Source organism: Nostoc sp. 'Peltigera membranacea cyanobiont' 232, assembly GCF_002245985.1.
In the GTDB taxonomy this organism is placed as follows: domain Bacteria; phylum Cyanobacteriota; class Cyanobacteriia; order Cyanobacteriales; family Nostocaceae; genus Nostoc.
The window spans coordinates 1-57,671 of sequence record NZ_NOLK01000023.1 but is presented as its reverse complement, the minus strand read 5'-3'; the positions used below and the strand labels follow the sequence as shown (position 1 = coordinate 57,671).

Sequence of the window (57,671 nt, the reverse complement as noted above, 5' to 3'; positions counted from 1 at the left end):
GCGAACAATTCCATCTCCCATACCCCATTTTTGCAAGCAACAATCAACAGTAATGTCAAAGCACAAAATCTACTGCTTTTGCCAAAGTTAGATTCGGTTAGTCAGTCTCAACCCTCAGTTGATTCTACCGCTAAGATTTAACCGAGTCTCAGTACAACTTTGTTATCAAAGACACGCCTGTTTGCTAATTAGCAGACAGGTGTTTGTCATACAGCAGTTTTTTGCCTGAAGTACAAAGCTACCGCTTTGGAGACAGGAGATAGAAATTATTTATATCTGATTTTTAGTCTTACGTTTTGTAACTCAGTTAATCACAAGCCATTATATTTTTTTAATCCTCTTACTGGATGAAGATGTGCCTATAGAACTCTACCCAAATAAAGCGCAACCTGATATAAGATTGCCATAACTTAAACTTTATGAGGCTGAGTTAATAGGTATCTTGATAACAAATTCTGCGCCTTTCCCTGGAACAGAAAAACAGCTAAGTTGTCCGCCATGTTTTTCAACTATAATCTGATAGCTTACAGATAGCCCTAGTCCCGTGCCTTTACCTACAGGTTTAGTAGTGAAAAATGGATCGAATACCTTTGAGTGAACTTGTTCATCTATTCCCAAACCATTATCAGCAATACTAATCGCTATCCATTTTTCATCGATTACCTGAGTTTTGATTTTAATTTTGGGATGATTATTTATCTGCTTTTGATTGTCAGTTATTTGTGAATTGGCTGCCAACGCCTCCAGTGCATCAATAGCATTAGCAAGAATATTCAGAAATACTTGGTTAAGTTGACCAGGATAGCAAATTACATTGGGTAGTTGACTATATTTTTTGATGACTTGAATTTCTGGATACTCATGCCTAGCTTGCAGTCGATGCTCCAAAATCATTAAAGCACTATCAATTCCTTCGTGAATATTAACTTGCTTAAGTTCGGCTTCATCGAGTCTGGAAAAGTTACGTAGTGATTTAACAATTTCCTGAATTCGCTCTGTTCCCACTGTCATTGACTGGAAGAGTTTAGCTATATCTTGAATCAGAAACTCTAAGTCTATTTCTTCTAGCTCCTGTTGGATTTCGGGAGTATTTGGACAAACTTGTTGATAAATTTCCACCAATTTCAGTAAATCATGAGTGTATTTCTGGGCGTGGTGAAGGTTCCCATGAATAAAACTCACGGGGTTATTAATTTCATGAGCAATACCAGCGATCATCTGTCCTAAACTAGACATTTTCTCGGCTTGGATAAGCTGAGTTTGGGTAAGTTGTAGTTCCTTTAGTGTTTCTTGTAAAGCATTTGTACGCTCCTCAACCCGAATTTCTAGCTCTTGATTAGCTTCCTTGAGTGCTTCCTCTGCTTCTTTACGTCTTTGCACTTCTTTTGCTAACTCATCAATTTTCTGGTTTAGAAGAAGAAAATTATTGCTGGCTAAAGTTCTATTTTCTAAGCGTAAGAGAATTAAAGCTGAAGATTCAGGAGACCAAGGTTGAATAACGGCTCCTTGGCTACGACATATTAACATTTGTCCATCATTATTTCGTAAAGTCAAAGAGCCAATAACCATTGCTCTACTACTTGAACAGGCTTGCAGGTACTTGACAACATCCTCAGTAGACTGAGTTACAAGTTCAAAGAGCATTCTTCCTGGTAGTTCTTGACGGCGTAACCCCAGGATCTCTGCTACTGGTTGATTGGTAGCTAACAACTGACCGTCTCCACTCACCAGGAGTAAAGGTTCTGGTAAAACTCTGGCAAATTCAAGAAATTGTTCAGGAGTCATAAGGCTTCCAATTTCATGGTTCGATTCTAATTTACATATCTGCACTCAAGCTTGTATATTGGGGTTGTTTTAGCGATGAAGAGTTTACACAGATTCTAGTCCTCTAAAGTATTCTCTACCTTCTGCATCTTCTGCCTCTTCTGTAAATTTTAAGTAAACAATAACTCTACATCCAGAAGCACCCTGTGCTATGGTCTCTTGCAATTCTACTTTCGCATATCCCAGATTATTAGCTGCGATCGTCCCAAAAACGTTTGAAGTCATCATACACATGGCAGGGCGATCTAGCACTTTTTCCCCAAAAGGGCAGACGCGGTTGCCAAAGACAATTTTTTCATCATCCTGCTCAATAATATAAAAATCGCCTTGAATTCGTCTTTTTAAATCAATCAAGACATCAGCGACCTGCTTACGGGAAAGTTTAGAGACTTCCAGGGCGGATTTGTAATCTTGGTTGATCTGCCTAGCCATCCTTTCACCAACTACGCTAATAAATCCAGCAGCTTCTTCTAAGCCAACTACATCCTGCAAAGTACCAGATAATTCTCTGATTAATGTACGTAAAAATATATCGCGTTCTAAAGAAAGATTAAGCGTAGCTATCGAATGATTAAGTGCATTAGTCATGAATTTTGAGGACACAATTTTGGAACTACAGTTATAGAGTTCCCCAAAAGGTCTATAAAATAACTGCTGGATATCTTTCTTTAGAGTATTTGGTGCTTGCTTTTGTTTCTAATGAATTGTGATGAAGATCACAAATTCGGAATCTTGTCGTTGCGATAGTTCCCGATTTTGCAAAGTCTCTTCTAGGTTACATCCCATTCTCACCATGAAAATAAATCAGCTTGCTTACAATCAGGAGAAAAATTTTCTGTTTTTCATAAATTAATTTTGTTTCTTTTAAAGCATAATAAATTATCATTTATGAACTGTAAAATCTTGATTTAAACTCAAATTAAATTTACTATTTTAAGAGATGGGAATGCTAATGATAAATTCAGAACCTTTTCCTAGCACAGATTCTACTTCTAGAGTTCCTCTATGTTTTTGGACAATTATTTGATAGGCAATTGATAATCCTAATCCTGTTCCTTTTCCCACAGGTTTAGTTGTGAATAAATGGTCAAACATTTTTTGCTGAATATCAGCCGATATTCCTACACCATTATCTTTAATTCTAATCAATGCATAATTTGTATCTTGAGTTTGGACAGTAGCAGTATGAATTGTAATTTTATTGGGATTTTTCTCAATTTCATCAAAACTCAATCCAGAAATAGATTCTTCTAAAGCATCAATAGCATTTGCCAACAGATTCATAAATACCTGATTAAGTTGTCCTGGAAAGCATGGTAAAGGAGGAAGCTTACCGTAATTTTTAATTACTTGAATAGCTGGACGAATCTTATTATCTTTCAATCGGTGTTTGAGAATTAAGAGAGTGTTATCAATACCTTCATGAAGGTTAAATATGATTTTTTGTTCTGTATCTGCTCTAGAGAAAGTTCGCAAGCTTTTGCTAATATTATAAATGCGATCGGTGCCTTCCTTCATTGATGAAATAAGCTTAGGTAAATCCTCACGTATATACTCTAGATCCATCAATTTGATTGTTTCTTGAATTTGTTGAGATGTTTGAGGATAGGTTTTCTGATAGAGATCGATCAGATTTAACAAATTTTGAATATACTCTTGAGCCGGAGTCAGATTACCTGCTATAAAACCAACTGGGTTGTTAATTTCATGAGCTACATCGGCAACAATACTTCCTAAACTAGACATTTTATTCTGCATTATCTGAAGATTAAAAAGCATCATTTCTAGTTCGTGACTTCTTTCTTGTAAATTGTTTTGATATTCCTTTAATTCAGCAATTACTTTCCTGAGCAAATATTCTTTTTTTTCATTTATCTCTTCTAGTTTTACCCGATCCGCCTCAGAACGTTCTAATTGCTTTTGGATAATTCTATTCGCTTTTTTTAGTTCATTAATTTCTTTTTGGTAATCCACAATTTCCATCAGCTTTTACCGAGTTCCCAAAATTAAAGTTACAAAAGTTTCATTGTGAAATTGTGTCTGACTATTTCGATCTATAGGAGCGATTTCTCCATAAGAATAAAATCCACAACCAGGTAAATGGTAAGTCAGACAGAGTTTTGTATTCTGATATTCTTCTTTTGCTCTCGTACCAAGTATTTGCCGACGAGCTACACATGAAAAAAATAAAGCAGCACTTGGTTCTATACCTGGATAATTATCTAAGGCATTCATAAATGATGCTTTGGAAGCTGCCAAAATATCTTCATAACCTGCTTCTGCAATTTGAATAACAGCTCGATCGGGAATATCTGCAAAAAATGTGATGCTACCAGATTCCTGATTGTAAGCAATAGGCGCTCTTATATAAAAATTTTCTCTATTCCGATCAAATACTGCTAGAGGATATTCCATTGAAGGAGGAACTAACCCTAGATAATGATGATAAAAATCTAAAGCTGGCTTACCATCTATTTCATAGAGTATGTTCTTATCTACTTTAGTCACTTGGCTTATTTGACCGATGGGATGCCAACCACTTGCAACACCATGAGAAAACAATATTGTGCCCGAAAAAAGCAGAATTGGTACAGAATCACTTAATACTTCTGTTTGAAAGAATTGATATGTATTTTGATATCTGGACTGATCGCCTGCTAAACCACCGAATATTGGCACATGCTGGTCAAGAGCTAACTTTAAACCATTCAATATAGATACACCGCTAATTGTAAGACTCTCTGGATGAGTTAAACATAGCTTGGGAGTTGCAGTACTTTTTGCTTTGGCTTGCTCTACAGCTTGTTTAGTTACAGCAATTGGATCGCCTGAAACTTTGCGTCCGACTCCTGCATAAATTTCAACTTCGTCTGAGCAAAACAACATCAAGGTGATTGAGTCTTGCTGAAACTCTAAAACTGAAGAAATTTCTCCATCTGTTGTTCCACCAATCAACTCAATCCCCGGAAAAACCTGATGAATTTGCTGCAAAATAAGAGAATGTTCAAAGTCAATTGCAGAAAAAAGAATCCCAGCTTTTGGTATATCTGCTCCAAGGGAACTGATACATTGTTGAAGAACTTCTTCAACTGCTGATAGAGAATCGGGATCGTTACTGTGACCTACTACTGTTTTAAACATAAATTTATCTATATAGAGTACTAATGATTTTTCTAGAAGTTTGTAGTTCCAAAATTGCCAGAAATATTTTAATTATGTATTGGTTTTTGATGGAAATACTAGGATACCTTACTACTAATTTAAAGCAAGCTATGGACGAAAATGATTTCTAATAGTCTCAAAACACTATTTAGTAAATGATGCAATAGGAAGTTTAATAATAAACTCTGAACCTTTTCCTAGTGCTGAATTTACCTCCACAGTTCCTTCATGTTTTTCAACAACAATTTGACGAGCAATTGATAATCCTAATCCTGTACCTTGACCCACAGGCTTGGTGGTGAATAAATATTCAAAGATTTTTTGCTGGACATCAGCCGACATTCCCACCCCATTATCTTTAATTCTAATTAAAATATGATTATTGTTTTCAGTGAGAGTGGTCTGAATCAGAATTTGATTAGGATTTGCTTCAATTTCAATATAAGTCCGTCCTATATTAGACTCCTCTAAAGCATCAATAGCATTGGCTAATAAATTCATAAATACCTGATTTAGTTGTCCAATAAAGCATTCTAAATCTGGCAAATTATCGTAATCTCTAATGATTTGAATTTCGGGTCGATCCTCAGATGCTTTTAAGCGGTGTTTAAGAATCATGATTGTACTATCAATGCCATCATGAATGTTGCAATAAACTTTGCGATCGCTATCTGCGCGAGAAAAGGTTCTCAGACTGGTACTAATATTACGAATGCGCTGAACACCCTCTTTCATTGAGGAAATTAAGTTAGGTAGATCGGAAAGCATATACTTCAAATCTATCGCTGCAATTTCCTCTTGAATTTCTGGAACTGGATTAGGATAGTGCTGCTGATAGAGATCGATGAGGTTAATCATGTCTTGGAAATATACTGAAGCGTGTCCGAGATTGCCATGAATAAAACCAACTGGATTATTAATTTCATGAGCAACTCCTGCTACTAATTGACCAAGGGCAGACATTTTTTCAGTCTGTACAAGCTGAAGTTGAGACTCTTGTAGGTCTTTTAATACCCTAGACAACGCTGCCGTCCTTTCTGCAACTCGTTTCTCTAAAGTTTTTGTGAGATTTCGTAATTGCAAATGGGTTTTAATTCTAGCTAATAATTCTTCTTCATGAAAGGGTTTAGTGATGTAATCAACTGCTCCTATATTTAGACCCTTTACTTTACTATCAGTATCAGAATTTGCTGTCATAAAAATTACTGGAATATCACAAGTAGCTAAGTTTTCTTTCAGCCTTTGACAAGTTTCAAATCCATCTAATCCTGGCATCATTACATCTAATAAAATTAAGTCAGGCAGTCTATTTTCAGCCTGCTTTATTGCCCTAATTCCATCATTTTCTGTAGCAACTTTAAAGCCAACATTCGTTAATATGTTAAAGACAATTTCTAAATTTGTAGTAGTATCATCCACTACTAAAATCAAACTATCTTCTGGTAGATTAAGTATTTGTAAAGATGGCTTGTAATTCATATATTTAAATTAAGTTAATTCCTTGTTTATTGTTGACTATTGCCCTGCGATCGCAGCTAAGTCACCTCTACTTTTTTTCGCAGACGGACTGACAATTTTATTCTCTGACAATCCTATAGTTCCCAAAAAGTCTGATAACAGCAACATTCTCACACCAAATTGCTCTATACGACCATAGGAGCGCTCGCTACATCATCGACATCAATCCCAAATCTGCACTTTCACTAGAGTTGAAGATCCTCTTGAATGAAGGCGATCGCTCTAAGATTAGTTGTTATTACCCTTGTCTTTCGATAAAAATTGTGCTAGTTAGAACAATATTATTGATGCCATAAGTGAACTTATTCAGTTAGTCAACAGTATGTATTATGTTCTTAATAAAACTATATCTATTTTTAAAAAAAATTTATAATTCAGGATAATCTCGGTTATTTTTAGCTAAAAAATATTGAACAATAAGCAGTAATCTTTGAAATATTCATATTAAGTTTACGTATCAGTTATAGAGATGTAAATTATATTTACACATTATAGAAAACGTGTAGTTATAGTGAATTTTTCAAAAATCTCCGTTAGAGACACTTAAAAAATATATCGCTTTTGTTCTCTTGTAATTCATGTTCTTTACTGCAAACTAATATATTTCTATGAAGGAACTACTTTCCTCTGATTTATACTGCCCATTTTCATCCCATATCAATAAGCATGTTGATATTTTAGAAGAGTCTGCTTTGGAATGGGTAACTCGCTTTAACTTACTAGCAAATGAATCAGTCTATCGACGCTTTACTAAGTCAAATTTTTTTAAGTTAGTAGCAGGTGCTTATCCTTACTGCGATCTGGAAAAAATCAAGATCGCTAGTGATTTGTTCAGTTGGCTGTTTATTTGGGATGATCAATGTGATATGTCAGATTTAGGCCAACAACCTGAAGTACTCAAGCTTTTTCACAAGAGATTTATTGAAATATTAAATGGAACGGAACTTGAAAGCAACGATATACACCTTAGCTATGCTTTAAGTGACCTCCGACAACGGATGCTCCAAATAGGGAGCATAAAATGGTTCCATCACTTTGTTTGTAGCTTTGAGGAATACTTCGCCGGATGTGTACAGGAAGCAAGTAACCGCGCACAGGAAATTATACCGGATATTGATACTTATATCAGAATCCGGAACTTAAGTTCAGCAGGGGATCTTACCGTAGTACTGATTGAATTTTGCGATCAATTGCTGATTCCTGATATTTTACGACAGCACGACATCTTCAAAAAACTTAAGGAGAAGATAATTAATATTCTTGCCTGGTGTAATGATATCTTCTCGTATGCTAGAGAAATGGCAAGTGGTGATGTTCACAATTTAGTATTGGTATTGCACTATCAACAGCAAATACCTTTAGAACTAGCGATTAAGCGTGCAATCGAAATCCACGATCGAGAGGTACAAGAACTGATTAAATTAGAAGCATCTCTACCCTCTTTTGGAGAAGAATTAGATGCGGAACTTGCAAAATATATATCAGGAATGTATGCCTGGATACGTGGCAATCTAGATTGGTACTTTAATTCCGATCGCTATCAAACTATAGAAAGGCTAGAGTTGGTAGAAACTTTGGAGCTAGATAAATCTCAAACTAATCCGAAAGTTTTACTACCATCCTGACAAAAATTATCCGATTTAAGCAAAGATTTACCACGATGCTCTCAACGGCTTTTTTAAAAAAGTTAGTTGGAAATAGATTCAATTTTCTGCTTCCAAGTTAATCGATATTACTCCAGAATTAACGAAACAAAATTAACGCAATTTCAGCATGAAAAATAAAACGCAACTACCTAATCCCCTAAAAGCTCCCTCTTTTATCCAGAAAATCCAGTGGGTTGCAGACCCTGTTAGTTTCATGGTAAATGCAGCCCAACAATATCCTGACATTTTTACTGCTGAGGTAATTGGTTTTGGGGAAACTGTGGTTTTCGTGAACCATCCTCAAGCAATCAAGGAAATTTTGACTAATGATAGGAAGAAGTTTCCATTCGTTGGTAGAGGAAACAAAATATTTGAACCCTTAGCTGGGGAATATTCACTCCTTATGCTGAACGGTGAACACCATAAACGGCGGCGACAACTCACAATGCCTTCCTTTCATGGCGATAGAATGCGAGCCTACGGTGCTTTGATTTCTAATCTCACCGAACAAGTCTTTAGTCAGCTACCACTCAATCAGCCCTTTTTAGCTCGTAGTGCAATGCAGGAGATTTCTCTGCAAATCATTTTACAAGCTATCTTTGGCTTGCATAAGGGGGCACGTTACGACAAAATCAAGCACTTAGTGGCGTTGCTTTTGGATCTCTTTAGCTCACCCTTTACTTCTAGCTTCCTCTTTTTTCCCTTCCTGCAACAAGATTTAGGAGCTTGGAGTCCTTGGGGATGGTTTCTGCGTCAACGGCAACAAATTTATGAATTGCTTTACGCTGAAATTGCCCAACGCCGGGAGGAACCCAATCCAAATCGCATTGATATCTTATCCTTGCTGATGTTAGCGCGGGATGAAGCAGGTAATCCGATGACAGATGAAGAGTTGCGCGATGATTTGATGACACTGATGGTAGCAGGACATGAGACAGTCGCAACAGCAATGGCTTGGGGATTGTATTGGATTCATGATTTACCGAAAGTCCGAGAGAAATTGCTTCAAGAACTTGATTCCCTCGGTGATTTTCCAGATCCCATAAGTATTTCCCAACTGCCTTATCTCACGGCTATTTGTAATGAAACTTTGCGAATTCACCCGATTGCGATGTTCGCGTTCCCCAGGCTAGGTCAAGAATCCTGTGAACTACTAGGACATCCTATACCTCCTGGAACGTTACTGGTTCCCTGTATTTACTTAGCTCATCAACGCGAGGATTTATATCCCCAACCTCAGCAATTTAAACCAGAACGCTTTTTAGAACAAGAATTTTCTGCCTATGAATTTTTACCCTTTGGTGGTGGAGTCCGTCGCTGTATGGGTGAAGCTTTGGCTGTGTTTGAAATGAAGTTAGTATTAGCAAAAGTCCTGTCAGGTTATCAACTCGATCTAGTTGGTAATCAGCCGGAGCGTCCTCAACGTCGAGGTTTTGCACTTGCGCCAGCTAATGGGGTCAAAATGGTAGCTACAGGACGACGTGTGCGTAAAGAGCCTCTAGAGAATATGACAAGCACATCCGTCTTTTAGTAATCTATCAGAGCTATTTTAATAAATACTAGAAATCTATTTTTTGGAACAAATTAGGTTTTTAGAATTGTTAGGTTGAGTAGAGTGGAGTAAAACCCAATCTACAAAAAATACATTTACGACTAGTTTTTTCGGTGGCGTGTAATTAAAAACCCAGGTTCTCACAAAAACTGGGTTTTTAGCACTCTTATATTTGGGCTTGACAGATTACTAATCTAGCCCTCTAACTGTTGCATCGGTATCTCAATAGTAAACTTAGTTCCCTCTCCTGGCGTAGAATCACAGTTCAAACTACCTTTGTGTTTGTCCACAATAATCTGATAGCTAATCGACAACCCTAACCCTGTACCACTTCCTACTGACTTGGTAGTGAAAAATGGGTCAAATATTTTATGCTGTACCGCTTTTGTCATACCACAACCGTTATCAGCAATCCGAATTATCGCTGTATTAGAATCTGTTAGTTCAGTAAAGATGTGAATTTGTCCTACCAAATGAGAATCTGCTGATGCGTCGATATCCTTGGTTATTTGTTCTTCGTGATTTACCAGTGATTGATGACCAATGATAAATGAATCTTCTAAAGCATCGATTGCATTACTCAGGATATTCATAAACACCTGATTCAATTGACCAGGGTAACACATAACTTCTGGTAAATTTCCATATTCTTTGATGACTTCAATTTCAGGAAAATTGCTCTTTTCTTTAAATCGGTGTTGCAAAATCATTAAGGTGCTGTCTATCCCCTGATGAATATCTACAGGCTTCATCTCAGATTCATCTAGACGAGAAAAGTTGCGTAAGCCCAAAACAATATTTCGGATACGCAAACTCCCAACTTTCATGGAATCTAAAATTTTTGGCAAGTCTGCTGCTAGAAAAGCTATGTCAATCTCCTCAGATTTCTGTTCAACTAAAGGCGAAGGGCGGGGATATTCTTGCTGATAAATAACTATCAAATCTAGCAAATCTTGAACATATTCGCTGGCATGATTAATATTGCCATGAATAAAGTTGATGGGGTTATTGATTTCATGGGCAATTCCCGCCACCATTTGTCCCAAAGAGGACATTTTTTCACTTTGAATCAATTGGATCTGGGTACGTTGTAATTCCTGGAGAGCCTGTTGTAAACTGTGATTTTTGTCATTGATTTCCTGCGTTCTTTTCTGGACTTTTTCCTCTAGGGTATGATTGTATTCCTCCAAGCTTTCTTTAGCTTGGGCCAAATTTTTGTAGAGGATAGCATTTTCTAGAGAGATTGCTGCTTGAGTGGTGAGGAGTTTGAGGACTTCTACGCGATCGCGTGTAAAGGCTCCTGTGGTCAGCTGATTTTCTAGGTAAAGAATCCCAATCAATTTACCTTGATTTAGAAGAGGTATAGACAATAAACTCTTAGGCTCTTCACTAAGAATATAGTTGTCACCTGCTAGAAAAGAAACAGCCATTGCATCATCAATAACTAAGATTTCTCTGGAGCGCTTAACATAGTTAATCAAAGTGATGGGAACATCGTAGCTTGACTCAAGGGAAGTGGATGGAAACTCAGTGTAGGTATGCTCAAAATTGGAACTTGAACAAATAGCCGTGACAGTTAATGCTAAGTTATTCCCTTCGCTCAAAACTAAAGCGCATTTCGAGGCTCCTGCATTCTCCATAACAACTTCCATCAAAGTAGAAAGTAGTCGCTCAAGCTCGATTTCCCCAGAGAGTGCTTGAGAAGCTTTAATGAATGCGGCTAAATCTAGAGAATCAGAAATACTTGTCTTCGATGAGCCAATAACAGTTTGGTAATTACTCAAAGTAGACAAAGATGATATAGATGTGTTGATTAAAGAAGTGCTTTCCTCCCTGGCAGGGATACTAAGTTTTTCTTGCTGGAATATAGGAGTGAGTAATTGGGGATAACGTTTTACCAAATCGTCAACTTTGGCTTTTGCTCCCCAGTTAACGTATCCATAGTAGGCATCAATTAAGTAGGTTTGGGCAATTTTTTGCTTGCCCCATCTTAGATAAAATTTAGCTGCTAGTTCCTGAGCTAAAGCTACTTCATTCTTGTAGTCATGTTCTTGAGCTAGGGAGATAGCACGATCGTATGCTTCCATCGCTTCAAGATATTTCTCTCCAACCCGATGTCTTTCTGCCTCCACCAAATAAAATTTATGCCAATTGTTCATTGGGGCGTGATATGCCCAATATTGCATCTTTTCCTGATTAGCTTGCACCTTATCGAGAATGCACTTTTGTTCTGAATCAGATGCGTCATTGTACACCGCCAGTTTAGCCAGAGAATCGTAAAAATAGAAAAAAGGAACAACCAGTTGTCCTGTACCACTATCTAAATACTTTTCTGCTAAAGTAGCATTTTCAGTTGCTTGAGGGAACTGCTGAAACAAGTAGCATAAATGTAATTTATGAAAATATAAATATAAAAGTCCGATTCCATCCTTGACTTCCAAGTGAAGTGGCAGCATTTTTTCCTCATCATAGGCTTCACCAATTAAACGACAAGGATCTTCTCCAACGCCTAGTAAATTTAAGACACTCTGTTGATAGATGCAATTCCAGTTAAACGCTCTTTCTTGCTTGATTTGATTCAGGACATTACTGTAATTTGCCATCTCGCGTTCCAGCCCTGTTAGTTCTCTACCTATGGAATAAGAACTGAAGCAATAAGACTGAATATCTAAGGCTGCAAATTCTAAACATCCTGTTTCCATCGCCAGAGAGTAAGCCTCTAGTAAATGCTGTAATGTTTCCTTCGGATGCTCCTTCCAATGCCGAATACCTGCATGAAATACCTCCATGACTTTTGCTTCAACTTCTTTGGCATTGTACTTAGCCACCAAACTTAAAGCCAGTTTGCCAAAATGATAGCCAGACTGAATATCTCCCTTTTCGCTACAGAGGATCGTTCCGTAAAGAACGTATGCAAAGGCGGACAAGGGAGCATTACCATATTTGAGTGATAAGTTGATTTGTTTAAGAACAATCAGTAGAAAAAGTTCAGGAGTGACTGCATAGGCGAAAAAAAGTGCATTGGATAGAATCTGCATAACTACCAATGTTTGTTCTGCCGCCATTTCTGGTAGGTCAATTAAATCTTCAATACACTTTCCATTTAAATTTGATGTTAATTCAGCTAGCGATCGCTGAATATCTGACCGGCTAGGATTTTCAGGTAACTCAACTTCTAATAACTTTAGAACACTTAGGGCAGTCCTGACAGATTCTAGTGCTTGATTCTGCGCTCCATAGGCTTTAATTTTGACTTCATAAACTTTTACTTTCTCCAGCAGTGTTTTTGCTCGTGCCAACACTACCTCTACTAATTGCTCCATTTGCCTAAAGTCGCCAGCTAGATACGCTGCCTCTGCTGCTGTCTCATACAAAGCTAGAATTAGCTTATATTTAGTCTCCCAGCCATCATCTGTCAGCAGTTGGATGCCGATAGTTAAATACTTCACAGCAGATGGATAAGCTGTTGATGCTAAAGCTTTACGTCCAGCAGTCAGATTCATCTGGGCTAGTTCATCTCGTTTAGCTTGAGGGGAGATGAATTCTACTGCGATATTAAACTGATTGACAAGCTCAAAAATCTTTTCTTCCTGTTCTGCAACCGGAATATTGTTCAATAACAGTAGCCCAATTTTTAAGTGAATTGGCTTTTTTTGTTCTTCAGGAATCAAAGAATAAGCGGCTTGCTGAACTCGATCGTGTACGAATTTATATTTAGGTAGCTGTAAATTAGAACTTGAAAATTGGGTAGATTCTATTCCATGAACAATAAATTCTTGATTAGTATTTTCTTTTGCAAAAATATTGTAATTCTCAGCCTGTGGTAAAACTAATCCATCAAGTAATGCTTGCCATAAGTCTGATGCTGTATCTACTACAGATTTTTCATTGACGAGCGCTAGACTTTTTAAGTCAAATTGATTACCAATACAGGCAGCTAGTTTCAGAACCTTTTGAGTATATATTGGCAATTTCTCTATTTGTAGGGCAATAAATTCTACTACATCATCTGTGAGAGCTAACTCTTTGACTTTGGAAATATCATACTGCCAATGACCAGCATCAAAGTTTAATAATATTAGCCCATCATCATGTAAAGACTTGAGGAATTGGACGGAAAAGAATGGGTTGCCTTTCGTTTTTGCAAACACCATCTGCGTGAGAGGAACTGCAACTACTTCAGGACAATGTAGAGTATCAGCAATGAGATGATTTAAATCACCCTGATTTAAGGGTGCTAGAGTGATTGTATTAATGGTTGCTCCCGATTTTTCAATCTCTTGTAATGTAAAATAAAGCGGATCTACCTTGAAAACTTCATTATCTCGATAAGAACCAATTAACAATAAACCTCCCTGATTCTCATGTGTCTGTTCTGCCTTTTCTGAAACAGAACACAACGGGTTTTCACATATTAATAACTGAATTAACTTTAAAGAGGCTGTATCTGCCCATTGTAAGTCATCAAGAAAGATAACTAGGGGATGTTCTTTAGTTGTGAAAATTTGAATAAATTTTTTAAACAATAAATTGAAGCGATTTTTGGCAGCACTGCCAGAGAGTTCTGTAACCGCAGGTTGCTTACCAATAATTTGTTCGAGTTCAGGAATTACATCGATAATTACCTGAGTCTGTGTACCCAATTCCAGCAGAATTTTGGCTTTCCATTGTTGAATTTGGGCATCAGTTTCTGAGAGTAGTTGCCCGATTAAGTCTCGAAAAGCTTGCACCAATCCTGATAAGGGAATGTCACGTTGAAACTGGTCAAATTTTCCTTTGATGAAGTAACTACGCTGCCGGACAATAGGTTTATGGACTTCATTGACCACAGCAGTTTTACCAATGCCAGAGAAACCCGCAACTAATATCATTTCTGTTGCCCCTTCTGTCACACGCTTAAAAGCAGCGAGTAGGGTTTCAACTTCAGCTTGGCGACCATAGAGTTTTTCAGGAATTACAAAACGGTCTGAGATATCCCTCACACCTAGTTTAAAAGGGGCAATATTTCCTGTATCTTGCCACTGGTTTTGGCACACCTCCAAGTCATGCTTTAACCCCAAAGCACTCTGATAGCGGTCTTCGGCATTTTTTGCCATCAGTTTACTAATAATCTCAGACAAAATTGCCGGAATCTTAGAGTTAATCCGGCTGGCTTTTAGCGATTGTTTGGCGATATGAGAGTAAACCAACTCCATCGGATCTTTAGTGGTGAAGGGTAACTGTCCGGTGAGGAGTTGAAAGAAGGTAACACCAAGGGAATAAAAATCAGTTCGATAGTCGATACCTCGGTTCATCCTTCCAGTTTGTTCTGGAGAAATGTAAGCCAAAGTCCCTTCTAAGATGTTGGGATTAGTGAGAAATTGAATTTCTCTTGGTAGGAGAGTAGCAATACTAAAATCGATGATTTTTATTTCATCTGTGGTAGGGTTTATTAGAATATTGGCAGGCTTGATATCTTTGTGAATGATGCGATCGCTATGCAATCCTTCAAGGGTAGAAGTAATTTTAATAGCAATGGGGAAAAACTCATTGAGGGAAAGAAAATTTTCCTCCTTCCCCTTGTTCTCTAGTCGCCAATCTTGTAGAGAAATGCCACCAAAATCTTCCATCAGTAGGACGTAGGTGTTACGGTAGCTTTCTAAGCTATAGGTTTTGACTATCCCAGGAAGATCGAGGTTTTTGGTAATGATATATTGATTGCGGAACTGGGCGATTTCCGCGAACGTAGGATATTCGTTCCGCATTAACTTGAGAATGACTAGTTTTTGGTCTTGTTCTCTAATGCCCCGATAAACTAGGGTTTTACTGCCGGAGTAAATTTGCTCGGTGATGCGATAGCCAGGAAACGCATATAATGTATCTAATACTACTAACATCGCAGACTATGCTCATAATTCTTGTTTCTATGGTTTAGTATTCCCGTGTGAAGGCTATCATCATCATGAAATAAGAATTTCATTTGTTTAGTTTGGATTAAGAAAAATAATTTTTACCTAAATATCTGCTCTTGAACTATGTAATTATGAACAGGATAATTTGGGTATAAAGACATAAGCTTACCAAGCACATTGTTACTAAATTTATCTGGTAAATATTTGCTCTTACTGCTTTCTTTCTGCGGGCCAGCTATCAAGTTGTGATGTAGATTTTGGAGATTGTAAATTAAACAACAAAAAAGCCTGCCGTTCTTCTTAGGTTAAGAGCAAACTGCGGCAGGTTTAGTGGGTTTAAGACTGCTTTGTTAGAGTGTAAACATCTTCTCCTACGAAGACGCTGCGCGAATAGAGAATTCAAAATTCAAAAATTATAAAGGCGCAGATAATTGCTAGTTATTTTTTCCTATTTTTGAATTTTGTTGTCAACGATGATTTGTCAACATAAGTGTTTTTGAACTAACTATTTTTACCCGCTTTTAATCGGACACCCGTTATGAAAAACGGGGTGTTTTCGACTGCGATAATAATAATGAGCACAAATGCTACTTGATTTTTTGTTTAATAAAAGTCACAACTTGAGTTAGCTGTTTCTTCAAGCCATCGATTTCAGCTTGCATTTTGACAATTTTCTCGTTCAAGGCATTAATTTCTGCCTCAGAGACTCCTCCGGTAGTAGGGATTGCGTTGCTTGCCGCCGTAGGCATCGCAGTATTTGCAGCAGTAGGAGTTGCTAACGTCGCGGTGTTTGCGACGCTAGGGGCTGCTACTGTAGCAGTTGCAACACTAGAGGTTGTAACTGTGCTATTTTTAACAGCAACCCCCGCTCCGACTGCGACTAATTCTGGGCGTGGCTGTTTCGCCTTGGTCATCGCTAACTTAATTGCGTTAATTAGTTGCTTTTGATCGAAAGGCTTGCCCAGAAATTCAAAGTATTCAAAGGGTTCTGTGATTTTCTCAGTTACTTCTTCCTTGCGACCAGACATGATCACCAAAGGAATTTTCCTTAATTCCGGATCGGCTTGAACTTTCTGGAAAACCTCCCAGCCACTCATTTTAGGCAACAGGAAATCCAGCATAATCAGGCTGAGTTTTTCCTGAAGGATAAAATTTAGTCCTTCTAAACCGTCTTTTGCTTCCAGTACCTCAAAATTGCCCGGAGGCAACATTTCTCGTACTTTTACCCTGACAACTGTAGTGTCATCGATAACTAAAATCTTGTTGCTTGCCACGACTGTTTGCTCTAACAGAAACTTTAAGTGTAAATAGCGGCTTTGCCGATTGTCCTTGAGAATCCTCCCACTATATACAAAATTTCTAGCAATTGGGGGATAGTATATTTCGGTATAAATGGCATTGTTATAGGTGTTTTATAAAACTCTTGCTTACTGTTTTTTCGATTTATGTCATGGTGATATTTAAGGCTTTAGCTTTGATTTGAGGCATAAAGAAGACGGAGACATGGTGATTTCATTCAGAGGTTCCCGCATTTCCCGTTTGCTGCGTCTATTCTTATCTATCATTTGTTAATTGACACAACATTCCTCTAATATCCGTATCTTGCTTGGATGTCTATGATTTCGTCACAACAAGCTGAACTAAAGTCTGAAATTGCAGCAATGCCTAGTTGGTTACGTCGCCCTATCGGTAAAGCCAGTGAAATCTCTACCGTACAACGCATTATTAAACAGCGCCAAATTCACACGATTTGTGAAGAAGGGCGCTGTCCCAACCGGGGAGAGTGCTATGCCCAAAAAACTGCAACTTTTTTGCTAATGGGGCCTACATGTACACGTTCTTGTGCTTTTTGTCAAGTAGATAAAGGTCATGCACCGATGCCTCTTGATTTAGAGGAACCCCAAAAGGTAGCACAAGCAGTACAGCTTTTGGGATTGCGTTATGTGGTGCTGACTTCTGTTGCCCGTGACGACTTGCCCGATGGAGGCGCAGGGCATTTTGTGGAGACGATCGCGACTATCCGCCAGTTGAACCCAGAAACTCAAATTGAAGTGCTGACCCCTGATTTTTGGGGTGGTGCTGGTGTTGGGGAATCAGGTCAACACCAACGGATAGCGATGATTGTAAGAGCTAAACCAGCGTGTTTCAATCACAATATCGAAACAGTGCGGCGGTTAACTGGGCCAGTACGCCGGGGAGCCAAATACGATCGCTCACTTTCAGTACTAGCTATGATCAAAGAAATCGATTCGACAATTCCCACCAAATCAGGTTTGATGCTGGGACACGGCGAAACACTTGATGAAGTTATTGAAGCAATGGCTGATTTAAGGGCTGTGGAGTGCGATCGCTTGACTATTGGGCAGTATATGCGTCCAACTCTTGAACATCTCCCAGTCCAAAAATATTGGACTCCAGAGGAATTCGATCAACTCGGCAGATTAGCATGGGAAATGGGATTCAACCATGTCCGGTCTGGGCCTCTGGTTCGCAGTTCCTATCATGCTGGAGAGAAGGGAGGAGGGAGTGGGGAGTAGGGAGCAGGGGAAAAACCAATGCCCAATGCCCAATGCCCCATTCCCAAATTTACACAAATATTCTTAAAGAATTTGGGTATTTGGTACGCCAGTTTGGTATTTCTTAGAAAGTCATGACATTAGGAGAATCGGATTATGACCGCTAAAACAACAAAGAATCCTGCAAATTCCCCAGTTGCCGACAGTGGAGCTAAACCTCCCTACCCCTATCGCACAGGCTGGGCAATATTCTTATTAGCTATCAATTTCCTGGTAGCAGCCTGGTATTTCCACATTATTGAATAATTAGAAGTGGAGTGGTGCTGCTCAAATCGTTCCTTTGAATAAACCTTTGGGACGAATGAGCAGCACCAAAATCATGATTAACAGTGCTACACCCTGTTTATACTGTGAACCCAGCCAGGGCGTGCTGATTTCTTGAACGATGCCAATGATAAAAGCTGCTGCGATCGCACCGTAAGGGTTGCCAATCCCCCCAAGAATCACTGAGGCAAATAACGGTAAAATTAAGAACCACCCCATATTGGGACGCACGGCTGTAATTAAACCATACATACTGCCGCCTAATGACGTAAGAGTGCCAGCAATTAGCCAAGTCCAGAAAATTACTCGGTCAACATTGATACCTGAAACCCTAGCTAAGTCTAGATCGTCAGCAACTGCTCGCATCGCCTTACCAATTTTGGTATTTTGCAGCAAGTAATGCAGCCCCAAAATTGCTAGCACCGCTAACCCCAATACCAATAATTGATTTTGCGGCACTTTTAAACCAAAGATGTCTAAAGCTGTGGTAACAGGCAAATTATAATTTTGGTTCTTGCCACCCCAGATCAAAATAATGCCATTGCGAAGAAATAAGGCAAGTCCGATAGAAATAATAATTAGCGTAGTGGAAGTAGCACGGATAGAGCGCATCCTAGACCACAATAACTTTTCCGATAAGAGCATTGCTGCTACTGTTCCTATTGCCGCCAGGATCATTGACAGCCAAATATTAACTCCAATACTATTGATCAGCCAAGTGAGATAGGCTCCTAAAGTCAGAAAGTCACCATGAGCAAAGTTCGATAACCGTAAAATTCCATAAGTAAGAGTGAGTCCGACTGCGGCTAGAGCAATAATGCTTCCTACCGCAATTCCATTGACGATTAGTTGGGCGAATTGTGTATCCATAATTCTTAAGTTGCGTTTTTAAAATTTTAGGTCAGTGGTTCATATAATTATTTTTTTCGACTAGCTGCTAAACTCGACATCATAAGTTATGGTTTATAACAACATAAGTTATGGTTTATAAATAAAAAAGAATTGTCCGCTAATATACATAAAAATCCTCTTTGGATTTTTATGTGAAGCTAAATTTGCTCAGCTGTCTAGTTGACCATGCAGCAGTACTCAAGCTTACCAGACCACAACTCACAGATAGATGCAACGCCAAAACTTTTGACAACCATTCAGCAACTTCGCGCCAAGTTGTGGCTGGAGAGCAGCTTGAACCAGTTGCAAAGTCGCCTTAATCATTACCTGCTTTCTGCTTGTAACACTGTCCTACAGGCAGGAGCCGCAGAAGCAGAAATTCTCCAAACTGTGGTTAACGAAATTGACACTGCTGTGAACAGCAGCAATCTGGTGCTTACAGTTTATGCCGTAGGCATTGCTCTGTTTCAACCACAAGAAACTGTTGCCACAGTTTGTTATGTTTCTCGTTCTCCATCCCCAAACTCACAACCTTTATTTCTGGAAGTGCTGACAGCAGAAAAAAAGCTGCTGTTAAGATTGCAAGAGGTTATAGAAATCGAAGATTTGCAACAGCTTGAGAATCAACAGCCACCGAGTGCTTGGCGGTTAGCTGATGATTCTGGTAGCGTTATGGGCTGGCTAATTATCGCCGCAGCGCCCCTAAGCTCTAATTGCGATCCACTCATAGAATCACAAGCTCAACTCAGATCGGAATTAATGGCCAGGTCTGCCAACTACTGTACAACAGCCTTGTTACAACTTAGATATATCCAATCTTGGCAGCAACAATATCAACAGTTAAGTAACTCTAATCAAGAATTGGAGCGCACCAATCAACTCAAAAATCAGTTTCTGGCAAACACCAGCCACGAAATTCGCACACCACTTGGTTCCATTATTGGGTTTACCCATCTGCTTTTAGCTCCAGGGTATGAACCACCTAAAGAACGTCAGCAAGAGTATTTAAATATTATTCAGTCTAGCGGCAAGCACTTGCTAGCTCTGATTAATGATATTTTGGATCTCTCTAAAATTGAAGCAAATCAGCTAGAGGTACAATGCGAGATAGTAGATGTGCCATTGCTGTGTAGCAATGTTTTGGCAATGGTGAAAGAGAAAGCCGCTAATAAGGGTTTAAAACTCCGTCTAGAAATTGACCCCGATATTACAACCCTAGTAGCTGACTCTTTGCGACTCAAGCAAATGCTGTTGAATTTACTCTTCAATGCCCTAAAGTTCACCAGCAAAGGAAGTGTTGGCTTACAGGTTGTTCCCGAAGGTGTATCTGTACATTTTACAGTTTGGGATACTGGCACTGGCATTTCTCAAGAAGACCAGACTCAACTATTTGAACCCTATTTCCAAATTGCCAAGGCTGTCGCTGGTGGTGCTGAAGGTACTGGTTTAGGTTTAGCAGTGACTCGGAAACTCGCCCAAATTCACGGTGGTTCTGTGGAAGTGAAATCTGAAGTAGGTGCCGGCTCCCGTTTTACCCTCAGACTTCCCTTTAAACAAGAGGCGGGAGTGGTAAGAGATGAGGGAGATGAGGCAGGTAAAGAGGCAAAATCTTCTTCATCTCCTCTGCCTTCGAGCCTTAGTTCCTCCATAGATATTTTACTGGTAGAAAATGACTTACCCAACGCTGATTTGATGCAAATTTATCTACAAAAATTGGGATATCGGGTCACTTGGGTCAAGAATGCTGCCGAAATGTGGGAAGCTCTAACACAGCTAGACCCAGCAGTGATTTTAATGGATGTTTTTCTGGCAGATGAAAATGGTCTTAACTTGGTGCAACAACTGCGAGAAAATCAGCAATATCGCACGATTCCGGTAATTGTTCAAACAGCAATGGCGATGAAAGGCGATCGCGAAACCTGTCTAGCAGCTGGAGTAAATGACTATATTTCTAAACCGATTGATTTACCACTTTTAGCCAGTCTGGTAGCCAAGTACAGCAACCCGCCAATATAGGGGAAGGGAGAGAAGAGGCAGGGAGCAGGGAGACAAGGAAGGGGAATAAGCAATGACCAATGACTACAATAGAAATTGTTGGGTGCTATAGGGTTTAGGCAGGATTGGGAAATGATGCTGACAGAAAAATTTGAGCAATTAAAAGCCTTATTTCAAGAGATGGAGCAGGCATTGATTGCCTACTCTGGAGGCGTTGATAGCACCTTGGTTGCCAAAATTGCTTATGATGCCTTGGGCGATCGCGCTCTAGCTGTTACGGCTGTTTCTCCTTCGCTGTTGCCAGAAGAGTTGGAAGATGCCAAAATTCAAGCTGCAACTATTGGGATTCCTCATCAAATCGTCCAGACTCACGAGATGGAAAATCCCAATTACACTTCTAACCCGGTTAATCGCTGTTATTTTTGCAAAAGTGAGTTGCACGACACTCTCAAACCTTTAGCTTTGCAGTTGGGTTATCCCTACGTAGTAGATGGGGTAAATGCCGATGATTTGCATGATTATCGCCCAGGAATTCAGGCGGCAAAAGAAAGAGGGGCGCGATCGCCTTTAGCAGAAGTGGGTGTCACCAAAGTTGAAGTCCGCCAACTTTCGCAACAACTCGGTTTACCTTGGTGGGATAAACCCGCTCAACCTTGCCTCAGTTCCCGCTTTCCTTATGGTGAGGAGATTACTGTCGCTAAGTTACAACGAGTTGGTAGAGGAGAAATTTTCTTAAGAAAGCTGGGTTGGCAGAATTTGCGCGTGCGATCGGAAGGGGATACAGCACGCATTGAATTATCACCAGAACAAATTAAAGATTTTGTGTTAACGACAGATTTGCAGAAAGTAGTTTCTGCATTTCAGGATTTCGGATTTCTTTACGTAACCCTGGATTTGGAAGGTTATCGCAGTGGTAAGTTAAATCAGATTTTAAATCGGGAAGCTTTGGGGGTTAAAGCATAAAATTTTTCCTGTATGGAAATAGAATTTATATTTCTTTACCTTCTATAGAAACTAGAAAGCAACCGTTAATCTTCCAGGTATTATCCGGCTGTTTTTCCATAAAATATAAAGCTCTTAAAGGAACTCCATTAGGAGAAAGTAGTAGCACTGGCTGAGTTATGTTTCCCTGGATGGCTGTTATCTTCTCAAAAAAGACAGAACGAGGACGGTATACTGCTGGGTAGCTTATCTTCACCATCTGCATAAAATTTTCTGGTGTGCCAAATTGCGCCTGAATTCCCGGACTGGCGAAGGCAAAAGCGCCTTCGGCATCATCCTTTTTAAAGGCTGCCAATTGGTGTTCAATTAGAGAACGGATGGTGATGGCATCGTTGTCAGTAACTTCCATAAGTATAAAAAATTGCGTAGGCGCAGCCCATCGTAGACATCACCTCAAACATAGAGCGATCGCTCAATCTTCACGCTGAGTCAACTTGTATTCTATCTGCTGTAGTGCCGAGCGCCACACATCATAACCCTCTTGGGACAGATGTAAACCGTCTGTGGTCAACTCTGGGCGCATATTGCCTTCCAGATCCGTAAACCAGCTATAAATATTTAAATAATTAGCGCCTTCTTGTTTGGCAATCTGGGCAAGTTGGGTGTTTATGTGACGAATGCGGCTATTGGAAAGTTTTGGTAGGCGAGTAGGCAAAATTGATTGGACAATGATTTGAGTCTTCGGGTGAGCCTCCCGTAAACGACGGACAATCCGGCGATAATTACGCAAAATTGTGTCATCACTAGCGCCTTTTCGTAAGTCGTTAATCCCAGCCATGACATAAATCACATCCGGCCGGGTTGCCGAAAATGCCCCCAATCTTTTTAAAACTCCACTAGAAGTATCTCCAGAAATGCCTTGATTGAGCCACAATTTCCCCGTGGGCAATTTTTCTCTAGGAAACCACATGCTCAAAGAATCACCAACTAAGATACTTAGATGATTTGCACCTTGACCTTGAGCGATCGCTCTAGCTTCTAAAGTTAATAAACTTTTCCAGTCATCATAAGTTAGTTGACGCTTCCCGATCGACTCCCACAAAGATTGCAAATTATCATTATCTACGCGCGTATAAATCTGACCTGTTTTCAGAGCCGCCAATCTTTGGTAGTAAAGTTGATTACCAGATGTCAATGAAATCCCAGCTGCTTGAGCGCTGGGTTTGACTAATGATTCTGTTTGGGCTGGTAATCCCTCACTACTGAGTTCGGGTATGCTAGTGACGTTTTTCTCACCTGCTATTGGCTGCGAATTTTTTAGGGGTTGAAACGCTTGCCCACTGAGTTCTAGTAAGGAGAGATCAACGCTGGGGATGATTTGTCTACTTACTATTGTCTGCGAGCCTTGTTTTAAATCCCACAGGAATCTAGAACTTTCTGGTAGGACAATTGACAAATGTGGAAGAGCCGATGCTGGTATTGCTAATCCTGTTAACAAGCCTGCTGCCAACAGATAAGGATCCCTCATCGCTTTGTCTCTCCTCTACTCACTGCTTTTCCCTATCACATCATTAGTTGTCTGTATTCAGGAAAATTTTACTTAGGTTAAGTTATTATTCTTATTTACACTGTATAGTTCTGTAAAGCGTGTTGAGGAGATTATCTTAGACAATTTACGATCTCTTTAAAGTAGGGTTTTTTCGGTGCTATACAAGTCTTATTTGTGAGAATACTTCTACTGAAAGTACTATTTTCAAAAGTAGACCATTTTTTATAACTCAGTGGCAACAAATCTTGAAAGTGAGTGTAAACTTGGCGATTAGTTGATATCATACGATAAGGTGCGCTTAATCAGCAAGCAAAAGGTTAGTTATACTGAGATTCTGAGAATTTACCCAAAAAAAGGTTAGACGCTCAAATTGATTTGGGATAACTCTGGAGTCATCTACAGCACGGTCAAACAGTATACACGTTACACTGATATGACAAAAGTTAAATTTATTTTCATTCAAAAGTTGGCTCCTAACTTTGATGTGATGATTAAAGGAGTTTGATACAGATAGTCTAGGAGTAGAATAATTTTCTGTACTTCTGTTGTAGTTCTGTATATATAATTTCAAGTTTATGTTTACTCATAGAAGTATGAGTTGAAATACATTTAAATTAAGTTTTAACTATAGAAAATAACTTCATTAGAAGTGCTAAGATTTAGGTTTAATCATTAGTGCTTTCCTTTTATTCCGTGGCTAGAGCTAGTACAGCGATTGGTGTCAGTCCGATTATTAAGGAGATTGTGCAGAAACAGGCACATTCGACACGTTTAACACTGAAAGAAGTGATTCTTATGGGAATGTTAGCTATTGATAAACTAGACGATCGAGGTCGTCAAGAGCTAGCCGATCGAGTTCATCAAATGCAGGTGAATGGAGAAATTTAAGTGAGTAGTTACAAGTTACGAGTCATAAGCTATAAATTTTAACTCCTCACTCCTGAACCTTCACCTAGTTTGGTTATTGGCTAAACCGATAACGACTTCCCATTACATAATTCTCATTAATTTCAAAAGATATCCATCGACGTTGCAGAGTTTCAGCAACAAACCCAGTTGTATTAGAATCTGCAAATGGATTTAATACCATATCACCTTCATCAGTTAAGAATTTGATGAAGAACTCGGCGAACCCTTGAGGAAAACGCGCTGGATGTGGTCTAATTTCTGGTCTTTTGCAGCGTCGTAAATAAGCACTATTAGATTCAGTATTCGCAATTTCTAGTAAATTTGGCGGAATTGCACCTTGGTTATCTTTTTGAAATTTATCAGAAATATCATGTCCACTAGGACGTATTTTTGCTTGATAGGCATTTTTGACTTTGCATACCTTGATGCACCGTTTACCATGACATATATATATTTGGGCTTTCCGTAATGCGCTCTTGCAAGTTTTTCATGGTTGGGCTTAGGCGTAGACATCGCACTTTTGGTTAGCCTGATAATTAGATTAGTGCTGAATATTTTCTAGACTGAAATTGACTTTTTCATAATACAGGCAACCTCACCATAACCAGGATTCCCAGTTAGCCCTTGTAAATTATTATGCTCTATATCTTCTAGAGATCCAAGCTTACTTGTCCATTTACCAGTCGGTAATTGTCTAGCAACGTGAGTTGGTACTTTATTGAAATTAGTATATATTGCTATTCTTTGAAATCCCTCTTCTAAAGCATCACCTTCACAAACTTCATAACCAAGTGTTTCAAATGCCTGTTGAAAAGCCTCCATAGTTTCCTCTCTGGGAATACTCAATGGCCAATAAAATTGATGTTGAATATCTGGCCACCACCATGTTTCATCATCCTCTGCTGCCCAAGCAACACAGTTGTAATCAATTGTATCTGGACTGGTAAGTTTGTATCCATAGACAATGAGGTTAGGATAATCACGCTCAATTTTTTCTCTGACAAACTTAACCCAAGCGTTATTACCTACCACCTGTAGCCTCTTTGCTTACCCCATTCCAGCCAAGCTTTAGTCATTTCCTTTACTTTTCCCCTATATTCTTGAGGTACAGGATCTTCTCTACTGATGGATTTTAATGCCCAAAACCAGTGTCCAGATTTCTTTTCCAGTTCCCTAAGTAAAAGTGGGATTACAGGTTTTCCCATCCCGATAATTTGTTGATATGCAGGGTGCATCGACATTTGGTTGGTAGATGATATCCCAAAAGTTTCTTCACGCCATTGCTTAACAAGCGCTGTAAACGTAGCTTCTATTTCTGAGATTCGCAATTCTTCCATATTGCTGCTTATAACTAAGTTAATTTTAGGCGATCGCAGTCTACCTTTTGTATTTAGACAAAAAGCTCAAAAATTCTTCTACTACTGCCCTTGGTTGGTTGTAGCATTTCTCCGCAGGGTAGTGTTCAACGCAAAGAATTCCTGACTTTTTAAACCAAGCATCCTTTTCTTTATCCTTTTCATACCGATCTGGGTGAAAAGAAATCTCTAATATTCCGAATGTTCCGTCTAAACACACTAAAAAATCTACTTCTCGGTGATCTTCATAAATATTACCTGTTTCATGTCTGACAGCTAGAGGTAGTGGAAAGAATAAAACACTTTTCATTTCTAACTCTTGTGCAATTCTAATTTCAGACTGCGACGCAAATTTCATCTCATTGTAAATGATCGGCTCTCTACCTTTTCGAGCAAAAGCTTTCTCTGTAATAAGTCCTTGATTCAACTCTTTTGATTTGGCTATTAGAAATTTAATAGTCTTCTGCCAATTCTCTTCTACCTCTAGTAACTTAACTTTGTAGTAGATGGGAAATTTAGCCATATCATTCCAAATATGACCAGCAGCAATGGATACAAAATAATGTCTCAAAGTTTGTTGAATTTCGTCACTATTTGAGACTATTAACCTGAGATTAAGTGGCAAATATATTATAAGACCTGAAATATCCCTATCATATTGATACCATTCAACATCAAATTCTAATTCAGCATCAACAATAATTGCTGCATAGTCGTTCCAGTAATCATTAATTAAAGCTTGAACCCAAGTTCGATGTAATTTTTCTAACAATTCCGAATCTTGCATCAGAAAATATTTCAAAACATACAATTTAATACATACTATATCCCTAGCCTCATCCAGTTACAAAATTGATTTCAAAAAAAATCCCCCACCATTGCGGCAGGGGATTTTTATTACTTATCTACAAAACTAGCAGTCGAATTAACCGAACTTACCAGCAGTAGAAGCAATCAAGAATGCGGCGTAAGTCACGATGTAGCCAACTGTGAAGTGAGCTAGACCAACTACACGAGCTTGAACGATGGACAGAGCAACGGGCTTGTCTTTCCAGCGAACTAGGTTAGCTAGAGGAGTGCGTTCGTGTGCCCAAACAAGAGTTTCAATCAACTCTTGCCAGTAACCTCTCCAGGAGATTAAGAACATGAAGCCAGTAGCCCAAACTAGGTGTCCAAACAAGAACATCCAAGCCCAGACAGACAGGTTATTCACGCCGTAAGGGTTGTAACCGTTAATCAACTGAGCAGAGTTAGCCCAGAGGTAATCGCGGAACCAGCCCATGAGATATGTAGAGTTCTCATTGAACTGAGCTACGTTGCCTTGCCAAATACCTAGATGTTTCCAATGCCAGTAGAAGGTCAACCAACCGATGGTGTTGAGCATCCAGAAGGTAGCTAGGTAGAAGGAATCCCAAGCTGAGATGTCGCAAGTACCGCCACGACCGGGGCCGTCGCAAGGGAAGGCATAGCCGAAGTCCTTTTTATCGGGCATCAGCTTAGAACCACGGGCATCCAAAGCACCTTTGACCAAGATCAAGGTGGTGGTGTGCAGACCTAGAGCGATCGCATGGTGTACCAAGAAGTCGCCAGGGCCAATGGTCAAGAAGAGGGAGTTAGTACCAGCATTGATGGCATCTAACCAGCCTGGAAGCCAAACGTTAGCGTAGTTAGGCCATGCTGTGTAAGCAATACTATCTGAGTTAGATAGCAAAGTATCTAAACCGTACAGTACTTTACCATTTGCAGCTTGGACGAATTGAGCAAATACTGGCTCAATCAAGATTTGCTTTTCAGGAGTACCGAAAGCAACCACTACGTCGTTGTGTACGTACAGACCAAGGGTGTGGAAGCCTAAGAAAAGTGATACCCAGCTGAGGTGGGAAATAATCGCTTCTTTGTGCTTCAATACGCGGTCAAGTACGTTGCCTTTATTTTGTTCTGGATCGTAATCACGTACCCAGAAAATTGCTCCGTGAGCAAAAGCACCAAGCATCAGGAATCCAGCAATATACTGGTGATGCGTGTACAACGCTGCCTGGGTTGTATAGTCCTTCGCAATGAATGCGTAGGAAGGCATGGAGTACATGTGCTGTGCGACCAAGGAGGTTACAACACCTAGCGCTGCTAAGTGCCAACCCAATTGGAAGTGCAGGGAGTTGTTGTAGGTGTCGTAAATACCTTGGTGAGGTAGGTTAAACGGCCCTTCAACTGGAATGCCAAAGAAACTCTTGGCATTCAATGCTTCCTTGAGACTGTGACCAATCCCAAAGTTTGTCCGGTACATGTGACCGGCAACGATGAATAAAACTGCGATCGCTAGGTGGTGATGAGCTATGTCAGTCAGCCACAAAGCTTCTGTCTGGGGATGGAAACCACCCAAGAAACTCAGAATTGCAGTTCCTGCACCTTGCGATGTCCCGAAGATATGTCCAGGAGTGTCAGGGTTTTGAGAGTAAACACCCCAGTTGCCTGTAAAGAATGGTGTCAAACCGGCTGGATGGGGTGGGGTATTCAAGAAGTTATCCCAACCTACGTGCTGACCGCGAGCTTCGGGGACAGCAACGTGAATTAAGTGACCAGCCCATGCCAATGAACTAACACCAAACAAACCTGCTAAGTGGTGGTTTAGGCGGTGTTCAGCGCTCTTAAACCATGCCAAGCTAGGACGGTACTTGGGTTGCAAGTGCAGCCAACCAGCAAACAGTAATACAGCAGCGAATACCAGCAAGAACACTGAACCGTTGTACAGTTCGCCGTTATTCCGCATACCGATGGTATACCACCAATGGTAGAGACCAGAGTAGGTAATGTTTACCGGATTGCTAGCGCCCGCTTGGGTAAAAGCTTCGATCGCTGGTTTACCGAAGTGGGGATCCCAAATCGCATGGGCGATGGGACGGATGTGAAGGGGATCTTTAATCCACTGTTCAAAGTTACCTTGCCAGGCCACGTGGAACAGGAGGCTGGATGCCCACAGGAAGATGATTGCCAAGTGACCGAAGTGAGTTGCGAAAATCTTTTGGTAAAGATTTTCTTCCGTCATGCCATCATGGGTTTCAAAATCGTTGCCTGTAGCGATCGCATACCATATCCGACGAGTCGTCGGATCCTGTGCGAGATCCTGGCTAAATTTTGGAAATTTTGTCGCCATAGGTTTAATAAATCCTCTGACCTTTAGCCATCAAATATCAGCGTCTAGAGTCCTGAGTTCTGAGTCCTGAGTTCTGAGTTTTGACTCAGCACTCAGTCCTCAGCACTCAATAACTGATTGCTACCCTACTGAAAGGATGTGTGCATGGAAGAATGCCCAAGTGGTGGCAATTCCTCCCAAGAGGTAGTGAGCTACCCCTACAGCCCGACCCTGAATAATGCTCAGAGCCCGAGGCTGGATTGCTGGTGCTACCTTCAGTTTATTATGCGCCCAAACTATGGACTCAATTAGTTCTTGCCAGTAGCCGCGACCACTGAACAGGAACATCAAGCTGAATGCCCAGACAAAGTGAGCGCCTAAGAAGAGTAGACCATAAGCAGATAGCGCGCTGCCATAGGAATTGATGACTTGTGTAGCTTGTGCCCACAAGAAGTCTCGTAACCAACCGTTGATGGTAATAGCACTTTGGGCAAAGTTACCACCAGTGATGTGAGTTACAGTCCCATCTGCATCTACGGTTCCCCAAACATCTGATTGCATCTTCCAGCTGAAGTGGAAAATTACAATCGATATGGAGTTGTACATCCAAAAAAGTCCGAGGAATACGTGATCCCAACCAGAGACTTGACAGGTACCGCCACGACCAGGGCCGTCGCAAGGGAAGCGGAAGCCCAAGTTTGCCTTGTCTGGAATCAGACGAGAGCTACGGGCATACAGCACACCTTTGAGCAGAATTAGGACGGTGACGTGAATGGTGAAAGCGTGAATGTGGTGAATTAGGAAGTCCGCTGTGCCCAAAACAATGGGTGCAGCTGCCACTTTACCGCCAACAGCCAAGACACCACCGCCAAAGACATAGCTAACTGGTTCTAGGGCATTAGGTGCAGTTGTACCAGGAGCCAAGGCGTGGATATTTTGTATCCACTGGGCAAATACTGGCTGCAATTGAATCCCTGTATCAGAGAACAAGTCTTGAGGACGACCCAATGCACGCATTGTGTCGTTGTGGATGTAAAGTCCAAAGCTATGGAAGCCGAGGAAAATACACACCCAGTTCAGGTGAGAAATAATCGCGTCACGGTGACGAATCACCCGATCCAGAACGTTGTTTTGGTTCACGACTGGATCGTAATCCCGCACCATGAAGATAGCAGCGTGAGCCGCTCCACCAACAATCAAGAAGCCACCGATCCACATGTGGTGTGTGAATATGCACAACTGCGTAGCGTAATCAGTTGCCAAGTATGGATAGGGGGGCATCGCGTACATGTGATGCGCGATGATGATGGTCAGCGAACCCAAGAAGGCCAGGTTAGTAGCCAACTGAGCGTGCCAAGATGTGGTCAGGTTTTCGTAGAGACCTTTGTGACCTTCACCGGTGAAAGGGCCTTTATGGTTTTCTAGGATCTCTTTAATGCTGTGACCAATACCCCAGTTGGTACGGTATTGATGACCAGCAACGATAAAGAGAACTGCGATCGCTAAATGGTGATGAGCAATATCACTCATCCACAAGCCACCAGTTACTGGGTTCAGACCGCCCTTGAAGGTTAGGAAGTCAGCATACTGACCCCAATTCAAGGTGAAGAAAGGTGCTAAACCAGCAGCAAAGCTGGGATACAACTCGGTCAACAAGTCTTTGTTCAAGATGAACTCGTGGGGCAAGGGGATGTCTTTGAGAGCAACGCCTGCATCCAAAAGCTTGTTGGTCGGTGCGGACACGTGGATTAAGTGACCTGCCCATCCCAAGGAACCACAACCTAGCAATACTTGCAAGTGGTGATTCAGCATCGACTCCACATTCTGGAACCATTCCAGTTTAGGAGCGCGTTTGTGGTAGTGGAACCAGCCAGCAAATAGGAATAAGCCTGCTAATACCAAGCCACCGATCGCAGTGCAGTAAAGCTGGAAGGAGTTTGTAATCCCCCAACCACGCCATACTTGGAACAAACCGGAGGTGATTTGAATGCCGTGGAAACCACCGCCAACATCACCGTTTAAAATGTCTTGTCCGACAATAGGCCAAACGACTTGAGCGCTAGGCTTAACGTTTAACGGGTCACTTAGCCAAGCTTCGTAGTTAGAAAACTTCGCGCCGTGGAAAATCATCCCGCTCAACCAGATTGTCACTACGGCTAGGTGGCCGAAGTGGGCTGAGAATATCTTGCGGGATATATCTTCTAAATCGCTTGTATGTGTATCGAAATCATGGGCGAGTGCGTGTAGGTTCCAAATCCATGTGGTGGTTTTGGGACCTCTGGCTAAGGATCTGTCAAAGTGTCCAGGTTGCGCCCATCTCTCGAATGAGGTTGGAACTGGATCGTTATCGACGATTACTCTTGCCTTTTTTTCCTCTCGCTCCGGAGGACTTATTGTCATTTGACCTCCTCTCTTGATAAGGAATGAGGAATCATGAATACCACAATGTGAACCATTACCGCATACTCAGAATTTCACTGAAGCCGCGATGAAGACCCTATGTGGAGAGTTGTTTCTCGTTGAATTATAGAGTCTTCACCGGCACTTTGTTAGAGATATTTTAACAATAATTCAAACTTGGTCAAATATTGCTGAAATTACTGCGTTATCTGCCTTTTAACTTCAAACTATTTGTCTAAAAGTCAATAGATTAACCATTTTAATTTACAAAGAATAACAATTCGTAAGTTTTATGATTTTGCTGTAGGCACTTGGAGTTTCAGCTTTTACTACTACATGAACATTTGTGTCATATTTCCATTGTTGCAAGTAAAAAGCTGTAGAAAATATGACTTATTTGAAAATTTACTGAAATAGACAGAGGATAAATTAGGGGATGTGAAGTAGATTTCATCTTTTGGGCTATAGTTCCAGATGGACAGTTTGAGCGAAAATAATCTGTCCATTGTCGAAGACTATCACTGGGTGCAACGCATGAACTCGTGGCAGAAAAGGGTGTTAGAGAAGCTCCTCCCTGAGAGGTTCCCGATTCTTAGGTGGATAATCACATTGGTGCTGGTATTAAGCTTGATCGGTTGTGGTGAGAAAGCCGATAGCCAGGAAGTATCTACCGTATATAGAGAAAACTCTCCACAAATTTCTCAAATTTCAAAGCAATTTTCCGAAGTTTCCCCACCATCTGTTATCCAAGCACTGCGTCCAAGTTTGGAAGTTTATCAACCACAAGTGGCAATTGTGACTCCTAGACCTGATGAAGTTTTCCAAAATAACAAAGTTACAGCTAGTTTTCAGGTTAAGGATCTACCGATATTTAAAGACCCACAATTACAACTGGGGCCACATCTCCATGTAATTCTGGATAATCAACCTTATATTCCTGTTTACGACCTGAATCAACCCTTGGTTTTGCCAGAGTTGTCTCCAGGTACTCATACTCTGCGCGTCTTTGCCTCTCGTCCTTGGCATGAAAGCTTTAAGAATGAAGGCGCTTATGCCCAGACAACATTTCACGTCTTTACCAAAACCGACGACAATAACCCAGATCCCAAGTTACCCCTATTAACTTACAGCCGTCCTCAAAGTAGCTACGGGGCAGAGCCAATCTTACTGGATTTTTATCTAACTAACGCTCCCCTACACCTCGCCCTGAAGGAAAACACTAACGAAGGATTTAGTGATTGGCGCATCCGCGTCACAATTAATGGTGAAAGCTTTGTTTTCGATCGCTGGCAAGCAGTCTATCTTAAAGGCTTCCAAACTGGTAAAAACTGGATAAAGCTAGAATTTCTCGATAATCAGGGAAATCCTCTCAAAAATGCCTTTAATACCACAGTCAGAGTGATTGACTTCCAGCCAAAGGGTAAAGATACTTTGTCGAAAATTGTGAGAGGAGAACTCACAGCAGATGAAGTGCGCGGCATTGTAGACCAGAATTATAAACTCACACCTACGCCTTCTGTTGAAAAAACACCCCAAATACAACCGAAGGTAGAAAAACAGCCCATTCCTGAAACTGAAGTTCCGAAAAAATCTAAAACACAGCTAGAAGAACCAAAGTTGGAAGTTCCAACGGCTGTACCATCTCCTACCTTATCCCCGACACCATCAGAAATAATTACGCCAACGGTAACGCCGACTCCTGAATCAACGCCGCTACCTGAAAAAGTTGCGCCTCAACCAACTAAACCTAAAGTTGACGGATTTTTTAACCGTCGGGCGGGTAAGACACCTACTCCACGAGTAACAGTTGAACCATCTCCGAGTTTGCCACCCACACTACCAGAGATTATTGAGCCTCCAGCACCAGAAATAATTACGCCAACACCAGAACCACAGCCAGAGGTAAAACCAACTCTTGAATCAACGCCATTATCCGAAAAAGTTCCGCCTCAGCCAACAAAATCTAGATTCGGCGGATTTTTCCAGCGTCGAACGAGCAAGACACCTACTCCAGAAGTAACGGTTGCGCCATCTCCGAGTTTGCCACCCACGCTGCCAAAGATTATTGAGTCTCCTGCACCAGAACTACAGCCAGAGGTAACACCAACTGCTGAAGAATCAACGCCGTTACTTAAATAACACCTTGTAGGGCGATTCATGAATTGCCCCTACTTGAAATCAGGGTTTTGGCTAAATTCTTGTATAAGTGCTACTAAAATAAACGCTCTAAAGCAGAAAAACCGGAATTAACCAAAGACACTCAACTGTAATTCTTGTGCCAAAACCTCGACAAATGCGATCGCACCTACAGGATTTCCGATATTATCTAACCCAGGACTGTAGCAAGCGATCGCTCCCTCACCTGGTACTATTGCTATAAGTCCACCACCAATACCTGATTTCATCGGTAGACCAATTCTGACTGCAAACTCCGCAGAAGCTTCATAAAGTCCACAAATTGACATTACAGCGTTGACAATTCGGCGATTTTGTGATTTTAATAAGCTATTTTCAAAAGCTAGGATTTTTCCTAACAGGGCTAAATCTTCAACTCGCCCAGAAATACAGCATATTTGATTATAGGTGTCAAGTGCTGTTTCAAGATTTTCTAGATAACCTGTTTCGGCAAGATAATTTGCGATCGCTTGATTAGCTGTTGAATGTGTTAATCGCACAGAAGCCAGCATCACCTCATCTAAATATAGTTGGCAACCTGCTAATTGGTTGAGCCATTGACAAAGTAAAAGAGTGCGTTGGATAGCATCGTTTCCTGGTAACTTATCAGCGAGAGTGATTGCCCCACTATTAATCATCGGGTTGCGGGGGCGGCCGCGATCGCTAACTAATTGTTCTAAAGAATTGAAGGTTGCATCCGATGGTTCCACGCCAACCCAGCCAAAAACCGTTTCTATGCCAAAATTTTCTAGCAGATAAAGGAAAGAAAACGCCTTAATCACGCTCATTAGCGGGAAAATACAAGCTGTATCCCCAAAGCTGATAGTTTTGCCCGATTTACAGCATATATGGACTGCAAACCAACTAGGATAAGCTTTAGCTAATTGCGGAATGCGATCGATAACTCGTCCCTGTTTAGCCTGAATTTTAGCTTGTTCTACCCAAGCTAATAACTCCGTAGTAGTTAATTTTTCAAGTCCTTTCACAACAGATACACCCAGATTCAATTATTAATTACGAATTACGAACTACGAATTACGAATTATTATGCTTCCCCGTGTTAGAGCGCCAGAATTACCACAAAATTACTCTTGGTTCAATACCGACAAACCCTTGTCTCTTAAACAACTCAAGGGTAGAGTCATAATTTTAGACTTTTGGACATACTGCTGTATAAATTGTCTGCATATCCTGCCAAACCTAAAATATTTAGAACAAAAATATAAAGATAGCCTTACCGTTATCGGCATCCATTCTGCCAAATTTGACAACGAGAAGGAAACAGAAAATATCCGCCAAGCTATCCTGCGCTACGACATCGAACATTCAGTTGTCGTTGACAGAGATTTTCGGATTTGGGAAGAGTATGCTGTGCGTGCTTGGCCTACATTAATAATTATTGATCCAGAAGGTTACGTGATTGGCCAGATTTCTGGTGAAGGAAACCGTGACACTTTAGACGAGTTGATTCAAAAGTTAATTCAGCAACACCAAAATAAAGGCACAATTAATTTTCAAGAAATCAGCTTGACTTTAGAAAAACAACGCCAACCATTAATCACACCTCTAGCTTTTCCTGGTAAAGTTCTAGCTACTCCAACAGGTTTATTCATTGCTGACTCTGGACATCATCGCCTCGTTGTGAGTAGCTTTGATGGAGAAATTCTACATTTAATTGGTACTGGAAAATCCGGCTTAACCGATGGTGCTTTTAGCGAAGCGCAATTTTTTGCACCACAGGGAATGGCTTATGATGCCGAAAATCAGATTCTTTATGTTGCTGATACAGAAAATCATACCCTGCGGCGAGTTGATTTAAAGCGCCAATTAGTGGAAGCGATCGCAGGAACTGGTAAACAAAGCCACAATATCAATCCTCATAGCGGTGCTGGTTTAGAAACCGCGCTAAATTCCCCTTGGGATTTAGTGAAAGTGGGAAATACTTTATTTATTGCAATGGCTGGGCCTCATCAAATTTGGGAAATGGATTTAGAAAGTGGCATCATTAAAACTTATGCTGGTATTGGTACAGAAGCGTGTATTGATGGTTCGCTTGGTGAATCTGCTTTTGCTCAACCTAGCGGTATTACTAATAATGGGCAAGAATTATATATTGCTGACAGTGAAGTTAGTTCAATTCGCGGTGTTGGGATTTTAGAACCTTATCAAGTGCGAACTGTTTGCGGTAGTGGCGGTTTATTTGGTTTCGGCGATGTCGATGGACAAGGTGAAGATGTTCGTTTGCAGCACTCTTTAGGAGTAGAATATGCTGAGAATTTTCTGTGGGTGGCGGATACATATAATCATAAAATTAAATTAGTTAGTCTTAGTGGTAATTGTCAAACAGTTTTGGGAGATGGTTTTGCGGGTTTACAAAATGGACAAGGTAAGAATAGCCGATTTTTTGAACCTTCGGGATTGAGCATTTTAAGTTCACATTTATATATTGCTGATACTAATAACCATGCTATTCGTTGCGTAGATTTGAATACGTTTGAGGTGACAACGCTGGAATTTCCTGGTTTGTGTGCGCCAGATGTTTGTATTCCATCTACTTTATAGAATGATAACCTCACGCAAAGGTGCAGAGAAAAACTTTCTGCCTTTGCGTGAGATTTAAAAGAGAACAAATTAAATAGTGCTATTGCTGGTTAAAGTTTGAAAGGGATGGATTCGAGATTCTTATCGGAAATTAAAAATTTATCTGCCTTGATACCTTTAGGAGTGTCAAATAGGAAATTTACAGAACGAGCTTCACCTTGAGAGAAAGGTTTACTTAGCAAATTAGTATCATATTTGAATTCCATCTCTTTAATATCATATTTGTTGCCTTTTGAGTCAACTAATTTCGATAATCCAATAAGGAACCATGCATCATCCTCTCGTTGTCTTTTGCCACTTGTGTTTTTAACGGTTACAGAAACCACTGTCCAAACTTCAGCTGCTTCGTATGTCCTGTACTTACCTTGAATTTTCTGTCCTGCATATTTAACGCCTGTGACGTTAACTTCCCAACCTTTTTGATTAACTTTACCGCTAACTGCTTTTGAAACTGGTTCAATGTTAGTAGTATCGGCGGCATTTGCTTGAGATGACGAAGGCTCTAATTTAGCTTGTTGCGAATATGTACAGGCAGAAATGATAAGTAACAATGCTGCAATAGATAAGTATTTAAATTTATTTATGGTTGCACTCTGGTTGTATATCCAAACCTCTTTAACCCTTTTGAGAGGTTCGTTATTATAATTCCCAAAAATTGACCAATGTTAATATCTGATAAAATTTCATAAGCTGAACTACCTCTAATTTTTGAGAAGAAGCCAAGCCAATCAAAGGTTACAGGCAAACTATAGCAATTCTATTTGATTTGCAAACATCCAGAGACTCAGATCCCCGACTTCTTAAAGAAGTCGGGGATCTTTTTGTTCGTAACTTATTTAGGATTCCTATATAAACTATCTTTAGCGACTGCAATATCAGTATTATCACTGAATTGATGTTAATAACTGCGGATTAAAATAGTTGATTAGTTTAAATTATCATGCAGACACTTCCTAATTTACATTGAATACTAAGATTAACATGAATAAGATATGCCAATTATTAGACTTTGATGCTGATGTTTTGTTATTTAATAAAGAGACATATATCGTTAGCAGATTCAAAGAATTGATATCTGAAAATTTCAGACAGAAATTTGCTGCAAAAATAGATAATACTAATGTTACTGTTTCAGGAAGTTTTAACAAGCTATCCATAAACCAAGTAAATTTTCAAGCTGAAAATATCACATGGCAATCTTCTAGCGAAGGCATAAACTGTGAAGTTTTCAAAGTTGGCTCTACAGGGTGGCAATCAGGGAAACTCAGAGTACAAGTATCTACAGAAATTATTACTCCATTAACTATTACTCCATTAACTTTTAGGCAAGGTGGCCAACTGAACATTACTGTAGTGTTAGAATTTTATCCTGATGATCCTAATGAATCAGAATCACCTTTAGATGATCTTCGTAAAATGATACAAGCAACATGAATACTATCCTCCACATTACCAAACGCCAACAATGGGAAGACGCGAAAATACTCGGTAGCTATCGCGCTGATTCGCTAGAGAGTGAAGGTTTTATACATTGTTCAAAGTCAACGCAAATACTCAAAGTTGCAAAGAGATTTTTTGATAATCAAAAAGAATTGGTACTATTGTTTATTGATTCTGAGAAAGTCCAAGCTGAAATTCGTTATGAAGAGGCGGAAATTGGCGAATTATTTCCTCATATTTATGGTGAGTTAAATATTGATGCTGTGTATCAGGTGATTGATTTTGAAGCTGGGGGAGATGGTTTATTTGAGTTACCGCAAGAAGTTATAAATTTAGAATTATGAACCGCAGAGGCGCGGAGGACACGGAGGAGGAGAGAATTAGCGCAATACAGTTCAGATAAGACCAAAACACTTGTAGAGACGGCGATTTATCGCGTCTCGAAAACCCGCAATTTTGTACAATTAGCCCTTAACTACATCGAATTTGAAAAAATTCCCTTTTCGCTGATGTCAAATTTGAGTAAAAATAAAATTATTTAACAACTAACATCCTATGGTTACTCTTCAACTCAGACAAATTCGAGTTCCACCAGGGCAAAGAATAATCCTGGAAAATGTGAGTTGGCAACTATTTGAAGCAATTCTCAACGAGTTAGGAGAACATCGCAGGAGTCGAGTAGCATACAGCCAAGGAACGCTAGAAATTATGGCTCCATTACCAGAACATGAACGAGCTAAGGTAATCATCGGAGACTTAGTGAAAGCCTTGCTAGATGAACTCGATCTAAATTGGGAATCTTTAGGTTCAACCACCTTTAAGCGAAAAGATATAAGTGCAGGTATTGAACCTGATGATTGTTTTTATATTCAAAACTATAAGCTAATGATAGGGAAAGACAGGATTGACTTAACAGTTGACCCTCCTCCTGATTTGGCGATTGAAATTGATGTAACCTCTAAAACCCAAATTAGTGCATATCAGGCTTTGAGAGTGTCTGAAATTTGGCGATATGAAAACAAAAATTTAGAAATTAGCTTGCTGCAAGGTGAGCAATATGTAAAGTCTCTCACAAGCGCCACATTTCCTAATTTTCCTATCATTGAACTAATTCCCCGATTTGTGGAAATGGCGCGAACCACAGGAATGAGTTCAGCACTTAAAGGGTTTCGACAATGGGTAAGAGAACAGATACAAGATAGTCAGGGTGAATAAATTTCGCGGCTATATAAACAAGTCTAATGAATTCCGCGCTTTACTTAAAGAACGGGGAATTAATAATCCAGAGCAATTGTGACCGAATTTAATTTACAAATCCAAGAAAATAGCGATCGCTACGCCAACGCCAAGGGCGATCGCTTCTCTTCTAATATAGAGGATGGAGCGCCTAGCCTACTTCCCTCCAGTAATACGATACACTGTGTCAACACTAAAGGCGATCGCATTGACCGTTTCCTTTCCCAAGAATTACCAGATTTATCCCGTTCGCGCATCCAACAGTTAATCGAACAGGGTAATGTCCAACTTAACGATCAAGTTTGTACATCTAAGAAGATCAATGTCAAGTTAGGCGATCGCATCATTCTGGAAATACCAGAAGCGCAACCCCTAGAATTGCTAGCAGAAGATATCCCTTTAGATATCCTCTATGAAGATGACCAGTTACTTATTCTCAACAAACCCGCAGGCTTAGTTGTCCATCCCGCACCCGGTCATCCAGATGGCACACTGGTAAATGCTTTGTTGGCTCATTGTCCCAATTTACCAGGAATTGGCGGAGTCCAACGTCCGGGAATCGTCCATCGATTGGATAAGGATACAACGGGAGCGATCGCGATCGCTAAAACGGAAGTTGCCCATCATCACCTACAAGCCCAACTCAAAGCTAAAACCGCACGCAGAGAATACTTAGGTGTGGTTTACGGTGCGCCAAAAGGTGAAAATGGCAAAATTGACTTACCCATTGGTCGCCATCCTCAAGACCGCAAAAAAATGGCTATTATGCCTATTGAACAAGGCGGACGATCTGCCGTCACGCATTGGCAAGTACTAGAACGCCTCGGTAATTTCACCTTAATTCGCTTCCAACTAGAAACTGGACGCACCCATCAAATTCGCGTCCACAGCGCCAAAATGGGGCATCCCATTGTCGGCGACCCAGTTTATAGTTCTGGTCATTCGGTGGGGGTAAATTTGACCGGTCAAGCACTCCACGCTTGGCGACTGAAATTACAGCATCCCCTATCTGGGGAAATGATTGAGGTGACAGCTACCCCTCCCACCCAATTTACAAAACTTTTGGAGATGTTAAAAAGACGAATTACATTTTAAACTTATCCCAATTCCCAATTCCCATTAACGACTAGCGTGCATTAGAAATGGGATAGAGTCTGTTTCACTAGTTATACCTAAATGAAACTCCTACATAACCCAAGACTTATGCACGCTATAAAATTATCAAAACGATGTACTAGAAAGCCGCCGAACAAAAATCGTTATTTAATTCCAGCTAGCTGGCGATAAGGTACAGACTTTTCGATATCGATGTTGAATGACGAGATTCTTTGTGGCGTATTGCCAGTTGCATTGACACTTTGTGCCATAGACAAAAACAGAGCTGGATCGCCAGCCTTTGGCTTTTGCTCTTGTGGAAGGAATCTGCGTACTTCGACCTGCCAAATGATTTGGGGGAAACCCAGTTTAGCACGGTGGTAATCTTCGTATCGCGGAGATTTGATGTTAAATGGCAACTCACCCGCAGATTGAGATGGCAGTATCCGACGGCGTTGATAAGGCACTGTGGAGTATCCAAAATTGCTCAGGTACTCTTCAGTGTTGAGAACTTCATCAACAAAGCCTCTAATACCTTTAGTAGCGACCACAATTGACCAAGCGATTTTTTCCCGCTCGTTGTATGGATCGCGTCCTAGAACGCGCTGAATTACTTGCTCAACAAAGCGATAGTTATTGTTGAGGTCGTAGAAGCTTTTCTTAAAGGTATTGGAAAGCACCAAACCACGAACAAAGTCCCGTACTGTAATTTGTCCATTACGGAGTTGGGACTCTAAATATGTTTCGCGATCGGCAGCAAAAGCATAAAAGAAAAGTTGACGATATGCTGCTTCGATCAGATCGCCTAAATCTGATGGAGACAGGATATTGTCTGTAGTAAAAATCCTGGGCTGTTCATCACCCGGTATTTCGTATGCAGCTACACGCTGGTTTTGACTTGAAGGGTCATATTCTAACAGAGGAATTGCCACTCTAAAGCCTCCATGTTCTTAATTAAAGTTAACAACTTTTAATCACATATTAAGGGAGTAGTTGTATCAGAACCTCAGATTCTGATAAAATTTCACGAAACTTAACTAAGAGTGATTTTAAGTATTGGTAGTAAAAACCATTATTCTGCTGGACTCAACCTATAGCTAATCAATTCAAGGTAGTAGAGCTTCCAGCCAAATCAACTTACTGTCAAAAACTAAAAAACTTTTGTTCACATATCTTAGATTAGAAGATTGAGTTTCACTTTTTTTAATTGAAGCAATAATTTTTAAAACTTAGCAAAAGAAATTAATGGGAATGGGGAATTGGAAAATCTCCTTCGCCCCTGCCCCTTCAATGACCTATCCAAAATTCCAGAGGATCTATGGTTGATTTACAGTAAGGCCAGCTACGCAAAGTTGCCTCCATCCCTGCCTCCCAGTAGGGTGGTTCTAATCCCAGTCCTAAACATAGATGAGACAGGATGCTAGCAAACTGCTGGTTGTGACCAAAGTCTCCTAGATGGGCATGGGCATATTCATGGACGACTACACCAAACCAGTCTTTAGGTGCAACTCGACCGACATCTACCAGAATCGTAATTGGATTTGTGAGAATGTTGCACAATCCGTCTATACCGAAGGATTGAGCTATGGGGACTGCAAAAATCTGGATGTGGCGACGCTCTTGCGGATGAAAGCACTCATGACAAACTTCAAGATAGACGTTGATCTGAGCGTTAACGGTGTTAATATTCTCGCCAATCCAACTACAAATGGGGATGCGATCGCGCAGGTTATCGAACACATTCACCATCCCCGGCTCTAGGGCAAGTCCCTGCACCCGATGCAGGTAATCTTGCCCACGAATAAAAGCATTGCTCTGCTTGAGATAATTCACCAGCCCAAAACTGAATAAAACTGTCTTTTTTCCAGAACATCCTGCCCAACTCTTTCTGTTACCTGTTCTGTGTTGGAAACCTCAACAGAATTCTCAATGCGGCTTTCAGTACAAAAGGATGCTGTACTGAAACCACCAAATCGTTTTACCGTACTGGTTCGCATTCGCATATTTGGGCTGGCGAACCAGAATCTCTCAATGGAACTCATTGTTTCGTATTCGGTTGTCAAGACTAGTCCATCTTCATCATCCATGTGAAAAAGACCGACTACAGGCACAATCTCGGCATAGCCTCTTTCGCGCAGTAATTTGCCAGCCCTTGGGTTATCGCCATCAGGCACGATCGCAAATATGGTTTTTCCCTGATGGTTATCTTCACCCTCTCTATCCCAAGCCATTGTACCTAGCCAACGCACACGCGACCCTCCTACTGAAAGGCTGGGGTCAATTTCATGGTACTGGCACAGTTCAATGATTTCTGGATGATTGGCTTCCAGAGTTTCTACCTGTATTTCCGATTCTCCCGTTTCTGAGCGCTTGAATGCCAAATGATGAGTTGCCCGTTGCGATCGCCACTTACCAGCACTTAGCTGGAAAAATTCCATTGCGTCTATCAATCTTCTGACTCCTACTTATGACTCCTGCGGATGATGTTTACCTTGTTTTTTCTTTTTACAGTTATTGGTATACAAACATTCTAAACATTACAGCGATTAGCGATCGGCTTCAACAAACTCCTTACAAAGGGTGATATAGAGATGTTATTCCGTAATTGTAAACTTTTATGAGTCCTATTCTTTATAGCTTGACAATGTAGACAATTTAATATCTCAGTGCTAAAGTAGTAGAAAGCGATCGTCTTCACATTAGCAATAACAACAAATACCTTAAATACCTTCGATTCAGTCAATCAGAGGAATGAATGATGGATTTTCCAGTCGAACTAACCTTAGAACAACAGTTTCGCTTAAAGAACTTGAAAGACCAGGTAAAGAACTTGAGTCAACAAGAGGCTCAGGAATTTTTATTAGAAGTTTTACGGCAGATGATGGTAAAAGATAATTTAGTTAAACATCTTCTAAAACAAGCTTGATTGAGTAATAAAGAATATTCTTTCCTTAAGACTTACGCAGTGGCAAAATTCCATTGAAATGCGTAAGTCTTAATTTTTTGGGTACTTTTACTTAGCTTTGCCGTTGGTGCAGCCTCTTGGATTGGAAGAGGAGAATTGGGGACAAGATGATGTGAGTGAGAACCTGCAACAAGTCTTTCTCCTTGTCCCCAAGTCATTTTCTCTATGCCCAATAGCCAAATTAAATATTACAGATTATTACTTTGTCTCTCATAGTAAAGACTAGGGTACTAACGATCCCCTATGTTTTTCTTTGGCTACTCGCAGTTAATTCTGATCGAGAACAGGCCAAAAATAATATCCGCCATTTGTGAATATTAAGGAGAACTCATGGTTCTTGATGCTTTTTCTAGAGCTGTAATTGCGGCTGATGCCAAAACCGCTCCTATCGGTGGTAATGACTTAGCAGCTCTTAAGTCTTTCATTGCTGAAGGCAATAAGCGCCTTGATGCAGTGAATGCGATCGCCAGCAACGCTAGCTGTGCGGTTTCTGATGCGATCGCTGGGATTGCTTGTGAAAACACAGGTTTGCTTCAAGCTGGTGGTAACTTATACCCCACTCGCCGCATGGCTGCTTGCCTACGTGATGCTGAAATCGTTCTGCGCTACGTAACTTATGCACTATTGGCTGGTGATTCTTCCGTATTAGACGATCGCGCTTTGAACGGTCTGAAAGAAACCTACACAGCTTTGGGCGTACCAACTGGATCGTCTGTACGCGCTTTCCAAATCCTGAAGGCTATCAGCGTCGCTCACATCACAAACACCAACACTGAAGCTAACGCTGGCAAGAGATTCCGTAAATTGGACACTCCTCAAGGCGACTGCTCTGCTCTAGCTGCTGAAGCTGCTAGCTACTTCGATCGCGTTATTTCTGCTCTGAGCTAATAGCTCATGGCTAAAGGCTATTAGCCAAGCAAACTGAAATTAGAACTCGATCAAATCTAATCTGGAGTATAAAAAGCAATGAAATCAGTTATCACTACGGTTATTGGCTCTGCTGATGCAGCAGGTCGTTTTCCAACCACCTCCGATCTAGAATCCGTTCAAGGTAGCATTCAACGTGCTACTGCTCGTCTAGAAGCTGCTGAAAAGCTAGCTACTGGTATCGATAACGTAGCGAAGGAAGCTTATGATGCTGCCTTCAAGAAATATCCTTACCTCACCCAAGAAGGCGAAGCTGGCGCTACCCAAGTCAAGAAAGACAAGTGCCTCCGCGACATCAAGCACTACCTACGCTTGATCAACTACAGCTTAGTTGTAGGTGGTACTGGCCCTCTAGATGAGTGGGGTATTGCAGGGGCTCGTGAAGTTTATCGCTCTTTGGGTCTGCCCACAGCTCCTTACGTTACCGCGTTGACTTACACTCGCGATCGCGCTTGCTCTCCTCGCGACTTGTCTCCTCAAGCGTTGGTTGAGTTCCGCGCTCTTCTTGACTACGTAATCAACTCCCTTTCATAGTAATAGGATTTGACTAGACGTAGACGAGGGATCGTCATACTCTAAAACTCAGGGACTCTCAGTCTGTTGCTTTGCCTGTATCTGGTTGAGTAATTGACCAAGAGTCCCTAAGTTGTAACTAATTCGTAATTCATGATTTCACTTGGGGGATTTCAACCAGAAAATTTTCTTTTATGACAATAGATTCTCTATTTGAACAGTTGAAACACCCCAACCCCAATCTGCGGGAACGAGCTATGTGGGAACTGGCTGAGGTTCGGGATGAAAATACCATTCCTCGCCTGATGGGTATTTTGGATGAAGAAGATGTGACTTACCGTCGAGCTGCGGTCAAGGCACTGGGTGCTATTGGTGTAGATGCTGTGCCGCCACTGGTAGAGTCATTAGTAAATAGCGAGAATGCGACTATTCGGGGTAGTTGTGCTAAGGCTCTGGCACAGATTGCTGCTAACCATCCAGATGTTCCTTTTCCAGATGAAGGCTTACAGGGATTAAAAACTGCGCTCAATGACCCAAATGCCGTTGTTTATATCGCATCAGTAATGGCGCTAGGTGAAATCGGTTCTCCTGCCTTTGAGATTTTAGCTGAAGCTTTAAAAACAATAGATAATGTTGCGCTGGCTGTAGCGATCGTTAATGCACTCGGTTCGATGGGTGATATCCGAGGTGTGGAAGTGCTGATGGCATTGACAAATGATGAATCTGTTGATCCATACATTCGTGAATCAGCAGTGAGTGCTTTGCCCCGATTAGATCAGGTGATTAAATATAAAAGATAAAAGAGCGATCGCTCTTAAATGCAACTACCTTGATTAATCCCAGTACGACGGATACATTAGATGAACAGACTGGGTGTTACCTTGAAGTAATCTCCGAGTGCCTTAGCTTGTGACTTACTCAATTTGAGAAATCGCCAACTCGATCACCACCCGGACTCCTGCTTCCTCTTCTTGGGTTAATGCGGCTTGCAGGGGTTCTAAGGCAGTGCGATCGCCAATTTTCATCAATGCCAGAGCCGCCGCTTTTCGAGTTTCCCAATCGGGATGATGCAGTAACTCCACCAGATTCGGAATCGCTGGTTGATAAGCTAGGCTACCCAAAGCAGATGCCGCTTCACACCGCACCATTGGGGATGAATCAGTGAGGGCGTTTACCAGGATTTTAAATGCTCCCTCTTCAGTGCCTTCTTCAGCGATTTTAGCGATCGCACCCACCACCGCAGCCCGAACATCAGCCGAGTCTGAGTTAATTTCTCGATATAAATGCTCCTTCGCTTCTGCCCCAATAAATCCCAGCGCCCATACTGCATGACCTTTGGCACTTTCTGGATACTCTGTTGATGCTAAGATTTGCAGCAATGCTGGCACAGCTGCCTCACCGATTTTGGCAAGTCCTCCCACCGCCGAAGTTTTAACAACCGTATCTTCGTCATTTAAGAGGGCATTAACCAGGGTGGGAATTGCGATCGGATCGGCAATGAGTGTCAGGGTTTTGGCGCTGGCTCTGCGGACAACTGGGTTTGGGTGATTTGCTACAGCTTCCATCAACAAAGGGGTTGCCGGTTTCCCAACTTTACCCAACGCCTCTGCAAAACTCAACCGAATCATCCCCCGTGAGTCTCCCATACTCTCAATCATCTGCTTGAGTAGCTGTTGATCGTCAGGGTTGAAGGAGTTTAAGCCTAATTGCTCATTGACTGCTGCTAGTATTGCATCAGTTTCTGCCTGAGAGAGATTTAACGAATCCTCCCCGGATTGAGTTTTGGAGTTGAGCATGTGACTTTTAGCTAAATTATCAAGATGATTACTAGTTATTGGCGCTCAGAGCAGCTTGCTGATTACGGAGTTCTTGGAGGGCAGAATCAATCTTGGCAAGCTCAGGCTCCAGTTGTGCCATAACATTTACTCTCATCAACTTAGCCCGTTTTGCTGTTTCTGTAGTTTCTTGAACTAGACGTTCCCGATATAGCTCAAGTTCTGCAATCACTTCTGCAACATCTTGAGGGGTTATGTTATCGGTTTTTGTGAATTCTGAGGTTTCATCCATAACTTTTGTTTCCTAAATGCGTGTTTATATAAATGATGTGTAGTCAGTGTTCGACTATCGTTTGTATTTGTTTGGTCGCTAAAGATCGGCACTTAGCAAATGCATAAAATTGAACTATTGGCAAGAGGCAACTAACTAATATAGGACTAGTATTTGATTTCTGAAAAGATAGGTAGGGTGTGTTAACGACAGCGTAACGCATTAAACCCTTGATGATGGTGCGTTACGAACTGCGTTCTAACACACCCTACAATACCTAATTTTGTTCAAAAATCAAATATGATTCCTATAGCTGACACATACATATATTCCGATCTTCTCAGATCGCGTTACCACTGGTAAAGCTTTTTGATAGAAATCTTCAAAATTAATTACCAATTCCCAATTCCCAATTATTTTAAGATGTTTCCTCTAGTGGGAAAGTATCTCCTCGTAAGTAAGATTCAAAATTTTTCTTAAAGTATTGAATACTTGTTATATTCGGCTCATCACTTTCTGGTGGCGTGAACTCATAAATTGGTACTTTTTCTCTTACCAGCTTGACCAAGCTAGGATGAAGCTGCTCAAAAGAATCTACTCTAAATATTGTTGTTTCAAATCTTAATTTAGCTGGATGAGCATATCCTAATTTCATCCAGGGCATCCAAGGACAGTCTCTCGCCCACTTTGCAGGAGGAACATCAGTTGCATCGGGGCGGCAAGTATTTGATATAAAGTACTCAACTCCCTTAAACTTTTCTCCAGGGCAATAATCTAAATATTTACTATCTCCTGCTAAGGGATGCGGGTATTCTAAAGGAATTTCCATAACAGAGGTAATATATCCCTTGTCTTTGGGTATAACAAATTTCTTTGGTTTGACTGACCCTTGGACAATGCGGTTAGCAATGTGAACTACTGGTACTGGTTGACTTGCTGTTGGTGATTTCCAAAAGTGCAGAATCTCTTGGGTGTCAGGGTTACAAAATAAACCCAACTCTCTATTGATGCGATATCCGACTTCACCGTGTTCAGGATCGGGTTTGAGAAATACTTTGGTAGCATTCATCCCAATAATAGAAAACAATTTTTCTTTTTCCTTGTCTGGTGTTTCTTGCCACCAAATTTCTCCAGACCAATTGTAATAAAGCTGTAACCCATGATTTTTTCTGTAAAAATCGAGGTTATTAAATTCGTAGTCATCTAAATAATTATTCATACTCTGTTTTTATCATTCTCAAATAGCTGTGTAGACGCGAAGTAGCTTGTTGTTAGATATTGCAACTCTGACTTAACTATTTTGGTCATCCAAGGTTCAATGCCCAATACCCAATCCCTAGTACGATAGTAAACATAAACTCTGAGCAATTATCCAAAAGCCATTTATAGATCAATGGATAAACGTTTTTTTAAAATGTTTGGGCTAACAGAAGATCAAGCGATCGCAATTATCGATACACCATTAGAACAACTCGAAGACGCTTCTGATAAGTATATTGCTGTTTCCCATCTAATTAACTTCCCCACTGAGCAATCGATCGCAGCTTTGGTACGGGCGATTGAAACCAGTAACCCTGACGAGTTAGACCACCGCATTGTCCGCCGCAAGGCTGTGGAAAGTCTAGGACGATTGCAGGCTGAATCAGCTTTACCTGTAATTCGGCAATGCCTCAAAGATGATGATATTTATACTGTTGAAAATACCGTGTGGGCGATCGGGGAAATCGGGACTAAAGATCCAGAAATTCTCGAAGAAGTGGCGCAACTACTGGATAAACCAGGTCAAATTTATCGAGTAATTATTCACACCTTAGCTAATGCTGATTATCAGTCGTCTTTAGAACGGGTAAATAAATTTACCCAAGTGGAAGATGAACCTACTCGTAGTGCGGCGATCGCTACGGTTTGTCGGTTCACCGGTGACTACTCCCAAATCACTGAGGTGATGGCGCTGCTGCAAAGTACTAGCGTCAATGCACGGCGGGGTTGTATTCAAGACTTGATTGATGCACGCTACTACAAAGCCATCCCAGAAATTGCTCGTTGTCCTGTCTCTCTGGTGTTTAGGTTGCGAGGTTTGCGGATGCTTTTAGATGCAGGCGTTCCCAGTGGTGAAATTACCTTTACAGAAATTCAACCTTACTTAGAACAAGTACTTGACGATCGTCCCAACGACCTCGATCTAGTACATGAGTATGACGCAACCCCTGTATTAGATTTTATCATTAACGAACTCTACGAAACCGATTTTGGCCGCTGCTATTTAGCAACAAAAACCTTATTAGATATCTATGCAGAAGAAGCATCCCAAGCGCTCCTAACAACTTATGGGGACAAAGCATATAACGATTATGGCGCTCATTATCATGTAATGAAACTTTTCGGCTGGCTAAAATACGCTCCCGCTTACGATTTATTAATAGAAAACCTACACAACCGCGAACCCCAGTTTCAAAAATCTCGTGCAGCGTGTGCGATCGCTCTTGGTGAATTGGGTGATTCACGAGCAATTCATGAACTCAAGATTTGTCTCAATACGCCGATTTGGGATTTGAAATATGCTTGTTTATTAGCGCTAGACCGCTTAGGCGACTCATCTGGTCGGGAAATTTGCGCTAGCGATCGTGATTGGTTAATTAGGGCGAAAGCGACAAGTACTCAATAGTTAGGGTTTAGTTAAAAGGGCGGTTAGAAACCTACTACACACACAAAACCCGCCTGCGCGGGTTAAAGACAATAGGCTTAAGCCGAATGGCACGCTTGATAAGGGAAAATCGTTGAGGCAGCAGGGGTGCAGAGGGGATTTTCTAAATATCTGAACGCAATGCCTAAAATTTCTTCTTTCTCCCCTGCTCCTCCGCTCCTCTGCACCCCTGCCCCTCTGCAATCCTTACGCCGCTTACCCTTCAGCTTAACTTAGTGCCATTCGGCTTAAGCCTATTGTTAATTTTCTATTAGCCCAGGTCGGTGGGCTTTGTCTGTGTAGCTGCGAATTCCATTCCCTGGGCTAAGTCAACATCAATGATCCCTTTGCACCCTAGCGTTTTAGGACTTGCTATTGGTGACTGCTTCGTTTAACACTACCTCTGGTTGTGGTGTCTCTTCTTCTTCTGGCAAACCGAAAATAGACCTGTACAACTTCACATACTCTTTGGCAGATTGATACCAACTAAAATCTTCACTCATGCCCCGTTTTTGTAGTTCTTGCCATTGCGGTTTGAAACGGAAACCTTCCCAAGCCCGGATCATACATGTGAAAAGGTCTAGCGGTTCATAGCGGTCAAAGCAATAACCGGTACCTGCGGCATTTTCAGGATCGTAATGGCTTACGGTGTCAACTAATCCACCTGTGCGGCGGACAATGGGCACAGAACCATAGCGCAAAGCCATCATTTGGCTAATACCGCATGGTTCAAAACGACTAGGCATTAAGAAGGCATCAGTACCAGCGTAGATGCGACGAGACAGGGCATCGTTATACAGTAGATAAGTTGCCATGCGTCCGGGAAAGCGGGATGCTAATTCCCACATCTGAGTTTCATAGTAGCGATCGCCTGTCCCTAGCAAAACAAACTGGGCATCTGTATAAGATAGGAAGCGATCGAGGATTTGCAATATCAAATCAATGCCTTTTTGTTCCACTAATCGGGTCACAATCCCAATAAAAAAGGCTTTGGAGTTAACTTCTAATCCTAATTCTTGTTGCAAAGCAATTTTATTGGCTTTGCGTTTTTCTAAAGTATCACCAGTAAAAGTTTGCTCAATGTATTTGTCATTTTTGGGATTATATACTTCACTATCAATACCGTTGATAATCCCAGATAATTTACCGCTAATAAAAGACAGCAAACCTTCTAATGTTTCACCGTAAGTAGGTGTCTTGATTTGCTCGGCATAAGTGGGCGAAACTGTATTTACCTTGTTGGCAAATTGTACAGCCGCCGCCATTACGTTGTGTCCTTGCATATACCAGGGACACCAAGTAATTTTCTCTAAATACCAACGCCACGGCCCTTGATAAGCCAGGTTATGGATGGTAAACACTGTGGTGATATCAGGATCTTGGTGCATCCACACCGGAATCATCCCTGTATGCCAATCGTGACAATGGATAACATCTGGCTTCCAGTAATTCCAGGCAAACTCGGCTGCACCATTAGAAAACAATGTGAACCGCCAATCTTCATCATCTCCAGAATAGATGCGGCGCGGCATGAAGGCCGGATGTCCAAATAAGTACAAGGGAACATCAGTACCAGGTAGAACACTTTCATATACTGCAAAGTGCTGGAACATGGCATCTCCCCACCAGATGGGTTCTTGGGGAATTTCCATTTTGTCTGGCAGGAAGCCGTAGTAAGGCAAGAATATCCGCACATCATGCCCCATTTCTCTCAGGACTTTGGGTAATGCCCCGACAACATCACCCATTCCTCCTACTTTCGCAACGGGTGCTGCTTCTGCTGCAACAAATAGAATCCGCATGGTAATTTTTGCTTCCCTGAGTCTATATTGTCAAATCAACTTTCTGAATCCCGACCAACGCAACAAGTCGCGTCTGGCACATCAGTGCAACGGCGATCAATTCTTATCTAATCACATCGGCTTGCCCAATTGCTTAGGAACCGCGCTGAATCACCGCAAAAATTTCTGATAAAATTTCTTGCGCTCCCTGTTGTCGCAACAGTTCTGCTAGTTCTATACCTAGTGCTTCGGCGTTATTGGCAAGTCCGGTGACGGTATCTTTGACGAACTTTTGACCATCTACACTGGCGACTATCCCGGTTAAGGTCAAATTCTCACCAGATATTTCTGTATTTACACCAATAGGTACTTGACAGCCGCCCTCTAAAGACCGTAAAAAGGAGCGTTCGGCGAGACAGCGATCGCGTGTTTCGGTATGTTCAATTGCTTTGAGTAGAGATAGCACTTCACTATCATCAGCACGACATTCTATCCCCAAAGCTCCTTGTCCAACGGCGTGAAGGGAGATTTCTTTAGGTAGAACTTGATGAACGCGATCGCCCATTCCCAATCTCTCTAACCCTGCTGCTGCCAAAATTAAGGCATCGTATTCGCCTGCATCCAGTTTTGCCAACCGTGTAATCAAGTTTCCCCGCACATCCTTAAACGTAAAGTGAGGAAAATGATGGCGTAACTGTGCTAAACGCCGTAGAGAAGATGTACCAATTACCGCACCTTCTGGTAACGTATCGATTTGTTTATCTTTATGCTTTTCATGCACCACTAATGCATCGGCTGGGTTTTCCCGTTCAGTGATTGCTGCTAACGTTAACCCTTCTGGTAAGTGAGTCGGCAGATCCTTGAGAGAATGAACCGCAAAGTCAATCTCTTGATTGAGCATTCCAACTTCAAGTTCTTTAGTAAAAAGTCCTTTATCGCCAATCTTAGCTAATGCTACATCCAAGATTTTATCGCCTTGGGTAGACATGGTGTGGACTTCAAAAGTGATGTCAGGAAAGGATTTCTGGAGTTGCTCTTGTACCCAGTAGGTTTGAACCAGAGCAAGTTGGCTTTTGCGCGAGCCGATCCGAATAGTGCGTGGGGGACTAGAAACTACTGAAGTCATAAAACAATATATCAAACTAGGCGATAATTCACTCTCATCTAGACTACCGTAGTCAGGGACTCATCGGAATTTTGGGTTTTAGATTTGGGATTTTGGATTACAATTCTTTACCAAAAGCTGGTTTCAGCAATCTCGAACAATATTACTGAGTACAGCATTTGATTAATTCATTGCGAATTAAATTTGGCAATACCCTGCAATGTTAATGCGTCGAGTAACAATGCCAATGCGTCGGGTAACAATGCCAATGCATCGGGTAACAATGGCAATGCATCGGGTAACAATGCCAATGCATCGGGTAACAATGCCAATGCGTCGGGTAACAATGCCAATGCATCGAGCAACAATGCCAATGCATCGGGCTACAATGCCAATGCGTCCCCTTGGATTAAAAACGCTTTAACGCAAAACTGTACTTACAACTTAACTTATACTAACCTTCAGGCTGGGAATACATTCTAAGAGGCTCCGCGTCCAATACGGTTTGGTTAATGTTTTTTGATGGAAATCCTAGATTCTTGTAAAGACGGCGATTCATCGCGTCTCTTGCCTTAAGTTATTGCGATCGCACTCGTTATAATAATGGGAGAGCGATCGCACAAGTTGTACCAATTTCTATTTCACTGGTGATGTTAATATCACCTTGGTGTAAATCCACACACTTTTTCACCACCACCAATCCTAATCCTGTACCAGGAATGCTTCTAACATTGTTGCCACGATGAAACGGTTCAAACAGTTGCTTTTGATCTGCTAGCGGAATCCCAATACCCCGATCTTGAACTTGGAGAATCACCGTATCTGATTTAAACTCCAGACTAAGATCGACATTCCCCCCTTGAGGAGAATATTTAATTGCATTCAGCAGCAAATTAGACAGAATAGAACGCAATAACCTTTCATCTACCCAGCCGAGAACAGCTTTCCCTTGACAAACAAAGGTAAGTGTATGCCTCTCGTCTGTACTTAGGCGCATTTCTTCCACAAAATCACCGCAGAATTCTTCTAAATCTAGAAGTTTAGGATTAAATTCTAGTTTTCCGGTTTCGGCTCGATTGATAGTTAAAATATCGTCTAGAATCTGAACCATATTTTTGACAGAGAGTTGAATTCTCTGCAAATTCCTCAGTCGCTTAGAAGAGTTATCCCATTCATCCTGACAATTCTCTAGCAACTGGGCAGCTACTAAGGCAGTACTTAGAGGAGTACGAAACTCGTGAGATGCCATTGAAAAAAAACGTGTTTTCAAGACGCTGAGTTCTCTCTCTCGCTCTAGTGCCATCCGAATTTCATCTAGCCGCTTGCGTTCTGTAATGTCGCGGCAGTTAACCATAATTTTAGTATCTGCTGTATTATCTAGAAATTTCTGGCTAATCGCTTCTAGCATCCGCCACGAGCCATCTTTGTGGCGACAACGAAACTCGATTAGAGCAGTAACTTCTGAATTTTCGATAGCATGAATAAAACTATGGTAGATATTAACAAAATCGTCTTGGTGAATGTAATCTAATAAGTTTTTGCCAATTAGTTCTGCTGGTGGATAACCCAAAACTTTTTCTACAGAAGGACTTTCGTAACGAATAGAACCATCTACATCCAGAATTTTGACAATATCTAAAGCATTTTCAATTAATGAGCGGAAGCGTTCTTCGCTTTGGCGTAACGCCTGTTCAGCTTGCTTGCGTCCAGTAATGTCACGTTGGACTGATATCCAGTGGGTATACCAGCCAGTTTTATCAGCTACGGGGACAATGCTAAATTCATTCCAGAATTCCGAGCCATCTTTGCGGTAGTTAATTACCTGAACGGTGACTGGTTCCCAACGAGAAAGGGCAGTCCAGACTTTATCGAGTTCAGCGCGACTTGTTTTCGCTCCTTGCAGGATACGGGGCGTTTTACCTAAAACTTCTTGCAGGCTGTAACCTGTGATTCGGGTAAATGCTTCATTAACATAGATAATATTTGGCCCCGGTTCGCCAACGGGTTGGGCTTCAGTGATAACTACAGCATCATTCGTATTTACAACCACAGATTGCAGCAATCTAACTTGTTCTTCCTGCTGCCTTTGATGGGTAATATCAGCAATCACTGCCACCATGCCGTTAATACTATCGTCACTATCATGTAAGGGAGCGGCGGAGAAAACTATATCGATCGCAGTGCCATCTTTTTTAAAACGGCGCAATTCCACTCTGGTATAAGTTGTTCCTTGTAATATGCTTTGTTGGAGAGTATTGTATTCTTCTAATTGGTCATCTAAAAAAATTGGGTTAGGACGGTCAATTACCTCCGCCTCTGTCCAGCCAAACATGCGTTCAGCAGCAGGGTTCCAGATTTTCACATTTCCTTCTAAATCAAGTGTGAAGATGGCGCGAGGAGAGGCAGTAATTAAAGCTTGTAAGGCGGCTTGGGTGCGTTGACGTTCAGCTATTTCGGCTCGGAGGGAAACATTAGCTTTAGCTAACTCTTGAGTCCGTTGTTGGACGCGGTGTTCTAATTCAGCGTTGAGTGTTTGTAGCTGTTTGTAAAGTTCTGATTGTTGGATAGCGATCGCCACCTGGGTTGCAAGTTGCTTCATCAACTCAATTTCCCAAGATTCCCAGATGCGGGTGCGATCGCACTGATGGGCAATCAATAAGCCCCAAAGATAAGGGGTAGAAGCAGGAGTTTTGCTATCTCGTTGTTTATCAGCTTGCCGATTTTCTTGGAGAATTGGCACTACCAACTTGGCTTTGACACCGAATTGTTTCACGAAGTCTGCCAGACATGCTTCGACATCAGCTTGTTCAACATTAGCGATCGCGCGGGTTTTCCCCAATGAATAAGCTTGGTGATATTCTTTCGGAAACACTTCTTCTGGAAAAGTTTCTCCCAAAATTTTTGTATATTCAGGTAAAACTGTTTCAGTAATTGCGCTACCAGTGCCATCTTCCCAAAGTCGATAAATTAACACCCGATCTACTTTGAGAAACTCGCGCACTTCTGTAACTGTGGTAGTAAGAACCTCTTCTAAATCCAGAGACTCACGGATGTGTTGAGCAATCTGATTTACTAACCGTTCCCGCTCAGTTTGTTGCCGCAGAATTACTTCTGCTCGTTGCCGTCTAGTTACTTCCAGGTTGAGAAAATAGTAAATTACCCCCAAAGCAACAATGCTAAAGCCAATACCGAAAGGGGCGAGATTGATAACACTAAAATTTGGCATCAGCATCTGAATGAGAGATTGGATAAATAAAGTATGCATTTGGATTTTTCTAATAGAATACTCATCAAATCCTAGACAAAATTGCTGCATTGCTCCCAACAAAGTTGAGCTTTGGGAAATTTGCGTTTTCTAGTCTACTCTGAATGTAGGATTTTCGGAGTGGCAGAAGTCATGAGTGTTGCAAAATCTGCATCCCTAACCCTGGAAGAGTTTCTAAAGTTGCCAGAAACAAAGCCTGCAAGTATTTATATTGATGGTGAGATTATCCAGAAACCAATGCCGAAATTTCTACTTCTAAATACTCACGATCAAACTTACTGATATAGCCAAATCTGGAAATGCTTGTGGGTAAATAGTGCCTCCAGTTAATGTGTTTTTTGAAGCATATTCTCCATCTTGAGGATCTCGAAATACTATAAGTTGTCGCTTTTGAAGATTAACTACCCAATATTCAGGAATTTCTACTTCAGCATAGATTTTAGTTTTTATTTGTAAGTCCTTATCTAAGCTGGAATCTGAATATTCGATTAACCAGAAGATATTTTCAGGGTAGGGATGATGTTCTAAATATTCACGTCCCAATCTTTGTACAACAGCAATATCAGGCTCAGGTTCAGAGTTGTTAGGAAGGGTAATCGGTTTACTAGGGCGAACCGTGGCGCGATTGCCTAAAAGTTGAATCAGATACTCCCCGGCTTCACTGCTGAAGTAGGCATGAGGTTCTCCTTCTGGTGACATTTCTACAATTTCTCCCTTTAGTAGTTCCACATGTCGATCGTCTAGGATGCCTCCCGCGATCATCCTGTGATATTCATCTATTGTCCACTTCGCTGTAGTTACAATCATAGAAATGCTTTTTTATCGCCTTTTACCTCACATCGTAACGCAATCATAGAAGCTATTAGACATCAAAATTTTTAACAATGTTTATCAAATCTAGTGTATAAACCGCCATACTTAAACCAGTATTGCCTTAACTGATGACAAGGCGTAAACAAACTGGCTTTGACACGATAAAGAAGAACCTGTCGATGGTCGCCCATCCAAATTTTATCAACCGGCTCAACAGAAATTAATGTTCCTCCTAAAGCGGCTATACAGTCAGTAAATCTATCAACGCAAGAATAGTCTATAGTTTCAAATATGAAAAAGTGACCCGAACAGATTAAATGACGGCTTCTTATCCAACATTGGAGCTTTTTATGCGCTTGTGGCGGCAACATTGTTTTGCTTCAAATATTTTGATATAAATGCAGTGGTTAAATCGAGTTTTAAATGAATGAACTTATTGGATAAATAGTTTTTTGTTCTATGCAGAGGCGCTTCTGGTGCAAATTGCCTATTCTACATTTTTGAAAAGTAGAGTGCGATCGCTATATTAGGCGATCGCACTTTGTTCAATTCTCAGCTAGTATCCGCCCAACTTTGGCAAGTAACCAGATACAGTTAGCCAAGTAAACAAGACAATCAGCCCCAGCAGGGAAGCTAATAGCCATAACACCACGTCTCTGTCAGAACTGCGTAAAAAGGTTTTTAAAGTAAAAGGCTCAAGCTGCTTTCTAGTTAAAGGAAGTGGTAATTTGTCACGATAATCTTTGCCATAACGAGCCATCCTTGCAAAAGGTAATTCACCTTGAGAACGCCCTTGCAAAATCCGTCGCCGTTGATAGGGAACTGTATTGTAACCAAAGTTACTAATGTACTCCTCACTATCCACTAAAGCATCGATAAAACCTTGTATTCCTTTGGTAGCTAGCACAATCGACCAGGCTAGTTTTTCGCGCTCATTGTAAACCTCACGACCAAGGAAACGCTGTACGCATATCTGCACGAAGCGGTAGTTATTGTTGCTTTCGTAATTGAGTCGCCGAAATGCATCAGATATTGCTAACCCTCGAATAAAATCCCTAACTGTGATTTGACCGTTTCTCAGTTGGGATTCCAAAAAGGCTTGGCGATTGCTATTTAGCATCTGTTGTTCGTGGAAAATCTGACGATAGGCTGCCATAATCAAGACATCCATTTCTAGTGAAGATGGCAGATGTTCGACTGTATAAATTCTCGGTTGTTCGTCGCCAAGAATCTCGTATCCAGATACACGATGGTTTCGAGATGAAGGGGAGTAATTTAACAGAGGAATAGGCATAATTGGGGATTGGGGATTGGGAATTGGGGATTGGGGATTGGGAAAAATTCACTACCTTGATTCGAGTCTCTAGTTCCCAGTTCCTAATCCCTAATCCCCAGTACCTAGTACCCAATAACTATGAACTC

General features: G+C 41.0%; 49 protein-coding genes and 2 pseudogenes (1 of these 51 running past the window's edge). 21 read left to right on the top strand and 30 right to left on the bottom strand.

Annotated features, from left to right (window positions below):
• Window positions 1–141, top strand: the final stretch of a protein-coding gene (locus CDG79_RS10515) for an NAD(P)H-quinone oxidoreductase subunit N (RefSeq protein WP_094342084.1). 1,464 nt of this gene lie to the left of the window's left edge; only the last 141 of its 1,605 coding nucleotides appear in the window; its start codon lies off the left edge, out of view; its stop codon occupies window positions 139–141.
• Window positions 142–417: 276 nt separating this feature from the next.
• Here CDG79_RS10515 and CDG79_RS10510 read toward each other — a convergent pair whose 3' ends face one another.
• From CDG79_RS10510 to CDG79_RS10490, 5 genes are all read right to left on the bottom strand, one after another.
• Window positions 418–1,785, bottom strand: coding sequence for an ATP-binding protein (locus tag CDG79_RS10510; RefSeq protein ID WP_094342083.1), 1,368 nt, complete (start codon window positions 1,783–1,785; stop codon window positions 418–420).
• 84 nt (window positions 1,786–1,869) lie between these two features.
• The gene (locus CDG79_RS10505; RefSeq protein ID WP_094342082.1) at window positions 1,870–2,412 is read right to left on the bottom strand and encodes a methanogen output domain 1-containing protein; all 543 of its coding nucleotides are present in this window, start codon (window positions 2,410–2,412) and stop codon (window positions 1,870–1,872) included.
• Between the two features lie 345 nt (window positions 2,413–2,757).
• Window positions 2,758–3,807: a sensor histidine kinase gene (locus CDG79_RS10500; protein WP_094342081.1), complete on the bottom strand. Its 1,050-nt coding sequence runs from the start codon at window positions 3,805–3,807 to the stop codon at window positions 2,758–2,760.
• Window positions 3,808–3,813: 6 nt separating this feature from the next.
• Entirely contained in the window at window positions 3,814–4,965 is a 1,152-nt protein-coding gene (locus CDG79_RS10495) for an FIST signal transduction protein (RefSeq protein WP_094342080.1), read from the bottom strand.
• Window positions 4,966–5,130: 165 nt separating this feature from the next.
• On the bottom strand, window positions 5,131–6,465 hold the full coding sequence (locus CDG79_RS10490) for a hybrid sensor histidine kinase/response regulator (protein WP_094342079.1): 1,335 nt from the start codon (window positions 6,463–6,465) through the stop codon (window positions 5,131–5,133).
• A 647-nt stretch (window positions 6,466–7,112) separates the two neighbouring features.
• Between CDG79_RS10490 and CDG79_RS10485 the strand changes: the two genes are divergently transcribed.
• Both CDG79_RS10485 and CDG79_RS10480 read left to right on the top strand, forming a co-directional pair.
• On the top strand, window positions 7,113–8,129 hold the full coding sequence (locus CDG79_RS10485) for a terpene synthase family protein (RefSeq protein WP_094342078.1): 1,017 nt from the start codon (window positions 7,113–7,115) through the stop codon (window positions 8,127–8,129).
• A 148-nt stretch (window positions 8,130–8,277) separates the two neighbouring features.
• Window positions 8,278–9,681 (top strand): cytochrome P450, encoded by a 1,404-nt coding sequence (locus CDG79_RS10480; protein WP_094342077.1) that lies wholly within the window; start codon window positions 8,278–8,280, stop codon window positions 9,679–9,681.
• Window positions 9,682–9,896: 215 nt separating this feature from the next.
• Here CDG79_RS10480 and CDG79_RS10475 read toward each other — a convergent pair whose 3' ends face one another.
• Complete coding sequence (locus CDG79_RS10475; protein WP_094342076.1) at window positions 9,897–15,578, bottom strand: trifunctional serine/threonine-protein kinase/ATP-binding protein/sensor histidine kinase; 5,682 nt, start codon at window positions 15,576–15,578, stop codon at window positions 9,897–9,899.
• 602 nt (window positions 15,579–16,180) lie between these two features.
• Window positions 16,181–16,867 carry a response regulator gene (locus CDG79_RS10470; protein WP_094342075.1) on the bottom strand — a complete coding sequence of 229 codons (687 nt, stop codon included), beginning with the start codon at window positions 16,865–16,867 and terminating at the stop codon, window positions 16,181–16,183.
• 342 nt (window positions 16,868–17,209) lie between these two features.
• Here CDG79_RS10470 and lipA point away from each other — a divergent pair, with 342 nt between their 5' ends.
• Window positions 17,210–18,130 carry a lipoyl synthase gene (gene lipA / locus CDG79_RS10465; protein ID WP_094342074.1) on the top strand — a complete coding sequence of 307 codons (921 nt, stop codon included), beginning with the start codon at window positions 17,210–17,212 and terminating at the stop codon, window positions 18,128–18,130.
• A 135-nt stretch (window positions 18,131–18,265) separates the two neighbouring features.
• The gene (locus CDG79_RS10460; RefSeq protein ID WP_094328289.1) at window positions 18,266–18,415 is read left to right on the top strand and encodes a photosystem I protein PsaX; all 150 of its coding nucleotides are present in this window, start codon (window positions 18,266–18,268) and stop codon (window positions 18,413–18,415) included.
• Between the two features lie 21 nt (window positions 18,416–18,436).
• Here CDG79_RS10460 and CDG79_RS10455 read toward each other — a convergent pair whose 3' ends face one another.
• On the bottom strand, window positions 18,437–19,303 hold the full coding sequence (locus CDG79_RS10455) for a branched-chain amino acid ABC transporter permease (protein ID WP_094328288.1): 867 nt from the start codon (window positions 19,301–19,303) through the stop codon (window positions 18,437–18,439).
• A 207-nt stretch (window positions 19,304–19,510) separates the two neighbouring features.
• Here CDG79_RS10455 and hrmK point away from each other — a divergent pair, with 207 nt between their 5' ends.
• The gene (hrmK, locus tag CDG79_RS10450) at window positions 19,511–21,340 is read left to right on the top strand and encodes a hybrid histidine kinase/response regulator HrmK (RefSeq protein ID WP_094342073.1); all 1,830 of its coding nucleotides are present in this window, start codon (window positions 19,511–19,513) and stop codon (window positions 21,338–21,340) included.
• Between the two features lie 114 nt (window positions 21,341–21,454).
• On the top strand, window positions 21,455–22,282 hold the full coding sequence (larE, locus tag CDG79_RS10445) for an ATP-dependent sacrificial sulfur transferase LarE (protein WP_189524953.1): 828 nt from the start codon (window positions 21,455–21,457) through the stop codon (window positions 22,280–22,282).
• A gap of 25 nt (window positions 22,283–22,307) precedes the next feature.
• Here larE and CDG79_RS10440 read toward each other — a convergent pair whose 3' ends face one another.
• Both CDG79_RS10440 and CDG79_RS10435 read right to left on the bottom strand, forming a co-directional pair.
• Window positions 22,308–22,670, bottom strand: coding sequence for a DUF4864 domain-containing protein (locus CDG79_RS10440; RefSeq protein WP_094342071.1), 363 nt, complete (start codon window positions 22,668–22,670; stop codon window positions 22,308–22,310).
• 63 nt (window positions 22,671–22,733) lie between these two features.
• Window positions 22,734–23,789: an SGNH/GDSL hydrolase family protein gene (locus CDG79_RS10435; protein ID WP_094342070.1), complete on the bottom strand. Its 1,056-nt coding sequence runs from the start codon at window positions 23,787–23,789 to the stop codon at window positions 22,734–22,736.
• A gap of 714 nt (window positions 23,790–24,503) precedes the next feature.
• Here CDG79_RS10435 and CDG79_RS10425 point away from each other — a divergent pair.
• Window positions 24,504–24,698 (top strand): hypothetical protein, encoded by a 195-nt coding sequence (locus CDG79_RS10425; RefSeq protein WP_094342069.1) that lies wholly within the window; start codon window positions 24,504–24,506, stop codon window positions 24,696–24,698.
• 73 nt (window positions 24,699–24,771) lie between these two features.
• On the opposite strand, the pseudogene CDG79_RS10420 reads toward CDG79_RS10425, so the two are convergent.
• The 6 genes and pseudogenes from CDG79_RS10420 to psaA form a co-directional block, all read right to left on the bottom strand.
• Window positions 24,772–25,131, bottom strand: a pseudogene (locus tag CDG79_RS10420) (DNA methyltransferase); the annotation flags it as partial.
• A 146-nt stretch (window positions 25,132–25,277) separates the two neighbouring features.
• Window positions 25,278–25,751, bottom strand: coding sequence for a DUF7689 domain-containing protein (locus CDG79_RS10410; RefSeq protein WP_189524950.1), 474 nt, complete (start codon window positions 25,749–25,751; stop codon window positions 25,278–25,280).
• Window positions 25,745–26,056, bottom strand: a complete 312-nt coding sequence (locus CDG79_RS10405; RefSeq protein WP_094342067.1) for a hypothetical protein — start codon at window positions 26,054–26,056, stop codon at window positions 25,745–25,747. Before CDG79_RS10405 ends, CDG79_RS10410 begins: the two co-directional genes overlap by 7 nt.
• 40 nt (window positions 26,057–26,096) lie before the next feature.
• The gene (locus tag CDG79_RS10400; RefSeq protein WP_094342066.1) at window positions 26,097–26,861 is read right to left on the bottom strand and encodes a hypothetical protein; all 765 of its coding nucleotides are present in this window, start codon (window positions 26,859–26,861) and stop codon (window positions 26,097–26,099) included.
• Between the two features lie 138 nt (window positions 26,862–26,999).
• Entirely contained in the window at window positions 27,000–29,225 is a 2,226-nt protein-coding gene (gene psaB, locus CDG79_RS10395; protein ID WP_094342065.1) for a photosystem I core protein PsaB, read from the bottom strand.
• A gap of 120 nt (window positions 29,226–29,345) precedes the next feature.
• Window positions 29,346–31,604 (bottom strand): photosystem I core protein PsaA, encoded by a 2,259-nt coding sequence (psaA, locus tag CDG79_RS10390; protein ID WP_094342064.1) that lies wholly within the window; start codon window positions 31,602–31,604, stop codon window positions 29,346–29,348.
• 534 nt (window positions 31,605–32,138) lie between these two features.
• On the opposite strand from psaA, the gene CDG79_RS10385 reads away from it, so the two are divergent.
• Window positions 32,139–33,743, top strand: a complete 1,605-nt coding sequence (locus CDG79_RS10385; protein WP_094342103.1) for a hypothetical protein — start codon at window positions 32,139–32,141, stop codon at window positions 33,741–33,743.
• 107 nt (window positions 33,744–33,850) lie between these two features.
• Here the strand turns inward: CDG79_RS10385 and CDG79_RS10380 are convergent, their stop codons facing one another.
• Window positions 33,851–34,765 (bottom strand): glutaminase, encoded by a 915-nt coding sequence (locus CDG79_RS10380; RefSeq protein ID WP_094342102.1) that lies wholly within the window; start codon window positions 34,763–34,765, stop codon window positions 33,851–33,853.
• A 61-nt stretch (window positions 34,766–34,826) separates the two neighbouring features.
• On the opposite strand from CDG79_RS10380, the gene CDG79_RS10375 reads away from it, so the two are divergent.
• Window positions 34,827–36,341: a thioredoxin-like domain-containing protein gene (locus CDG79_RS10375; protein WP_094342063.1), complete on the top strand. Its 1,515-nt coding sequence runs from the start codon at window positions 34,827–34,829 to the stop codon at window positions 36,339–36,341.
• Window positions 36,342–36,430: 89 nt separating this feature from the next.
• Here the strand turns inward: CDG79_RS10375 and CDG79_RS10370 are convergent, their stop codons facing one another.
• Window positions 36,431–36,931: a DUF4352 domain-containing protein gene (locus CDG79_RS10370; RefSeq protein WP_189524949.1), complete on the bottom strand. Its 501-nt coding sequence runs from the start codon at window positions 36,929–36,931 to the stop codon at window positions 36,431–36,433.
• Between the two features lie 430 nt (window positions 36,932–37,361).
• Here CDG79_RS10370 and CDG79_RS10365 point away from each other — a divergent pair, with 430 nt between their 5' ends.
• The 4 genes from CDG79_RS10365 to CDG79_RS10350 all read left to right on the top strand — a co-directional run bounded on the left by CDG79_RS10365 (window position 37,362) and on the right by CDG79_RS10350 (window position 40,151).
• A complete protein-coding gene (locus CDG79_RS10365) occupies window positions 37,362–37,814 on the top strand; it encodes a KGK domain-containing protein (RefSeq protein ID WP_094342061.1) in 453 nt (150 codons plus the stop codon).
• A complete protein-coding gene (locus CDG79_RS10360) occupies window positions 37,811–38,164 on the top strand; it encodes a DUF952 domain-containing protein (protein ID WP_094342060.1) in 354 nt (117 codons plus the stop codon). The genes CDG79_RS10365 and CDG79_RS10360 overlap by 4 nt, the downstream gene beginning before the upstream one ends.
• Window positions 38,165–38,375: 211 nt before the next feature.
• Window positions 38,376–39,035, top strand: a complete 660-nt coding sequence (locus tag CDG79_RS10355; RefSeq protein ID WP_094342059.1) for a Uma2 family endonuclease — start codon at window positions 38,376–38,378, stop codon at window positions 39,033–39,035.
• Between the two features lie 198 nt (window positions 39,036–39,233).
• On the top strand, window positions 39,234–40,151 hold the full coding sequence (locus CDG79_RS10350) for an RluA family pseudouridine synthase (protein WP_094342101.1): 918 nt from the start codon (window positions 39,234–39,236) through the stop codon (window positions 40,149–40,151).
• A gap of 164 nt (window positions 40,152–40,315) precedes the next feature.
• Here the strand turns inward: CDG79_RS10350 and CDG79_RS10345 are convergent, their stop codons facing one another.
• The 3 genes from CDG79_RS10345 to CDG79_RS10335 all read right to left on the bottom strand — a co-directional run bounded on the left by CDG79_RS10345 (window position 40,316) and on the right by CDG79_RS10335 (window position 42,598).
• The gene (locus CDG79_RS10345) at window positions 40,316–41,083 is read right to left on the bottom strand and encodes a phycobilisome rod-core linker polypeptide (RefSeq protein ID WP_094342058.1); all 768 of its coding nucleotides are present in this window, start codon (window positions 41,081–41,083) and stop codon (window positions 40,316–40,318) included.
• A gap of 355 nt (window positions 41,084–41,438) precedes the next feature.
• Window positions 41,439–41,984 (bottom strand): hypothetical protein, encoded by a 546-nt coding sequence (locus CDG79_RS10340; protein WP_094342057.1) that lies wholly within the window; start codon window positions 41,982–41,984, stop codon window positions 41,439–41,441.
• Window positions 41,981–42,598, bottom strand: a complete 618-nt coding sequence (locus CDG79_RS10335; protein WP_094342100.1) for a phycobiliprotein lyase — start codon at window positions 42,596–42,598, stop codon at window positions 41,981–41,983. The genes CDG79_RS10340 and CDG79_RS10335 overlap by 4 nt, the downstream gene beginning before the upstream one ends.
• Before the next feature lie 308 nt (window positions 42,599–42,906).
• On the opposite strand from CDG79_RS10335, the gene CDG79_RS10330 reads away from it, so the two are divergent.
• Window positions 42,907–43,077: an NblA/ycf18 family protein gene (locus CDG79_RS10330; protein WP_223278088.1), complete on the top strand. Its 171-nt coding sequence runs from the start codon at window positions 42,907–42,909 to the stop codon at window positions 43,075–43,077.
• Window positions 43,078–43,109: 32 nt separating this feature from the next.
• On the opposite strand, the gene CDG79_RS42230 is transcribed toward CDG79_RS10330, so the two are convergent.
• Window positions 43,110–43,274 (bottom strand): hypothetical protein, encoded by a 165-nt coding sequence (locus tag CDG79_RS42230; protein ID WP_189524948.1) that lies wholly within the window; start codon window positions 43,272–43,274, stop codon window positions 43,110–43,112.
• 172 nt (window positions 43,275–43,446) lie between these two features.
• Here CDG79_RS42230 and CDG79_RS10325 point away from each other — a divergent pair, with 172 nt between their 5' ends.
• The 3 genes from CDG79_RS10325 to CDG79_RS10315 all read left to right on the top strand — a co-directional run bounded on the left by CDG79_RS10325 (window position 43,447) and on the right by CDG79_RS10315 (window position 45,356).
• On the top strand, window positions 43,447–44,004 hold the full coding sequence (locus CDG79_RS10325) for a bleomycin hydrolase (RefSeq protein ID WP_094342055.1): 558 nt from the start codon (window positions 43,447–43,449) through the stop codon (window positions 44,002–44,004).
• 78 nt (window positions 44,005–44,082) lie between these two features.
• Complete coding sequence (locus tag CDG79_RS10320; RefSeq protein WP_094328270.1) at window positions 44,083–44,577, top strand: bleomycin hydrolase; 495 nt, start codon at window positions 44,083–44,085, stop codon at window positions 44,575–44,577.
• A 173-nt stretch (window positions 44,578–44,750) separates the two neighbouring features.
• Complete coding sequence (locus CDG79_RS10315) at window positions 44,751–45,356, top strand: HEAT repeat domain-containing protein (protein ID WP_094342054.1); 606 nt, start codon at window positions 44,751–44,753, stop codon at window positions 45,354–45,356.
• A gap of 114 nt (window positions 45,357–45,470) precedes the next feature.
• Here the strand turns inward: CDG79_RS10315 and CDG79_RS10310 are convergent, their stop codons facing one another.
• The 3 genes from CDG79_RS10310 to CDG79_RS10300 all read right to left on the bottom strand — a co-directional run bounded on the left by CDG79_RS10310 (window position 45,471) and on the right by CDG79_RS10300 (window position 47,821).
• Entirely contained in the window at window positions 45,471–46,352 is an 882-nt protein-coding gene (locus tag CDG79_RS10310; RefSeq protein WP_094342053.1) for a HEAT repeat domain-containing protein, read from the bottom strand.
• 31 nt (window positions 46,353–46,383) lie between these two features.
• Window positions 46,384–46,623: a hypothetical protein gene (locus tag CDG79_RS10305; protein WP_094328267.1), complete on the bottom strand. Its 240-nt coding sequence runs from the start codon at window positions 46,621–46,623 to the stop codon at window positions 46,384–46,386.
• Between the two features lie 397 nt (window positions 46,624–47,020).
• Entirely contained in the window at window positions 47,021–47,821 is an 801-nt protein-coding gene (locus tag CDG79_RS10300) for a DUF1838 family protein (protein ID WP_094342052.1), read from the bottom strand.
• 174 nt (window positions 47,822–47,995) lie between these two features.
• Between CDG79_RS10300 and CDG79_RS10295 the strand changes: the two genes are divergently transcribed.
• Window positions 47,996–49,267 carry a HEAT repeat domain-containing protein gene (locus CDG79_RS10295; protein ID WP_094342051.1) on the top strand — a complete coding sequence of 424 codons (1,272 nt, stop codon included), beginning with the start codon at window positions 47,996–47,998 and terminating at the stop codon, window positions 49,265–49,267.
• Between the two features lie 380 nt (window positions 49,268–49,647).
• Here CDG79_RS10295 and glgA read toward each other — a convergent pair whose 3' ends face one another.
• Both glgA and hemC read right to left on the bottom strand, forming a co-directional pair.
• Window positions 49,648–51,087: a glycogen synthase GlgA gene (gene glgA, locus CDG79_RS10290; RefSeq protein WP_094342050.1), complete on the bottom strand. Its 1,440-nt coding sequence runs from the start codon at window positions 51,085–51,087 to the stop codon at window positions 49,648–49,650.
• Between the two features lie 133 nt (window positions 51,088–51,220).
• Window positions 51,221–52,192 carry a hydroxymethylbilane synthase gene (gene hemC / locus CDG79_RS10285; RefSeq protein WP_094342049.1) on the bottom strand — a complete coding sequence of 324 codons (972 nt, stop codon included), beginning with the start codon at window positions 52,190–52,192 and terminating at the stop codon, window positions 51,221–51,223.
• 183 nt (window positions 52,193–52,375) lie between these two features.
• On the opposite strand from hemC, the gene CDG79_RS40910 reads away from it, so the two are divergent.
• Complete coding sequence (locus CDG79_RS40910; protein ID WP_143855455.1) at window positions 52,376–52,654, top strand: hypothetical protein; 279 nt, start codon at window positions 52,376–52,378, stop codon at window positions 52,652–52,654.
• 112 nt (window positions 52,655–52,766) lie between these two features.
• On the opposite strand, the gene CDG79_RS10275 is transcribed toward CDG79_RS40910, so the two are convergent.
• Window positions 52,767–55,397, bottom strand: coding sequence for a sensor histidine kinase (locus CDG79_RS10275; protein ID WP_094342099.1), 2,631 nt, complete (start codon window positions 55,395–55,397; stop codon window positions 52,767–52,769).
• A 171-nt stretch (window positions 55,398–55,568) separates the two neighbouring features.
• On the opposite strand from CDG79_RS10275, the pseudogene CDG79_RS43590 reads away from it, so the two are divergent.
• A pseudogene (locus CDG79_RS43590) lies at window positions 55,569–55,682 on the top strand (Uma2 family endonuclease); the annotation flags it as partial.
• 9 nt (window positions 55,683–55,691) lie between these two features.
• Here the strand turns inward: CDG79_RS43590 and CDG79_RS10270 are convergent.
• Together CDG79_RS10270 and CDG79_RS10260 are read right to left on the bottom strand one after the other, a co-directional pair.
• Window positions 55,692–56,243 (bottom strand): Uma2 family endonuclease, encoded by a 552-nt coding sequence (locus CDG79_RS10270; protein WP_094342047.1) that lies wholly within the window; start codon window positions 56,241–56,243, stop codon window positions 55,692–55,694.
• A 562-nt stretch (window positions 56,244–56,805) separates the two neighbouring features.
• Window positions 56,806–57,543: a phycobilisome rod-core linker polypeptide gene (locus CDG79_RS10260; RefSeq protein ID WP_094342046.1), complete on the bottom strand. Its 738-nt coding sequence runs from the start codon at window positions 57,541–57,543 to the stop codon at window positions 56,806–56,808.
• Between the last annotated feature and the right edge of the window lie 128 nt (window positions 57,544–57,671).

Bases quoted from the DNA above. Each gene is read 5' to 3' on its own strand.
- CDG79_RS10480 (WP_094342077.1), top strand. From the start codon at position 8,278: ATGAAAAATAAAACGCAACTACCTAATCCCCTAAAAGCTCCCTCTTTT.
- CDG79_RS10315 (WP_094342054.1), top strand. From the start codon at position 44,751: ATGACAATAGATTCTCTATTTGAACAGTTGAAACACCCCAACCCCAAT.
- CDG79_RS10490 (WP_094342079.1), bottom strand. From the start codon at position 6,465: ATGAATTACAAGCCATCTTTACAAATACTTAATCTACCAGAAGATAGT.
- CDG79_RS10295 (WP_094342051.1), top strand. From the start codon at position 47,996: ATGGATAAACGTTTTTTTAAAATGTTTGGGCTAACAGAAGATCAAGCG.
- lipA (WP_094342074.1), top strand. From the start codon at position 17,210: ATGATTTCGTCACAACAAGCTGAACTAAAGTCTGAAATTGCAGCAATG.
- CDG79_RS10475 (WP_094342076.1), bottom strand. From the start codon at position 15,578: ATGTTAGTAGTATTAGATACATTATATGCGTTTCCTGGCTATCGCATC.
- CDG79_RS10440 (WP_094342071.1), bottom strand. From the start codon at position 22,670: ATGGAAGTTACTGACAACGATGCCATCACCATCCGTTCTCTAATTGAA.
- CDG79_RS10505 (WP_094342082.1), bottom strand. From the start codon at position 2,412: ATGACTAATGCACTTAATCATTCGATAGCTACGCTTAATCTTTCTTTA.
- psaA (WP_094342064.1), bottom strand. From the start codon at position 31,604: ATGACAATAAGTCCTCCGGAGCGAGAGGAAAAAAAGGCAAGAGTAATC.
- CDG79_RS10375 (WP_094342063.1), top strand. From the start codon at position 34,827: ATGCTTCCCCGTGTTAGAGCGCCAGAATTACCACAAAATTACTCTTGG.
- CDG79_RS10455 (WP_094328288.1), bottom strand. From the start codon at position 19,303: ATGGATACACAATTCGCCCAACTAATCGTCAATGGAATTGCGGTAGGA.
- CDG79_RS10495 (WP_094342080.1), bottom strand. From the start codon at position 4,965: ATGTTTAAAACAGTAGTAGGTCACAGTAACGATCCCGATTCTCTATCA.
- CDG79_RS10270 (WP_094342047.1), bottom strand. From the start codon at position 56,243: ATGATTGTAACTACAGCGAAGTGGACAATAGATGAATATCACAGGATG.
- hrmK (WP_094342073.1), top strand. From the start codon at position 19,511: ATGCAGCAGTACTCAAGCTTACCAGACCACAACTCACAGATAGATGCA.
- CDG79_RS10310 (WP_094342053.1), bottom strand. From the start codon at position 46,352: ATGCTCAACTCCAAAACTCAATCCGGGGAGGATTCGTTAAATCTCTCT.
- CDG79_RS10330 (WP_223278088.1), top strand. From the start codon at position 42,907: ATGATGGATTTTCCAGTCGAACTAACCTTAGAACAACAGTTTCGCTTA.
- CDG79_RS10500 (WP_094342081.1), bottom strand. From the start codon at position 3,807: ATGGAAATTGTGGATTACCAAAAAGAAATTAATGAACTAAAAAAAGCG.
- hemC (WP_094342049.1), bottom strand. From the start codon at position 52,192: ATGACTTCAGTAGTTTCTAGTCCCCCACGCACTATTCGGATCGGCTCG.
- CDG79_RS10325 (WP_094342055.1), top strand. From the start codon at position 43,447: ATGGTTCTTGATGCTTTTTCTAGAGCTGTAATTGCGGCTGATGCCAAA.
- CDG79_RS10305 (WP_094328267.1), bottom strand. From the start codon at position 46,623: ATGGATGAAACCTCAGAATTCACAAAAACCGATAACATAACCCCTCAA.
- psaB (WP_094342065.1), bottom strand. From the start codon at position 29,225: ATGGCGACAAAATTTCCAAAATTTAGCCAGGATCTCGCACAGGATCCG.
- CDG79_RS10435 (WP_094342070.1), bottom strand. From the start codon at position 23,789: ATGAGGGATCCTTATCTGTTGGCAGCAGGCTTGTTAACAGGATTAGCA.
- CDG79_RS10365 (WP_094342061.1), top strand. From the start codon at position 37,362: ATGAATAAGATATGCCAATTATTAGACTTTGATGCTGATGTTTTGTTA.
- CDG79_RS10260 (WP_094342046.1), bottom strand. From the start codon at position 57,543: ATGCCTATTCCTCTGTTAAATTACTCCCCTTCATCTCGAAACCATCGT.
- CDG79_RS10510 (WP_094342083.1), bottom strand. From the start codon at position 1,785: ATGACTCCTGAACAATTTCTTGAATTTGCCAGAGTTTTACCAGAACCT.
- larE (WP_189524953.1), top strand. From the start codon at position 21,455: ATGCTGACAGAAAAATTTGAGCAATTAAAAGCCTTATTTCAAGAGATG.
- CDG79_RS10355 (WP_094342059.1), top strand. From the start codon at position 38,376: ATGGTTACTCTTCAACTCAGACAAATTCGAGTTCCACCAGGGCAAAGA.
- CDG79_RS10400 (WP_094342066.1), bottom strand. From the start codon at position 26,861: ATGCAAGATTCGGAATTGTTAGAAAAATTACATCGAACTTGGGTTCAA.
- CDG79_RS10275 (WP_094342099.1), bottom strand. From the start codon at position 55,397: ATGCCAAATTTTAGTGTTATCAATCTCGCCCCTTTCGGTATTGGCTTT.
- CDG79_RS10405 (WP_094342067.1), bottom strand. From the start codon at position 26,056: ATGGAAGAATTGCGAATCTCAGAAATAGAAGCTACGTTTACAGCGCTT.
- CDG79_RS10360 (WP_094342060.1), top strand. From the start codon at position 37,811: ATGAATACTATCCTCCACATTACCAAACGCCAACAATGGGAAGACGCG.
- CDG79_RS10460 (WP_094328289.1), top strand. From the start codon at position 18,266: ATGACCGCTAAAACAACAAAGAATCCTGCAAATTCCCCAGTTGCCGAC.
- CDG79_RS10320 (WP_094328270.1), top strand. From the start codon at position 44,083: ATGAAATCAGTTATCACTACGGTTATTGGCTCTGCTGATGCAGCAGGT.
- glgA (WP_094342050.1), bottom strand. From the start codon at position 51,087: ATGCGGATTCTATTTGTTGCAGCAGAAGCAGCACCCGTTGCGAAAGTA.
- CDG79_RS10385 (WP_094342103.1), top strand. From the start codon at position 32,139: ATGAACTCGTGGCAGAAAAGGGTGTTAGAGAAGCTCCTCCCTGAGAGG.
- CDG79_RS42230 (WP_189524948.1), bottom strand. From the start codon at position 43,274: ATGACTTGGGGACAAGGAGAAAGACTTGTTGCAGGTTCTCACTCACAT.
- CDG79_RS10300 (WP_094342052.1), bottom strand. From the start codon at position 47,821: ATGAATAATTATTTAGATGACTACGAATTTAATAACCTCGATTTTTAC.
- CDG79_RS10485 (WP_094342078.1), top strand. From the start codon at position 7,113: ATGAAGGAACTACTTTCCTCTGATTTATACTGCCCATTTTCATCCCAT.